Consider the following 56,030-nt stretch of genomic DNA (forward strand, 5'->3'; position numbering starts at 1 on the left):
ACGACGGTATAGAGGTCGCCGAGCGGGGTGTGCAGCCGTTGTTGCAGCAGGGCCGCCTCGGCCAGCAGCCGGGAGGAATTCATCAGCAGCATGCCCGCGCCCGAGCGCGGTGCGACGAGTCCGGCGAAGTACAGATTTGCCAGTCCCGGAGCAAAGGTGTGCGAGATGAGGCGCGGCTGCCCGTTCTCCCAGTCGAGCAGGCCCTCGCGCAGGAACGGGAAGGTCGTCTTGAAGCCGGTCGCCCAGATGACGGTGTCGTACTCGCTGCTGGAGCCGTCGGTGAAATGCACTGTGCGACCGTCGAATCGGGCGATCTCGGGCCGGACGGTGATGCGGCCGTGTTTGAGGAAATACGGCAACTGCTGGTTGACGACCAGGTCCTGGTCGAAGATCCGATGTTCGGGTTCGGCCAGGCCGAAGCTGCGGTAGCTGCCCATGCCGAGCGCCACGATGGACCGGAAGACCGCCTCCTGCACAAGTTTCGGCACCGGCACGGACCCGACGTCGAAGCGGCTGCTGGGAATGCCGAACACATATTTGGGGACGAACCAATACCCGCGGCGCAGCGAGATCTCCGACGTCCCGAATGTGGTGGCGGCCTCGACCGCCAGATCGCAGCCGGAGTTTCCCGCCCCGACCACCAGCACCCGTGAGCCGTCCAGATCGGCGGGCCGCTTGTAGTTCTTGGAATGGATCTGCTTGCCGGTGAATTCGCCCGGATACGACGGCACATGCACGTCCCAGTAGTGGCCGTTGGCCACGACGACCCCGGCGTACTCCGCCGAGCTGCCGTCCGAGAACTCCACCCGCCACCCGGCCAGGCCCGCATCGTCCAGCGGCGCGACACCGGTCACGAGGGTGTCGAAGCGAATCCTGCGCGTCAGGCCGAATTCCGCGGCGAAGGCGCGCAGATAGTCCCGCATCTGCGCGGCGCTGGGAAAGTCCGGGTAGTCGGCGGGCATCGGATAGTCCGGATAGCCGGTCACGTCCTTGGAGCTGATCAGGTAGGTCGAGTCGTAGACCCCGTGCGACCAGTTGCCGCCGATGGCGCCCGTGGCCTCGATCTGGTCGTAGTCCAGGCCCAGATCCGTAAACGCCTTCGCCACCGCCAGTCCCGTGTATCCCGCCCCGATGATGCAGTACCGACGCGTCATTGCGGCCCTCCTCAAAAGCTACAGACTTTGTAGCTACATTGAGTGTAGTATTTCCGTGCGGAGGGCGGACTGTCAAGCCGGCAGGGTCTGCCGCGAGGCAGCGGGATCGAAGGAGGTGGGTGCGTGACCAGCGCCCCGGCACGACGAAGCAAGACCTACGCGCCGCGGCTGCCGCCGGAGGAACGCCGCGCGCAGCTGCTCGACGCGGTCCTGAAGATCATCGTCGAGCAGGGTGTGCACAAGGTGTCGATGGACACCGTCGCGCGCGAGGTCGGCGTCACCCGCCCGGTGGTCTACAGCGTCTTCTCCGACAGCGACGACATGCTGCGCGCCTCACTGGATCGCGAGCAGGAGGCGGCGCTGGCCCAGGTGGCGCCGCTGATGACCGCCCTGCAAGCCTCGACCGACCCGGCCGCGGCCCTCGTCGAATTCCTCGACGGCTTCCTCACCGAGGTCCAGAAGGCCCCCGACCGATGGCGTGCGGCCTTCAGCCTCGTGGACAGCACCACCCCGAAATTCCGTCGTCGCGTCGACAAACAACGCGCGGCCGCCATCGCCGCGCTGGAGGACTATCTCCGCCACGCCGCGATACCACGGGGCACCGACATCGAGGTGACCGCCCGCGTCATCTTCACCTTCGCCTGGGAAGCCGGTCGGCTGGTGCTGTCCGAACCCGAGGTCTTCTCCCAGCAACGCATGCTCACCTTCGCTCGGACGATCATCGGTGAACAATTCGCGGCGCCCGAGGCGGCCGAGTGATCCGGGTGTGCGGTGCTTTCGTCGGCACGGGTGTCGTGTCGGCCGGGGTGAGATCGCAACAGGTATGAGGTGCCGATGTTCTTCGGGCGCTTCGATTGATGCGAATCGGGGCGGAAACGTCCAACTGCGGCTGCTGCCGCGCGCCTCACAGCGCGTTTTCAGCTGTTCAGCGGCTGGAAATCGGCCGGCTTACCGGCTAGTCCGCGCTCCATGGTGCGGTTGAGGTATTCGCGACCGAAGGCCTCGAGGCGTTGCCTGACCGCAGGAATACGCTGTATCCAGGCGTATGGCTCGAGCGCTGTCGCCACGACCCGCATAGCCCCGGTACCGACGGGATGGCGGGGTATGGCCATGCCGTCGGCCCTCTCGTGTCCCAGCATGTAGCGGGCCAGTACCTCGTGAACGGCGCGTGGCGCGTGCTCAGCTCCTGGCAGCTTATTGAGTCCCGAGAGCAAGATCCCCGCGAGTCTGCGGGAGTTGTCGTCGGGGTTGAAGCTGTACGGCAGAATTCGCTCGTCGAGCACTGCTTGTTCTTCGGCCGTACTGCCCACCAACTCTGCTGGCACTCCGAGTAATCGAGTGACGTGTCGCCAGATCAGGTAGTAGCCGTCGGCTTCGGCCGCTGTGACATATGCCCCCAACATGGACAACCGATCCAGAATCATGGCACCGAAAAACAACGGGCCTGCGGCAGTTTGCCCGGCGCTGATTGGTTTTCCCCGCAACGGCCAGGCACCTGTATCGATCAGATGCAGCCTGACCATGGTGTGCATCAGACGCACATGCACACACGTCTCCCATACCCTGCCGCCGGGCTGCAAGGCGTCGACGTCAAGCACTCCAAAAAACAGCGAGCCGGACTCGAAAATGCGCCGCCCGACATTTCGTTCGAGCCGACCGGTGCGGGTCAGAATATACGCGGCGTCGGCACTGCAAAACGTCGTCATCAACCCCCCGTACAGCATTGCGACGAGAAACTGCGCAAAGTTCCGATAGATCATCCCCGCACCGAGTCGCATGCTGGCGAAATCGGCCCAGTCAGAAGGTGTTTCGAGGTCGTGTAGGAAAGCGCGGCAGTCTGCGTCTCCCGCGGCAGCCAGCCGGCGGATGGCCGGAAGCGGGTTCGCCAACGGTATGCGTCGCGCACGCAGCCCGATCACCACGGCTTCAGCCAGCGGATCACCAACATCCAGCCACGGCTCCATCGGCATGCTGCGCAGCCGGTCGATGCGAGCCGTCCTTCTAACAGGCCCCACCACAACCCCTGCCTCTGCTTACAGTCGTTCCGATAGTCCATCATGGACTATCGGAAGTAGTGTGTAAAGGGCACGCCTTATACTGGACGGCATGAGGCTGACGCCGACCTCCTACGTGGTCCTGGGGCTGGTTCGCTGGACACCGCGATCGACTGCCTACGAGTTGGAACGAACCATCAGAGCGACCGTGTCCCACATGTGGACCATCCAGCGTTCGCAGATCTACCGAGAGCCAGCCCGCCTCGTCGACGCTGGCCTGCTCTCCGCCGAACTCGACGACGAAGGCCGTCAAAAGACTCGCTTCTCGATCACGAAACCGGGCCTAGAGGCACTCGACAAATGGCTGGGTCAGACGCCAGAGGAAATGCCGCAAATGCGCGACCTGGCGATGCTCAAAGTTTTTTTCGGCGCCGATCCGCAGAGCATTGCCCGAGTCCGCCTGCTAGCGCATCAGGCCCGCCTCAAAGAGTACGAACTCCTCCGCGAAGTGGGCTCCTTGAGCCCCCCTGGGCCGGTCGTCGCTGTCGAGGCGGCCATCGCCCACGAACGTACCTCGATTCGCTATTGGAACGAATTGGCAAAACCAACACAATAGATCCCCGCGCGGACCCCGACTCGAATACGAATCGGCAACTCCCAAAGCACTTTTTGCAGCTCTGCATTAGCGGGCGGGTGTAACCGCCGGGCACTGGCACTAGGGCGCGAGTCCGACGACGGCCGCCAGGTCTTCGAGGCAGGCCAAGTGCGTGGTGAGTTCGCTGCGTTCGGCGTCGGTGAGGGAGACGGCGCGGGCGCGGGTGAGGGCATCGACCGCGGCGGCGGTGTCATCGGTGCGGATGGCGAGCTCGGCGCGGTAGACCAACGCCTCGACCAGTTCGGTGGCCGGTGCGCGATCCTGCGCGCGGGCCAGCGTGGCGTCCAGGATCTTCGCGGCTTGCTGGTTGTCGCCCTTGGAGTCGCCGAGCACGACTGCGGTCTCCAGCGCCCTGGTCAGCTTGCCGAACGCGGGCGCGGCGGTGCCGCCGGTACCCGCGGACGAGAAGATCCGGATCCAGTTCCCGCCGGGGTCGATGACGGTGAACCCGGAGTGGTTGTCGGCGTTCTTGCGTTTCCGCGGGCGGGTCATCCGCGGGATCCCGGAGACCAGGAGTTTGCCGTGAACCGCGCGCATGCCCGCGGCGAACGCCTCGAACAGCTGCTGGGTGTCGGGCACGAGGACCACGCAACTGCCGTAGGAGTCCTCGGGTCTGAAGTCGGGCAGGCCGAAGAACTGCAGCTGGAGGTCTTCTCGCCGCAGGCCCACGCACGGGTACGGGCGGGCCTGGTAGTAGGTCCGGGTGAAGCCGAGCATGGTGTAGAACTCGACGATTTCGTCGATGGATCCACACGGAAGCAGCGGGACGATTATCTCGTGGGCCATGACATTCTCCGTCTCGAAGGACCAGGTTTCGCGACTGCTACTCGGCCGGTTGCCCGGGGCGGGTGGGGGAGCCGGGCTCGCCGGCCATACTGAATGCACCCTCTTCCAGGCGGTGGATCAGCCGATGGGTCCACCGGGCGCCGGTATCGGCGGTTGCCAACCACAGCGAGATGACCTCGCCCACCGGGCCCCAGGCGTCCAGCTCCGCGTCCGCGGGCAGGTGTGCGGTGATGCCGGTGCGCCAGTCGCGCATCGCGTCGGCTCGGGTCCGCAGGACCTGCAGGGCCTGCTCCCGGGGCAGGTCCTCGATCAGGCCCACCGCGGCGCACAAGACGTCCAGCCTCGGCTCGCGGTCGGCCAAGGACCGGCGCAGGAGGCTGAGGTACTCCTGCTCCCCCTCGTCCGTCAGCTCGTATTCGATCCTCGGCGGGCCCCCGGCGACCGCGGGATCCGAGGTCGCCGTCAGCAAGCCTTGCCCGGCCATGCTCTTGAGGGCGTGATACACCGAACCCGATGTGGCGGTGGACCACTCGTGTGCGCCCCAGGACTCCAGATCCGCGCGGATCTGATAGCCGTGTGCGCGACCGCGCCTGCGCAGCGCTCCCAGGACCAGAAGCCGTACCGGCGTCATCGAACTCCCTTGTCGTCTGGGTAGCCAAATTTGGCTACCCAGACGACAAGGCTACTCTCTTCGGGAGCGTTAGCCAAATTTGGCTACACGGAGTCGCGCGGTCGTTCCCACGATCGGATCGTGGCATGAAGGTGCCCAACCTGAGCGACGATCACGAGAGTGCATACGCCCTGCTGACCGTCGAGGGTCGGCACCGGCCGGAGCGTCGCCACGCCGAAAACGCCTGACTCTCAACCTCTTTCGCTGACAGCTGTGGAGGTGTCCCGCGCGATCACACTGTCGCTGCTGCGGCGCGCTGCTTGAAGTAGTCGGCGGCGAGGATGGGGTCGTAGTGGATGCCTCCGCCGATGGGTGGGGCGAAGGGTGACACACGCTGGTCCATGTCGGCCTCCATGAACATGATCAGCGAGATCAGTTCCTCGGTGGGTGCCTCGGGTGGGGGAGGCAGGACGCGGTGGCGGGTGGAGCGCCAGCGGTCTCCGGTCCAGCGGGCGAGCATGTCGGCGATGTTGACGGTGAGGGCGCCGGGGACGAACGGCGCGTCGGCCCAGTCGCCGTCGAGGGTCTGCACTTGGAGGCCGCCGTAGCCGGGTTGCCGGTCGAGGATGGTGAGGAAGCCCCAGTCGGTGTGCGGGCCCACGCGGTACTGGCCGTCGAGTGGTTGGTCCAACTCGGTCATCGCCGGGTAGCGGTTGATGTTGAACGTGTACGGCGAGTCCGAGACACGGCGGACGAAGTAGTCCTCGGGCAGCCCGAGCGCGACGGCGAGGATGCGGGCCAGGTCGAGGTAGAGGTCGAAGATCTGGCTGGTGAACCGGGCGGTGAGGTTCTTCAACCCGGGGGTCTGGGTGGGCCAGACGTTGGGGATGAACCATTCGGTGTCGAGGTCGGGGTTGCCGGTGGCGTGCTCGCGTCCGAAGGTGAGGGTTTCCTTGAGATCGGCCTTGGTCGGGTCGCTCGCCACTCCGTAGAAGGAGTTCGCCTCGTCGCCGTTGGCGATCCAGCCGCGGCCGCCGACGTGGGTGCGGTACTCCTGCTTCGCCTCGGCGGGAAGGGCGAAGAAGCGCTTGGCCTCGGCGCGGATATCGGCCAGGAGCCGGGGGTCGATATCGTGCCCGCGGACCAGGAAGAACCCGGAGGTCCGCATCGCCTCGTCGAGCTGTCGGGCGAGGTTCTCGCGTTGGGTGTCACCGCCGGTGCGCCAGACGGAGACGTCGATCAGCGGGATGTCGGGTGTGGACATGGTCGTTTTGTCCTAACTGGTCGGTGCGGGGAGCTCACGCGGTAGCGCGAGCCGGGCGGGCTTCGAGCCCAGACGCCGGATGAGGTAGTAGGTCAGGCCGGCGACGAGCAGACCGGACGGTACCGACAGCTCGAGGTGGGTCGAGGTCGCCAGCGGGCCGCTCCAGACAGAGGTGACCAGCCACGCCAGCGAGGCGAGCATCCCGAGGATCTGGGCGGTGAGACCGGCCCACCCGAGGACCGGCGGTGCATCGATGTCGTAGGCGCCGCCCCGGAGGAAGTACGCCACGGTGTAGATCGCGGCCCAGGGGGTGAACCAGACCAGGCTGAAGAGCAGGAAGTTGCTGACCGCGGAGTAGAAGCTGCCGGAGGTCACGACGACGCTGCTGAGCGCCGTGCAGATGACGCAGTCGACGAGGACGGCCTGCCACCGGTTCAGGGGAACCCCGGCCGCCTGGAGGGTCAGGCCGGAGGAATAGAGGTTGATGCCGTTGAGTGCGGCCATCTGAGCGAGCAGCAGCACCAAGTAGATGACCACGAACCAGGTCGGGTAGGCGCCGACCAGGCCGTTGACCGGATCGGACGCGGCCGTGGTGACGGTGGCGACGCAGGCCCCGAGGATCATCAGCAGGGTGCCGGGGATGCCGCCGCCGAGCGCGACCGCGGCGATGAGCTTGCCGCGGTGGGTGGCGTGGGGCAGGTAGCGAGACATATCGGTGGCGTTCGGTGTCCAGCCCAGGCCGCTCGCGCTGGCGATGAGCGCGACCCCGCCGAGGAACGCCGTCAGCGAGCCGGGTGCGGTCGAGACGTACTCGAAGCGCGAGGCGGTCAGCCATGCCAGCACCAGGAACACCGCGGCGAACGGCGCGGCGAGGAGGTTGAGGACGCGAATGATCGCGGCGTGACCGAACACGGGCAGGAGCACCTGGGCGGCCGACATCACGAGGATGATCGCCACCTGGGCGGCGGTGGAGACGTGGACGCCCGCCAGCCCGAGCAGCGCGGTCACGGCGAGCGCCATGAGCACCATGTCGAGGACCTCGTAGCCGATCTGCATCAGCCAGTTGCACGCGGTGATGAGGCGATTGCCCCGGATGCCCATGATGGACCGCGACACCATGAAGGTCGTGGTTCCCGCGGCAGGGCCCGGCAGCGCGGTCAGGCCGGTGATGATCCAGGTCAGGTTGCCGATCACGATCGCCGCGACGCACTGCCACAGGTTGAGCCCGAGTGCGGGCAGCAGGGCCCCGTAGACCACTACCAGCACGTTGAGCATGATCCCGGTCCACATGAAACCCAGGGACCTCAGGCGGCCGCGCCGCTCGCGGTCGGGGATGACATCGAGGCCGCGCTGCTCGATCAGCGGCTGATTGTCCACAGTGATCGTTTCGCCCGGCAGGCGGGATGGCGCGCTCTCGGCGGCCTCGGCGGATGTGGTCATGTTCGGTGTGCTCCTCGGGCGACTGGCCACGGTACCGTTGGGACGTACAACGCTCCCAGCGATTGCTGTGAGCATTCATACTGGCCATTTCGAGTTACGTGGACATTCGGTTCTGTAACGATCACATGAAGAGGAAGCGCGTGACAGAACGGACTTCGGAGGCTGGTTCGTTGGACGAGTCGCGTCTGTCGCGCCGGGCGGGGGACCAGCTGCGCGCTCTCCGTAAGAAGCGAGGGCTATCAACGCGCGAACTCGCGTCGCTGGCTGGGATCAGCCAGCCCTTTCTCTCCCAGCTCGAGCGAGGCATCTCCGCCCCCTCGATGATCACCGTCTATCGGCTCGCCGAGGCGCTCGGCGTGCTGCCCGGGGCGCTGTTGCCGCCGGTCACGGACGACGTGGTCACCGTCGTTCGGGCCGATGAGGGCGGGCGCGTGCCGGTCGCCGCGCGGGCTGACGCGGTCGTCGGCCGCACCTTGCAGATGCGGCCGGACAACGTGCTGGAGGTCATCGAGTACGTCATCGAGCCGGGCCGGTACATCGGTGAATGGTTCCAGCTCGAGGGCGATCTCGGGGTTTACGTGGTCTCCGGCACTCTCTTGGTCGAGGTCGAGGGGGCCGGTTCGTTCGAGCTCGGGCCGCGCGATTTCATCGCGCACTCGGCGGCGATGAGGCACCGCTGGTTCCTGGTCGGCGACGAACCCGCGCATGTCGTCCTGAGTTTGGCGCATCCGGCGGGCTAGGCGCGAAACAGGACCGAAACCTCGGGTGCGTAACCTTCCCGATGCCCGAGTTCAACAAGACAGCAAGGCCGACTCCTGGCCGGGAAAGCGGACACCTCCGGGCGCGCCACGGTCCGTACCACATCAGGAGGTCATCGTGAACACCTTCCAGGTTCCCGCTGTCGACATCAGCCCCTACGTCCAGGGTGGAACAGCCGCGGCGTGCGCCGACGTCGCCGCGGCCATCGACCTCGCCTGCCGCGAGGTCGGCTTCATCCAGATCCTCGGCCATGGCATCGCGCCGGAATTGATCGACGACTTCACCGACGCCGTGGACGACTTCTTCGCCCTACCTCAGGACGTGAAGAAACGGTGGTGCCGCCCCGCCGGGGAGAACCGTGGCTACACCCCGCCCAAGTCCGAGACCCTCGCCCTGAGCGCGGGTATCCGATCCGAGACCCGGATGAAGGACTTCTTCGAGGCCTTCAACGTCGGCTCCTCGACCTCCGACTATCCCGGAACCACGCTGATCGAGAGCCACTACGCGGAGAACACTTGGCCTGCCCTGGACGGCTTCCGGGCCAGGGTCGACGCCTGGCGTGCCGAGGCGGGCCGCGTCGCCCGCACGATGGTCACCATCTTCGAAGACGCGCTGGGTGTGGAACGGGGGGCCATCGCCGAGTTGGCGGCCCACCCGATCGAAGTCCTGCGGATCAACAACTACGCGCTACCCGAGGGCACCCGCGTCGAGGTCGACGAGGACCTGATCGGTATGGGAGAGCACACCGACTACGGGATCGTCACCATCCTGTGGGCCGACCAGGTGAAGGGACTCCAGGTTCTGCACGGCACGCGGTGGCACGATGTGCAACCGGCCGAGGGAGCACTCCTGATCAACCTCGGCGACCTCACCACGCGGCTGACCAACGAGCAGTGGCTCTCCACCCTGCACCGGGTCAAGCCGCCGATCGTGAACGGCACGATCCAGCGCCGGCGCTCCGCGGCGTACTTCTTCGACGGCGACGCCGAGGCGGTCATCGGTCCGCTCCCCGCTTTCGTCGACGCCCGGCACCCTCGCCTCTACGCCGACGTCACCGTCGACGAACACATCGCCGCCAAACTCGCGGGCTCGCGCGCCGGGGTGATCAACACCGCCGCACAACGGGAGGCCACACGAGTCCTGACAGCGGGCTCCTGACCCCTCGTGTGAGCCACCCGCATTGATGGTGGGGGAGCGCTACCGTACCGGAGTAGGCTCCGGTGCCGTGCACCTCACTCAGATTCGCTTGATTGTGGCCGATTTCGACGGCTGTGTGGCGTTCTACCGCGATGTTCTCGGCCTCACACCGCAAACGGATGATCCGCGGCCGCCCTATGTCGCATTCAAGCCCGAACTGGGCAGCACACTCGCTCTCCACGATCGGTCGAATCTGGCTGCGGCGCTTGGCGATACGCTCCGATCCGGATCGGAGGCAGGCGAGGACGCGGCGATGGTGTCGCTGCGGGTCGACGATCTGACCGCCTATCTGGCCGAGATAGCTGGCCGCGGAGCCGAGATCCTCGCCGGGCCGATCGAATACGACGGCCGCATCCGCTGTGCGTATCTTCGTGATCCGGACCAGAACCTGATCGAGATACAGCAGTGGCTCGCCACCCGCACCGGCGAGGCCGTGCCCTCCGCGGGTTGAGGCCGCCTCGCGACCGCAAGCGAAAGCACTGATCAGACGGCGGGTCCCAAGCTCTCCCGCTGTGCCGAAACACGCTGTGGCTCAGGCTGTTTCGGCGGTTGAGCGGGCAGGAACGCCGCGGCGAGCAGCGCTCCGCCGGCGGCGACCGCGCCCGCCACGACGCAACCGACGCGCAGGCCGTGGTCGAAGGCGTCGGTCGCCGCCCACCGCACCGCCTCCGCGGTGGCGCCTTGGCCCGCGGCGGTGAGCCGGTCGGCCAAACCGTAGGCCGCACCGATGGACTGGTGCGCGAGGTCGCCCAGCGCGGAGGGCAGCGATTTCGGCAGTCCGGTATCGAGCCGGGCCCCGTACAGCGAGGCATAGATGCTGCCGATCACCGCGACACCGAGGGTGCCACCGAGCAGCCGGGTGGAGTCGTTCACCGCTGAGCCGACTCCGGCTTGGTGGGCGGGCACCGCCCCCATGATCGACTCGGTCGCGGGCGCGGTGGTCAGCCCCATACCCAGCCCGTAGACGACCATCTGGATGGCGATGACTCCGTAGGGATACGTGGGTGTGATGTCGGCGGCGACCCAGAAGTAGAAGCCCGCCTGCAACGCCAGCCCCGCCGTGACGACGGCCTTGGTGCCGATCGTGACGGCCAGCCGGGTGCCCACGGCCGATCCGACGGCGACCGAGACCGCCACGGGCAGCAGATGCACGCCCGTGGACAGCGGACCGTAGCTCCGGATGAACTGGAAGTACTGGGTCATCAGGAAGATGAACCCGAACAGCGTGAAGAACCCGACCGTGACCGCCGCGCTGGCCGCGCTGAAGCGCATGTTCGCGAACAGCCGCACATCGAGCATGGGTGAGTCGACCCGGCGTTCGGCGAGGATGAACGCGACGACCAGGACCGCCGACCCGGCGTACCCGAGCAGCGACGGCGGCGCGGTCCAGCCCCGGTTCGGGGCCTCGATGATGGTGTAGACCAGCAGCGCCATGAATCCACCGGACAGTACGAGGCCGGGGACGTCCAGCCGGTGCGTGAGCGCGGACGCCGACCGGGGCACACACACCGCCGCCAGGACGATGACGGCCAGCGACACGGGCCCGAGCGCGTAGAAGATACTCGACCAGCTGAAATGCTCCAGCAGGTACCCGCCCACGATCGGCCCGAGGGCAATGGCCATACCGGCTGTGGCACCCCACAGCCCGATCGCCAGCGCGCGTTCCTTCCGACCGGTGAACACCCCGATGAGCAGCGACAATGTGGCCGGGAACGTCATCGCCGCACCCAGGCCCATCACCGCACGGGCGGCGATCAGCTCGCCCGAGGAGTTCGCGAAGCCGCCCACGTAACTCGCGGTCCCGAACACCGCCAGCCCGGCCAGCAGCATGCCCTTGCGGCCGAAGCGGTCGGACAAGCTGCCCGAGGTGAGCAGCAGCGCGGCGAACACGAGGTTGTAGGCGTCGACCACCCATTGCAATTGCGCGGTGTCGGTGTCGAGCGCCCGGGTCAACGTCGGCAACGCCACATTGACCAGGGTGGTGTCCAGATTGATGACGAAGGAGGCGAACAGAAGCGCCGCCAGGACCAGCGGTTTGGATCGAAGACGAGACATGGTTGAATACTAGAACCTATAAGTTTAGTTTTTCAACCGATGAGGAGAGATCTTCTACTTCCGCTTGGTAGAGTGGACGCATGCGAAGCTATGGCCAGTACTGCTCGATCGCCCGCGGCCTGGACGTCGTGGGCGACCGGTGGACGTTGCTGATCGTGCGCGAGCTGCTGATCCAAGGTCCGTGCCGGTTCACCGACCTGAAGAACGGGCTGCCCGGCATCGCCGCCAACCTGCTGTCCACGCGCCTTCGCGAGCTCGAACAGGCCGAGCTGATCGAGCGCGACGAAGCGCCCCCACCCATCGCGACCACTCTCTACCGGCTCACCGAGGCGGGCTGGGCATTGGAGCCCGTGCTGAAGGCGATCGGACTCTGGGGCCTGAGATACATGGGCACAGTGGACCCGCGCGACGCCTTCCTGCCCCAGTGGTTGGCCTACGCACCCGCGTGGTTCAGCGTCGACGCCGCCCCCGAGGCCCCGCCGGTGGTGATTCAGCTCGTCGTCGGCGACGTACACGCGGTCATGGAGATCGGCGACGGCCGGATCCATACCCGTGTCGGCCGAACGGATGCCCCCGACCTCGTCCTGGACGGACCGGCCAACGCCGTCCTCGGCCTACTCACGGGTGTGATCGACCTGGATCTCGCCACCCAGATCGGCCTCACCGCCACCGGCCGCCACGATGTGCTCGGCCGCCTCCGCCCGCTACTCCCATCCTGACGGGCCTTCTTGACTCTCGCTGGGCGGCGCGCATCGCCACGCGCGTGAATTGTCCGCTGCTTCAGGCGAATTGGGCACCGTGGCCGACGGACCAGTTCTCCTTCGCGGAGGCGAGAACATTGATGAAGATGTCTTCCGGCCGGATACCCGGGTTCTCACCGAGCAACTCGGCGATCCGCCCGAACAACGCGCGCTTCTGCGCACCTGTGCGGGTGTCGAACATGGTGATCTGGATGTACACGAGATCGTCACCGCGCCGCACGCCGAATGCGTTGCCGTAGCGGAAGTTCGCGGCGTCGTGTTCGGTGATGATCATGAATTGATCACCCTCGGGAACGTCGAGCGCTTCGCGCATCGCCCGATACACGGCGTCGAAGAGGGCCTGGCGGTAGCTCTCGGGCTTTCCGGCACGCAGCGAAATGTGGACGAGGGGCATGGCGAATCCCTTCGCATCCGGTCGGCCGCTCCTGGGGGCGCTGGATGCGTGGCCGCAAACGGGACGAATCATTTTTGACGCCTTGATAAAAACAGGTTCTTGACACTCTGTCAAGTACTCTCGTACTCGACACCACCCCCTTGCCGATCGGGAAGAAGCGTTGAGACCACGAGAATTCGACGAGGACGACGTTCTGCGCATCGCGTTCGATCGGTTCTGGCGCAAGGGGGTGCGCGGCACGTCCCTGGCGGAGATCGCACGCGACGCGGGCCTCCAGCGCGGCAGCCTCTACAACGCCTACGGCGGTAAGGAGGCGCTGTTCCTCCTCGCCTACGAGCGCTACGCGAACACGTACCTGGACACGCTGCGGAACGTGCTGGGCACAGGGACGCTCCGTGAACGTCTGGCGGCGTTCTTCGACGCGACGATCACGAACTTCCGTTCCGGCTCCCCGCCTCGCGGATGCCCGACCACGCGCGGCCTGATGGAGTTGGCGCCGGGCAACGGCGAGGGGCTGGGTGACGACGCACGCCGCGCCTTCGCCGACCTCCTCGCCCGCATCACCGCCCTCGTCGAGGAAACCTTGGCGGAGGGGCAACGGCGGGGCGAGTTCGCGGGCACACCCAGGATCGCTGCCCTGCACATCGTGACGGTCACGCGCGGATTGGCCGTATTCGAACGGGCATTCGGCGACGAAACCGAACTTCGCGGGATCGCCGCACACACCATCGATCTGGTTCTGGGGGAGCGAGGCCGCTGAGCTCGTGCGTCCACGCCCGAGAAAGGTCGCGAAGGCGTGAATCGCCGCCGCGACTGTAGTAGCCTCGCTGGCTACGGGTGGCTCTATCGTTGCTGATGAGAAGAGCGGAGGGTCGATGCGGAACCTGCGGGCGAGGGTCGTGGCGAATAAATGGGCATTAACTTTCGTTCAGCATTATTCTCCTCGTTCTCTCGATTTGTTTGGCGAAAATCGGCGCGGGTACTCCCGGCAACGGCATGCCCCGTCTTGTCGGTGCCGCAGTATTTCGACTGTTCGGTGAACATGCGCAAGTCGGGGCGACTCGAGGAGAGGGTTGGTTGCGATGACGGTTGGTGTCGACGTTCGATCCGAGCGTGAGCGCGTCGCCCGCGCGTGTCGCCCGGGGCAGCCCGTGCCCGACTTCGTCTACAGCGGTGACGAAGACGTGCTGTGGTCGCGTATTTTCGCGACGCTTCGCGGTCTGCACGAGCAACTCGGTTGCGCGGAATATCGTCGTGCCGCTCGGGTCGTCCCGTTGCCCGCCGATCACGTCCCGCAAATGAGCGAGGTCTCCCGTACCCTCCGTTCGCTGACCGGTTTCCAGCTGGTGCCGGCCATCGGAAGCCAACCCGGCCGGCTGTTCTACGGCCCGATGGCCGACGGCATCCTGCACGCCACCCCGGACGTGCGGCCGGTGGCGGAGCAAGCGTTCTCGCCCGATCCCGACATCATCCACGAACTGGTCGGACACGCTGTGATACTGGGTGATCCGGAATTCGCGGAGCTGTACCGCTGCTTCGGCCGGGCCGCCAACCGGGCCACCTCGGACGAGGAGCGGACCGCGATCGCGCGGTTGTTCTGGTTCACCCTGGAGGTCGGCTTGGTCGCCGAAGGGGGTCGCCCGCGAGCGTACGGAGCGGCGATCCTGTCCTCGGTCACCGAGATGGAGTCGTTCCCGCACGCGGATCTGCGCGAATTCCGGGTCGAGGACATCCTCGTCAGCCACATCGACGACAGCGTCTGTCAGCCTGTCCTTTTCGTCGCCGATTCGGTCGATCGGATGATGGCGGAAGTGCAGGGTTTCCTCCGGACGAGCGTCGGTTCGTGACGGCGCGCGGTGCGATCGCCCTGCCGACCTGCTCGCCGTCGAGAGTCGAGGAATCGCGGTGGTAGACCTGTCGAGTACCGGACTGCGCAGTGACGACGCCAGCCGGGACCTGGACCCGTTCGAATTATCGGTCGCGCAGTCCGAGCTGTGGCTGGCCCAGCAACTGCACCCGAGCGTTCCGTTCTCCATCTCCCAATACACCGACGTGCGCGGCGGTCTCGATGTCGGGCTCCTCCAGGACTGCGCGCGCCGCGCCGCTCGCGAACTACAGTCCCCGCATGTCCGCTTCACGATCGTCGACGGCCGACCGCGCCAGTACCTCGACCACGGCGTGGACACCGGATTCGAGTGCATCGATCTGAGCGATCACCCCGACCCGGACCGCGCCTCGCGGGAGTGGATGAGCGAGGACACCCTCGCCGGCATCGATCTGACGGGCCCCGACGTCTCGAAGGCGGTGCTGTTCACCCTCGGCCCCGACCGATATCGCTGCTACGCACGCAGCCATCACATCGCGGTCGACGGGTTCGGCGCCGCTCGGCTCCTTCAGCGAACCGCCGAATTGCATTCCGCCGCAACGCGACATCGCCCCGCGCCGCCGTGCCGGGCGGTACATCTGGCCGAGATCGTGGCAGCCGAGCAGCGATATCGGCGTTCGTCACGGTTCGCCGCCGACCGCGAGTACTGGGGAACCCAACTCGCCGGACTCGACCACGTGACACGCCTCAGTGATCGGTACGCGGCCCCGTCCGCGCGGCCGCATATCGCGCACGCTCCCCTCGAGGCGGCGACCATGGCTCGGCTGCGAGCCGTGGCCGACCACTACGACGCGGGCGTCGCCGAGGTGCTGGTCGCGGCGGTCACCGCGTTTCTGGCACAGATGACCGGTGATACCGATGTGACGGTGTCGCTGCCGGTCGCCGCGCGCACCAGCGGCGCGCTGCGGCAATCGGCGGGGATGGTGTCGAACGTGGTGCCCTTGTGCGTGCGAGGCGTGCCCGACCGGACGGTGGGGGACCTGGTCGGGCAGGTGCGCCTGCGGATGATCGGAGCGTTGCGCCACCAGCTGTACCGGCACGAGGACCTGCTCCGTGACCAGGGCATGGGCCGGGTCGGCCGGCACGGCTACGGTCCACTGGTCAACGTCCTCAGCCTGCCCGACAGCATCGGCTTCGGCGACGTTCGCGGACGCACGCATCTGCTGTCGGCGGGTCCGGTGGACGACCTGGCGATCAGCTGCTACCGGTTCGGCGCCGAACCCTTCACCATCGATTTCCACGCCAACCCGGAGCTGTACCGAGCGGACGAGGTGGAGTGGTATCGACAGCAGTTCGTGGACTGCCTGTCCCGATTCCTGGAAGCCGACGGCGAGGACAGGGTGTTCGCGGCGGTCGCCGGGAACCGCACGATCGCCGCGCCGGAGCGGCATCATCAGCGCCTGCTCCCGGAGTTGCTCGCGCACGGAATCGGTACCGGTGAACGGATCGCCCTGAGCGGGCCGGACCGCTCGGTGACTTATCGCGCCCTCGACGAGACGAGCGCCCAATGGGCGCGCGAGCTGATCGCGCACGGCGCCGGACCGGAAGTCGTTGTGGCCGTGGCATTGCCGCGGTCGGTGGAATCGGTGACGGCGTTGTGGGCGGTTGCCCGTACCGGCGCGGTCTTCTTCCCGGTGAATCCGGCCGATCCGCCGGCGCGCGTGGCGAAGCTCCTCGCCGATTCCGGTGCGACACTGGGCATCACCCGCACCGAATGGCACGCGGCGCTGACGGGCACGGCGGCCGACTGGTTGCTGCTCGACAGCGAGGAGTTCACCCGCGCCGCCGCGTCGCGCTCGACCGCCGCGGTGACCGACGCGGACCGGACCAGACCGCTGCGTGCCGCTCACCCGGCCTATCTCATCTACACCTCCGGATCCACCGGCGAACCCAAGGGGGTACTGAGCACCCACGAGGGTCTGGCCGCGCTGGCCGACGACCTGCGCACCCGCAACCACCTCGATCCCGAATCCGTGGTGCTGCAAGCACATTCGCCCTTCTGCGACGCCTCGTTCCTCGAGTACCTCTCCGCCTTCGTCCCCGGCGGAACGCTGGTCGCCATGGCGCCGGACATCGTTGCGGGACAACGGCTTTCGCAGGTTATCCAGGACGAGGCCGTCACCAACCTGGTGGTCACACCCACCATTCTGGCAACCCTCGACCCGGACCGACTGCCGTCGCTGCGCACCGTGACCGTCGGGGGCGACAAGTGCCCGCCCGCACTTGCCGACCGCTGGGCGGACCGACTACCCATGTTCAATTCCTACGGCCCCACCGAGGCCACCGTCGTGGTGACCCAGACCGAACCGCTCGAGCCGGGCACGACGATCACGATCGGCCGCGCACTACCCGGCGTGCAGACCCTCGTCCTGGACACCCGGCTACGGCCCGCCCCGCGCGGCGCGCGCGGCGAACTGTATCTCGCGGGTGAGGCGTTGGCGCGCGGATATCTGGGGCGGCCCGGGATCACCGCGAGTTGTTTCGTGGCAAACCCGCACGGGCCCAAGGGAACTCGAATGTATCGCACCGGCGACGTCGTGCGCGAGCAACCCGACGGGACGCTCGAGTACCTCGGCCGCAGCGATGTGCAGATCTCGCTGCGCGGGCAGCGCATCGAGCCGTCGGAGGTCGAGCGCGCACTGGCCGCCGACGAGACGGTCGAGCAGGCCGTGGTGCGGGTGTGGACATCGCAGACGCTCGGCGACCGATTGATCGGCTATGTCGTCCCGGCGACGGCAGCGCAGGACTTCGACCGTACCGCCGTGCTGGCGCGGGTACGGACGATCCTGCCGCCCGGCATGGTTCCCGCGGTCCTGGTACCGCTGTCCGAGATCCCGATCAATCCGAGCAGCGGCAAGACCGATCGCTCCGCCCTGCCCGACCCACAGTCGCTGCCACGCCCGGCGTTTCGCGCACCGACATCGCCGACCGAGCGGGTGGTGGCGGAAGCGATCGCCGAGGTGACCGGACAGACGCGGGTCGGTTTGGACGACAATTTCTTCGAGCTCGGCGGCAATTCGTTGCTGGGCGTCGAACTGTGCCGGCAACTGTCGGAGCGGTGCGGCACCACCGTGACGGTGTCCTCGCTGTTCACCCCGACGGTGCAAACCCTCGCCGCCGCAATCGATTCGGCGGCCGCCAATGCGAACAGCGGTGTGGCGGTGAGCGGTTCGGCCCTGGAGACGGTGCTGCCGTTGCGCGGCAACGGTTCCGGCACACCGTTGATCTGCCTGCATTCCGCGGTGCCGCTGTCGTGGTGTTACTCGGGCTTGCTGCACTACGTCACCGACCGGCCCGTCTACGGGCTGCAATCCCCGGCCGTATCCGGGCGACCGGGCGACTTCCACACCGTCGACGAACTCACCGAGGTGTACCTGCGCGAACTCCTCCGCGTGCGCCCCGAGGGCCCCTACCACCTGCTGGGCTGGTCCCTCGGCGGGCAACTCGCCCACGCGCTCGCCATCCGGTTGCGCGCCCACGGCCACGCCGTCGCGTCGGTCACCATGTTCGACAGCGTGGTGTTCGGCGACGACGCGCCCCCGCCGCAGCCGCCGACCGTCCGGGACCTGGTGACCCATCTCCAGGGCAACGAGTCGGCCACTCCCGACAGCCGTCCGCTCACCCTCGACGAAGCCGTCGACCTGCTCGCCGACAGCCCGGGACCGGGCCGGGGATTGACCCGCGAGCAACTCGAACGCCTGCACCGGGGATACGTCGACAGCGTCGCCATGTCGACGAGCTACCGCCCCGCGTGCTACGACGGCGATCTGCTGTATTTCTCCGCGCGCCAAGGCATTACCGGCGACCTGACCGCGGAGATGTGGCGTCCGCACTGCTCCGGCCGGATCACCCAGCACTGGGTCGACGTCACTCATGCCCAGATGACCAACCCCGAGGCGCTCGCGGTGATCGGGCCGATCCTGGACGACGAACTGAAACGCCGACAAGGCGGGAGCGAGGGTCTGTGAGCAGGTATGTCGCCGCCGTCGTGGCAACCGCGGTGTCGCTCACGTCGTCGATCCTGCTGACCGCGCCGAGGGCGTTCGGTCGGCGGCTGCCCCGGTCGGTGCTGGCCGTCACCGCCGCCGTGTCCTTCGCCGTCGCCGCCAACGAATACGCCGGGAAACCGGTGATGTTCCTGCGCTGGTCGTATGTGCGTTTTCTGTTCGGCCTCCGGCACATGGGCGCGAACTGGCAGGTCGGTGACGGCCGCGAACAGGCCCTGGCCGACTATGTGTGCGCGCACGCGCGCCGCAACGACATCGATGACGTCATCAGGACGATCGACGAGTTCTGCTACACCAAGAGTTACCTGATCAACATCGGTGACGAGAAGGGCCGGATCCTCGACCGCGCCGTCGCCGCCGCGCGCCCGCGCCGCCTGCTGGAACTCGGAACCTATTGCGGCTACAGCGCTCTGCGCATCGCACGGGCCATGCCCGCCGACGCCGTCCTGTACTCCATCGAATTCAATCCGGCCAACGCCGCCGTGGCGCAACGGATCTGGGATCACGCGGGCATCGGCGACCGCGTCGTCGTGATCGTCGGCACCCTGGGCGACGGCGGAAGGACCCTGGCCGCCCTGCGTGACGAACACGAGTTCGCCTCGGGCTCACTGGATTTCGTCTTCCTCGATCACGTCAAGGAGGAGTACCTGCCCGATCTCCACCGAATCCTGGACCAGGACTGGCTGCGTCCGGGGTCGGTCGTCGTGGCGGACAACGTCAAATACCCGGGCGCCCCGGAGTACCGAGCCTTCATGCGCCGGCACGAGCGCGTGCGATGGCGCACCCGGGAACACCGCACACACGCGGAATACCAGAAGGTCCTCAAAGACCTGGTGCTCGAATCGACCTACCTCGGCTGATCGATCGACGCTGTCACGGGTCCCGCCGCGGACGCACACCCCGTGGCCGTCTCGGACGGCAATTCGCCGAACCGTTCGCGGTACTGCTGGGCACCCGGTGCGGGAGGGTGAGGTTTTCACCCGTTTCGGATGGTACGAGCGCGTCATGCGGTCACCAGACTGCGCGATATGGCATCGAAAACAGCATCGGCATCCATCGCTGCCCGGAACAAGGCGCTGCGGGACAGTCTGCCGTTCGCTGACACCCAGGACTTCGACGACGTCAACCGCGGACTGATCGCCCGGCGTTCCCCGAACGCGGTCACGGCCGAGGACGGGACGGTGCTCTGGGACAACGACACCTACGCCTTCCTCGACGGCGAGGCCCCCGACACGGTGAACCCGAGCCTGTGGCGCCAATCCCGGCTCGTGGCCGTGGACGGCCTGTTCGAGGTGGTGCCCGGCATCTATCAGGTGCGGGGCATGGACCTGTCGAACACCTCGTTCATCGAGGGTGACGACGGGGTGGTCGTGGTCGACACGCTGTTGTCGGTGGAGACCGGGCGGGCCGCGCTGGAGCTGTATCGCGCCCATCGCGGCGACCGGCCGATCAAGGCGATCGTCTACACCCACTCCCACGCCGACCACTTCGGCGGCGTGAAGGGCTTCGTATCGCAGGACGAGGTCGACAGTGGGGCGGTGCGGATCTTCGCCCCCGAGGGGTTCCTCGAACACGCGGTGTCGGAGAACGTTTTCGCGGGGACAGCGATGAACCGGCGTGCCGGATACATGTACGGCGCCGCGCTCGCCCGCGGTCCGCAGGGCCAGGTCGGCGCCGGGCTCGGGCAGACCCTCTCGATCGGCACGGTGTCGCTGATCGCGCCGACCGATATCGTCACCACCACCGGTGACGAGGTCACCGTGGCCGGGGTGCGGATGGTGTTCCAGATGGCTCCCGACACCGAGGCGCCCGCGGAGATGCTGGTGTACTTCCCCGACTTCCACGCCCTGTGCGCCGCCGAGGACGCCACCCACACCTTTCACAATCTGCTCACCCTGCGGGGTGCGGTCGTGCGGGATCCGCACGGCTGGGCCAACTATCTCACCGAGACCATCGACCTGTTCGGCGGCGACGCCGAGGTCGTCTTCGCCTCCCACCACTGGCCCACCTGGGGTAACGAACGAGTCCGGACGTTCCTGTCGACCCAGCGCGATCTGTACGCCTACGTCCACGATCAAACCCTGCGCTTGATGAACAAGGGCCTGACCGGTCCGGAGATCGCCGAGGCCATCGAGCTGCCGCCGTCGCTCGAGAACGCCTGGAGCGCGCACGGCTACTACGGCTCGGTCTCCCACAATGTGAAGGCGGTCTACCAGCGGTATCTGGGCTGGTTCGACGGCAACCCGGCGAACCTGTGGCCGCACCCGCCGGTCGAGCAGGCCAAGCGGTACGTCGAGTTCATGGGCGGTGCCGACACGGTGGTGGACAAGGCCCGCGAGTCCTTCGAGAACGGTGATTTCCGTTGGGCCGCACAGGTTCTCAACCATGTCGTGTTCGCGCAGCCCGATCACGCGGCGGCCCGCGAGCTGCTGGCCGACACCTACGAGCAGCTCGGCTACGGCGCGGAGAACGGTACCTGGCGCAGCTGGTACCTGTCGGGCACGACCGAACTGCGCCACGGTGGTTTCGGCACTCCCACCGAGACCACCGCGCCCGATGTCGTCGCGCAGCTGTCGCCGACCATGTTGTTCGACGCCATCGCGATCCAGATCGACGGGCCCCGCGCGTGGGGCGAAAACCTGACGATCGACGTGGCGCTCACCGATCTCGACCAGCGCTACCGGCTGCGCCTGGCCAACGGTGTCCTCACCTACAGCGCCCGCCCGCAGGCCGGCGCGGCCGACGCGACGCTGACCACCACCAGCCGAACGCTGCCCACCCTGGCCTTCGGCGGATTCTCCGGCGACACACCAGGAATCGAGCTCGAGGGCGACGCGTCGGCACTACAACGCCTGGCCGCCGTGCTCGACCCGGGCGACAAGAACTTCGCCATCGTCACCCCCTGACCGGATCAGGACCGCACCGACATCAGATTCACGATCCCGCGGATGGTGAACAGCGCCCCGAAGGCGAACAGCACCGCGATCGACATCGCGCGATTGTTGCGGACCATCCAGTCCTGCGCGGTGTCGAGGGCGGTGCGGGCGCGGTCGCCGAGGGCGAGGTAGACCCCGATCGGGATCAGGAAGTCCAGTGCCGCGGCGGCGAGCAACAGCGCGGTGGCGAGGAAGGCCGCGCCGGGGCCGGTGTGGGAGCTGGAGATCAGGCTCATACCGGAGATCATGATGAACAGGTTCGGGTTGACCACCGCGAAGGCGATCCCGATCACGAAAGCCCTTCTCGGACCGGCGTTTCCGAGTTCGTCGAGCCATTTCGGGGTGGTCGCCGCGGCGGCGCGGGGTCGGGTCGCGACCCAGGCTCCGGCGGCGAGGAAGATCAGGCCGACGGCCAGCCCGGCGGCGGAGGAGGTGTGCGGGGAGGTCGATCCGGGGTCGGAGGCGCCCCCGAGCAGGGCCGAGACGACGATCAGGGTGTAGGTGAGCATGAACGCGCCGCCGAAGGCCCGCGCGTTGCGCACGGGCTGCTGCGAATGCAGCAGCAGGATGCAGCCCGCGATCGCGCCGGGGGTGATGATCAGGCCGATCAGTTCCGGGAGCAGTCGCAGCAGCAGCTCACCCATGGTCGCCTCCTGGGGTCGTGTCCTCGGGCAGGTCGGCCACCGCGGCCGTCACGGTCGGGTACACCCCGATCGGGGTGGCGGTGGTCTCCGACGCGCCGAGCGTGTCGCCGAATTGCCCGATGGGCCGGGCGATCCGGAAGCCGACGCCGCGGCGGGCCAGGGCGGCGCGCAGGTCGTCGAGCATGGCCGCGGCGGTGACGTCGATGCTCGGCGAGGTCTCGGCGTCGAGGACGACCAGTCGGGTCCGGTCGGTGCACAGGCTCGTGACGCGCTCCCGGACGTAGTCGGCATTGGCGAAGTACAGCCCGGATTCGACGCGGACCACCAGCAGGTCGGGCCGCCGCGGCAGGCCCGGGTGCCGGTCGGCGTCCAGCCACAGCGTGCCCTGTTTCACCACGGGTGCGACGTGCGGGCGGGAGGTGCGATAGACCAGCAGCAGCATGGAGATGCCGATGCCGATGAGCAGTCCGGGCAGCGTGTCGAACAGCAGCACGCCGAGCATGGCCGCGGCCGCGGCGAGGAAGTCCGCGCGCGCCGCGTGGTCGTAGATGCCGCCGAGGCGCTCGGTCCACACCCGGTACAGCCGCCGCAGTCCGGCGATGTCGACCAGTTCGACGACCGCGGCGATGACCACGCCGGCCAGCGTCGCCTCGGGCAGTTTCTCGAACAGCCCGGTGAGCAGCAGCAGGGTCAGCACCGTCAACGCCGCGACCACGAGCCCGCTCAATTGCGTTCTGGCCCCGGCGGATCCGTTGACGGCGGTCTTGGACAGGCTGCCGTTGACGACCATCCCCGACGCCAGACCGGAACCGAGATTGGCCGCGCCGAGGCCGAGCAGTTCGCGATTGGCGTCGACGGTGTAACCCGCCTTGGCCGCATAGGTTTTCGCCGCGCCGAGGCCCTCGGCGAATCCGATCAGCAGGACACCGATCGCGGGCCCGGCCAGATCGAGATAGTCCCCGAAGTCCGGGCCATCGGGCAGGCCGAGGGCGGGCAGGCCCGAGTCGATGTGCCCGACGATGGCGACCCCGTGGTCGTCCAGATCGAACACCGCGACCGCGGCGATGCCCAGCAGCACCGCGAGCAGCGAACCGGGAACCAGGGGGAGCCAGCGTTTCACACCCAGTACGACCGCCAGGCTGAGCAGGCCGAGAACCAGTGTGCGCCAGTGCGTTTCGCCGAGATGGGTGAGCACTCCCCAGGCCTGCCGGAAGAAGTCGCCCTCGTGCTTGCCGATGCCGAGGAGCTTGGGAACCTGGCCGATGATGATGGTGAGCGCCAGCCCGACGATGAACCCCTTCAGAACCGGTTCGGAGATGAACGAGGCAACGAAACCCAGCCGAACGAGCCCCGCCAGCAGCCCGGCCGCCCCGGTGACGAGGGCCAGCGCGGTGGACAGCGCGAGGTAGCGCCCGCCGTCGGCCCCGGCGAGGGGCGTGACGATCGCGGCGGACAGGGCGGCCGTCGCCGACATCGGCCCGACCACCAGATGCCGCGAACTGCCCGCGAGCGCGTAGAGGACCAGCGCGGGCACCGCGGCGTAGAGACCGGTCACCGGCGGCACGCCCGCGATCGAGGCGTAGGCCAGCGCCTCGGGAACCAGCACGGCCCACACGGTCAGACCCGCGACGACGTCGGGCCGCAGCCACGCGCGGCGGTATCCGGCCAGCGACTCGAAGATCGGCGCGCGGGTCACGGACGGCCGTCCGCGCGGGAGATCAGGGCGGCGGCCGCACCCCTCGCCGAGAGGACCCCACGCGCAGCCCTGTGCATGGGACCGACCCTAATCAGGGTTTCGGCGCAACCCTCACCCGTTCGGGGTGAGATCGCCGCTGTCGATCCGGATGTCGAGCCGGACGCGGGCCGGAGTCGGCCGGGATCACCCCGATCGGATGACGCCGCCCCGCAGGCGGCGTTCCTAGCGTGGCCGTCATGACGACGTATCTGCAAGAGCCCCACCCGGTTCGGCAGGGTTTCGCCGCCGGGATCACCATGTTCGCCGCGGTGATGCTGCTGCTCGCCTGGATCATGTCTGTGCTGCAAGGCATTTCGGCGGTGGCGCGCGACGAGGTGTTCCTGCGTGTCCCCGAGTACACCTACCGGATGGACCTGCCCACGTGGGGCTGGGTGCACATCGTGCTCGGCGCCCTCGCGATCCTCGTCGCCCTGGCGATGATGATCGCCGCGCGCTGGGCCCTGATCCTCGCCGCCGTCGTCGCGGCGGTCTCGATCGTGGCGAATTTCCTGTCGCTGCCCTACGCGCCGTGGTGGTCGGTCGCGACGATCGTGGTCGATCTGGTGGTGCTCTGGGCCGTCTCGACGTGGCGGCCCTACGCGCCCGTCGTGCTCGAACGCGTGCGCCCGGTCGCCGGGCGCTGACGGCGGCATGTGCGTCACACTGCGCCGGGAATTTCCCTGTGGTCGATGATCTCCGGGTCCTCGAGGCGCCACTGCTTGTTCATCACCTCGGGCCCGACACCGTAGAAGCGGAACATCAATTCGAAGGTCTCGCTCTCGCCGGTTTCGATGAAATTCGCGTCCCGGCCCGGCGCCGCGTTCGGCCCGAAGTACACGTCGACGGAGCCGTCGGCGTTGACGTGCAGACCGGGTTGCTGGGACGACACCGAGTATTTGGTGTTGCCGCGGATGAAGGTGTGATCGTGGCCGTCGTACATCGACACCGACCAGTACTGGGATACCGGCACGTCGGCCGGTACGCGCATGCGGTAGGTGCGGTTCGAACGCAGGATCTCCCCGTCCCGGTCGCGGAGGTTCACCAGATAGAACTGCCCGACGCCGAGGCGTTTGAGGCCGATGAACGCCATGTGATAAACCACCGCGCGATCGGTGTAGGGATAGACCTCGCCGTCGGCGAAGTTGGTGCTCTGCCCGGCGATGAAGTCACGCCCCGCGGGGAAGAACCAGTGCCGGCCCGCATAGAACGGCGGGTCCGATCGGTAGACCGCGCGAATCCACTCGAGTGCTTCGCGCACAGCGCTTTTCAGCAATTCCACCCGCCGGGCATCGGGCTCGAACTTCGTACCGCGTTCGATACCGACCGTGGTCAGCATTTCGGCGAACGCGCGGTCACGCGCCAACCAGGGTTCGGCCTGCACGACCCGGTCGAGAGCTTTCCAGAATTCGAGAGTCTCGGGAATGCGGGTGTCGACCAATTCACCCGCGAGGTCTCGCCTCGGCGTCTCGGGCGGGTCCGCGGCGTCGGCCAGACGGTAGATGCGAATGCCCTGGCAGTAATCCAGACCCGCGTCGAGGGCTGATTGGGTTGCCTCGGGCAGCACCGTCCGCAGGAGCGCGTACACCCGATTGGTGTCGGACCGGAGCACGAGATAGCCGTCGGGCGGCGTTTCGTCGTAACCAGGGGGGAGGAGCAGATACCGCGCCCCGCGCCCCTGGTCGGCGCCGAACTTCCCGACGTCTTCGAGCGGGACCTGCCAGACATTGCACAGGCTGCCGTTGAGCACATGCTGCTCGTTACCCGGGGGGATCTCGACGACGATCGGTCCGTCGCGGCCGACGTCCAGGAAGGCCATGTAGTAGATGAGGTCGGGGTTCGGTGTCAGAGTCTGGTTGCGCCAATCCAACAGCTTCGACCAGTACAGGAATTCGATCGCGCCCCGTGGTGCCATGACCGACCGCATGATCTCGTAGTTCACCGCGGCCATACCCCACACGGCTGCTTCCACGGCTCGCCGATGCACGGCACGATCCGTGGGATTCGGCATTGCGGAATCGGTCATTATCGGCCTCTCGCGGAATGAGATTCACCTGCTCCTGCGACCGCCGAGCGGCCCGGCAAGTCGAGGTCAGCATCCATGGACCGGGGTCCGATCGGTTCATCCGAAAGGGATGAACCTGGAGTACACGGGAGCGTCGGCGCACGCCGAACCTCGGGAAGGAGGCGCCGCGCCGGTCAGGGTGGCGGCGGGTGACCCGGATCCGCCCAGATCTCCATCGGGATCGTCGCCACGCTGCGGCCCGCCGAGTCCAGGATGCGGCCCATGCGTTTGAGGAACCGCAGCACCATCGACGTGCCCAGCACGGTGAACCGCGGCGCCTGGGCGGACAGCCGCGACTCGACCACCGGCACCTCGTGCACCGACGGCAGCGAGAAGCCCACGGCGAGATTCGGTTCACCGCCGGACACGCGCATGCAGACCCGCGCGCCGGGGACGCCCAGCACCGCCTCGACCGTCGCCCGATCGTTCGGATCGGCGCGACCCCAGACCCACATGCCCACCGGCCAACTCGACAGCGACAGCGCCAGATCGCAGCGCAGCACCAGGCGGCCGCCCGCGATCATGCCGTCGAGGCGGCGGCGCACCGTGGTGAGGCTCGATCCGGTTTCGCTCGCCAGATCCGACAGCGGGGTCCGCCCGTCCTCGCCCAACCGCAGGGCCAGCGCGCGATCGGTCGCGTCGAGCGGCCGGGGTTTCGGCGGGCGCGCGGGCCAGGGCCGCACGCTGTCGAGCAGCCGGGCGCGCTGCCCGGCGTCGAGCACCCGCAGCTGCCACTGGTCGCCCATGCGGTAGACCCGAGTCACCAGCATGGTGCTGGTCGCGGCGACACCGGGCACGGCCGACAGCGATTCCAGCAGCAGCCTCGACAGCTCGACCACTCCGCCCACCGAGATCAGCAGGGACAGATCGTGTCTGCCGCTGATGTGCTCGACGCTGAGCACATGCGGCCAGCGGGCCAGCTGCCGCGCGGTGTCGTTGACGGTCCCGTTGGCGCAGTCGACCAGAACGATGGCCAGACAGGAGTCGGGCGCGCCGGTGGCACGGCCGCTGACCCAGGCCACCCCGGCCGCGTGCAGCCGCTGCCAGCGCCGGGCCACCGTCACCGGATCGACCTCGAGGACCGTGCCCAGCCGCTGCCAGGTGGCCCGCGGCGCGATCTCCAGGCAGTTGATCAGCGCCAGATCCAATTCGTCCAGCGCCGGGACAGAATCCTGCATATCCACCCCGGTTCGTCGAATTTCCTGCGATTTCACGGGCTTTTCCGCCGACCTCGACATCCTGTCACGATCACGCACGACAGGAAGGGTCGAGAATGCCCCCCGCTCCGGAAATGCATGCGCTGCACCAGGATCTGGTGCGACTGCGCCGAGAAATCCACGCGGACCCCGAGATCGGCCTGCGGCTGCCGCGCACCCGGCAAAGGGTGCTCGACGCGCTGGCGGGACTGCCGCTCGAGATCACCGTCGGCCGCGAACTCGATTCGATCACCGCCGTCCTGCGCGGCGGGCGGTCCGACCGCGTCGTGCTGCTGCGCGGCGACATGGACGCGTTGCCCCTGACCGAACGCACCGGCCTCGACTACGCCGCGCGCAACGGGGCCATGCACGCCTGCGGCCACGACCTGCACACCGCCATGCTCGTGGGCGCGGCCCGGATGCTGTGCGCGCGGCGGGCGGAACTGGCCGGGGACGTGATCTTCATGTTCCAGCCGGGGGAGGAGGGCGCGGACGGCGCGGCCAGGATGATCGACGCGGGCGTGCTGTCCGCGGCGGGCTCGAAACCCGTTGCCGCGTATGCGATTCACGTCATGTCCGCGCGATTTCCGCACGGGGTGTTCACCACCCGGCGCGGACCCCTGATGGCCGGCGCGGACCTGCTGACGGTGACCGTGCGGGGCACCGGCGGGCACGGCTCGGCCCCGCATCTCGCGCACGACCCCCTCCCCGCGGCCGCCGCCATGGTCGGTGCGCTGCCCGGGATGGTGTCGCGCACCGCCGATCCCGCCGCCACGGCGGTGCTGACCATCGGGGCGATCCACGCGGGCACCGCCGGGAACATCCTCGCGGCGCACGCCGAACTGCACGGCACCTTGCGCTGGCACCACGCGCCCACCCGCGACGCGCTGCGGAAGGGATTCGAACGCGTCTGTCGTTCGATCGCCGACGCGCACGGCGTGACCGCCGACCCGCAAGTGACCGAGTACCTCGACGTCACCGCCAACGATCCGGGCGAAGCCGACTTCGCGGCGACGACAGTCGCCGAAGTGCTTGGGCCGCAACGCTATCTGGACCTGGCCGGGCCGCTGTACGCGGGCGAGGACTTCTGCCGGGTGCTGGATCGGGTGCCCGGCGCCATGGTCCTGCTCGGCGCCTGCCCCCGCGACGCCGATCCGGCGCACGCCTTCGACAATCACTCGCCCTATGCGGTGTTCGACGACGCGGTGCTCACCGACGGCGCACTGGTGTACGCCGAACTCGCCGCTCGCCGACTCGCCGCCGATATCGCGTGAGGTCGCTCATGTCCACCACCGCATCCACCGAGAATGCCTCTCCCACAAGCGCTTCCGCCGCGCCCCGCCCCTGGCGGACGTTGCTGTCGACCGGCGCGGGAAACGCCCTGGAGTGGTACGACTGGGCCATCTTCGGCACCTTCTCACCGTTCTTCGCGCACGCGTTCTTCCCCGGCAAGAGCGGGATGCTCGCCCTGCTGTCCGCGCTGATCGTCTTCGCGATCGGATTCGTCGTGCGGCCCATCGGCAGCCTGCTGTTCGGCTGGTACGCCGACCGTCGCGGCCGCCGAGTCGCGCTCATCGCCGCCATCGCGTTGGCCGCGGGAGGCAGTCTGCTGATCGGCGTCACACCCACGCACGCGGCCATCGGCCTCGGCGCGCCGCTGTTGCTCGTGCTGGCCCGTCTCGCCCAGGGGCTCGGCCACGGCGGCGAAATGCCCGCTGTGCAAACGTATCTCGCGGAATCGGCGCCGCCCGGCCGCCGGGGGCGCTGGGCCTGTTTCATCTATGTCTCGGGCACCGGCGGCATCGTCGTCGCCACCGTGCTGGGCGCGGTGCTGAGTGGGGCGTTGAGCAAGGCGGAGATGAGCGCCTGGGGGTGGCGGGTGCCGTTCGTGCTCGGTGGCGTCGTCGGTCTCTACACGCTGGCAATGCGCGTGCGCCTGCCGGAGAGCACCGCCTTCGCGCCCGGCACGCGCTCGCCGCTGTGGCGGGAGCTGTGGACCCACCGGGCCGCGTGCGCCCGCTCCTTCGGCCTGACCATCGGCGGCACCGTCGCGTTCTACCTGTGGGTGATCGGGACACCGGCGCATGTCGTTGCCGCCCACCGGATTCCGGCCGCCGAGGTGCTGTGGATCAGCGTGCTCGCGTCCGTCTTCATGATCGCCCTACTGCCCGCTTACGGCATCGTCTCCGACCGCATCGGGCGACGCCCCGTCCTGCTGGTCTTCAGCCTCGGCACCGCCGTCGTCGTCTATCCCGCCACCGCGCTGCTCGACCGCGGCCCCTGGGAGTTGGCCCTCGCTCTACTGCTCGCCATGGTCTTCCTCGCGGCCTTCGCCGCCGTCATTCCCGCGGTGTACGCGGAACTGTTCCCCGCCGGAATCCGTGCCACCGGAAGCGGTCTCGGTGCCGCCGTGGCCACCGCGGCCTTCGGCGGCACCGCGCCCTACCTCCAGACCTGGCTCACCAGCACCGGCCACGCCCACCTCTTCGCCGCCTATGTGCTGGTTTTGATGCTCCTCAGTGCCGCGGTCACCTGGTTCACCCCGGAAACGCGGGATATCCCGATGTTGACATTGCTTACATAGCCCTCCTATGCTGTGTTAGCACTGTAAACATGACGTCCGGTTCCGCCACCCGGGCCCCGGTGTCGACACCCCACCACCTCGAGGAGACCCCATGCAGACCGTCCTCGGCGCAGGCGGACCGATCGCCGACGAACTCGTGCACGAACTTCACCGCACCTACACCAAGGAAATTCGCCTCGTCAGCCGCAAGCCGTCGCGGGTCGACGACACCGACGAACTCGTGCCCGCGGATCTCACCGACACCGAGGCCACCCGCCGCGCCGTCGCGGGCAGCGAGATCGCCTACCTCACCGTCGGCCTGCCCCTGGACTCGGAGCTGTGGGAGCGTCAGTTCCCCGTCATCATGCGCAATGTCATCGACGCCTGCGCCGAACACGGGACGAAGCTCGTCTTCTTCGACAACACCTACATGTATCCCGGAACGTCGGCACCCCAGACCGAATCGACGGCATTCGCACCGGGCGGCCCCAAGGGACGTGTCCGTGGCCAACTCGCCACCATGTTGCTCGAGGCGATACGGGCCGGTCGGGTTCAGGGCCTCATCGGCCGCGCCCCCGAGTTCTACGGGCCCGGCTCGACCAAGAGCTACACGAATTCGCTGGTGTTCGACCGCATCAGGGCCGGGAAGCGGCCGTTCGTCCCGGTCGACGCCCACACCGCACGCTCCCTGATCTGGACCCCCGACGCGGGCCGGGCGCTGGCCCTGCTCGGCAACACCCCGATGCCTACGGCCAGACCTGGCACCTCCCGATCGACCCGAACCGGCGAACCTACGCCCAGCTCATCGAATTAGCCAGCGAGGTCACCGGCCGCAAGATCGGCTACACGGTACTGCCGATGCTCGCCTTCCGCCTCGCCCGCCACGTCGTCAAGCCGCTCGGCGAAATGTACGAACTGATCGACCGCTACCGCGCCGACAACATCTTCGACAGCTCGAAGTTCGCGGCCCGCTTCCCCGCCTTCCAGGTCACCACCTATCGAGAGGGAGTGGAGCGAATCCTCGCCGACTGACCGCCGACCGCGCGAGGGGTAATCCTTCTGCGGCAACGAACAATTGGCGAAATAGCGCCATGACACCAGAGTCCGGCTACGACCTCGACGAACTGCGTCACGCCGTAACGGCACGGTTGAGTGGGTGGCGTACGTCCGCCGACGGCTTCGGTTTCGCGCACGCCGATGGCCGACCTGCGGCAACGACTATCCGTGCACGTTCCTGCGTACGGCCGAGTTCGGGTCTGATCGCGGAGATGGGCCGCCAGCGCGCCGAGAACGACGGCACGTTCGATCGGTCCGGTCCGGTGCACATGGTGACTCCGGTGGTGGCCGTCGACGGGGCGGCGGAGCCAAGCGTCGATTACCAAGAGGCGACGGCGTGGCGCAACGTTCTTCTGCCGGGGATGACCCCGTGCTACCTGTTGGAGGATCCCCGCGCGGCCGGAGCGCCGTCGGCGCGGTCGTGGTTCTTCACCTTCTTCCTCGACTCGCGGGATCAGACACTCTCGGCGCCAATGGATTTCGATTGGGTGGCCCACCGGGTGCGGTACCGGGGATTGCTGGTGTCGCTGGTCGATGACGACGGTCGACGGGGCGCGACGGTGTACGAGAACCAGCAGTTCCCCCGGTTCTATCACCCGTATACCGAAGGGCGGGGCCGCTATTGGGATATCGAAGTGAGAACTCCACCATCGGAGGCCGGGATCTCTCGGTGTTTCGCGGTCTTGGCCAAAGCGGTCGCACGCCGGGCGGCAATCGCCGAAAGCCTGCGCCCGATGTCGCTCTCGTGGCAGCAGGGTAATCGCGCGGAACTGGTACTGCGCGACGAGAAGAGCGGGCGTTGCTATGGCCTGGAGTTGACAGTCCCTACCGACGCGGACATCGACCGCGGCGATTTTCTACTGCCGTCGGAGCCCGGCGGTCTCAGCGCAGTGCTTGTCGAACCCGAGCAATACGCTGCCGGGCAAGTGCACCGTCTGCGGCATCACCTCGGCGTACGAGGCGATCGCGACAGTGGTTGAGCCACAAGGGTTTTCGGCGCGAAACGCCATGGTATCGTTGCCCGCTCCTGGACCGCCCGAACCCGAGGAATTGCTCAGCACCCGAACCCGGGTTAGATTCGTGGTGTCGCGAAAAACGATGTCCCGCGGACTTGCTCGCCGGATATCGCGCACACATCGATGCAGGACGGTTCCGATCGGTGAGCGTCTCCGTGCCGAGGTCGGGCGTCCCGCCCGCTCCCGGTGTCGAACGCAACCGAGGAGCGCATCATGCGGAAGACCGTCACCATTGTCGGAGCGGGACTGGGTGGGCTGACGCTTGCCCGGGTGCTTCAAGCCCACGGCGTCGCCGTTACGGTCTACGAGGGTGAGGCGTCGGCGTCGGCGCGAGGGCAGGGCGGTCTGCTCGACATCCATGAGGAGACCGGGCAGGTCGCGCTGCGCGCCGCGGGCTTGTATGACGAGTTCCGGGTTCTGGTCCGGCCGGGTGAGGACGCCAAGCGCGTGGTCGACCGCCTCGGCACGATCCTGCTCGACCGGCCCACGGACTCCCGTTCGTCTCGCCCCGAGGTGGACCGCGGCGAACTCCGGCGCTTGCTCATCGACTCGCTCGCCCCCGGGACCATCCGGTGGGGCCACAAGGTGACCGCGCTGCGGCGCCACCCGACGGGCTTCGACCTCGTCTTCGCGGCGGGTTCCACCGTTCGCGCCGATATCGTCGTCGGCGCGGACGGCGCTTGGTCGAAGGTCCGGCCGCTGCTCACCCGGGCCGAGCCGCGCTACAGCGGCACCTGCTTCGTCGAGATCGCCCTCGCCTCAAGCCGTCGGGATCACCCGGCGAGTGTGGCGATGATCGGCAGCGGCACGCTCATGGCGGTCGCGCCGGGTCGGGGCATCATCGTCCATCGCTACGCGGACGGCGGTGTGCGCGGTTACGTGGCGTTGAACAAGCCCGAGGAATGGATGCGGTCGATCGACTTCGATGACCCGGCCGCCGGTCTGCGTCGCCTCGCCGACGAGTTCGACGGCTGGTCACCGCTGCTCACCACGTTCGTGACGGCCAGCGACGCGCGGCCGTGGCTCCGGCCGATCCACGCGCTCCCGGTCGGCCTCGCCTGGGACCGGGTGCCGGGCGTGACGCTCGTCGGCGACGCCGCGCACCTGATGTCGCCCTTCGCCGGTGAAGGCGCCAACCTCGCCATGTACGACGGCGCCGACCTGGCCCGCGAACTGGCCGAGCACCCCGACGCCGAGACCGCGCTCGCCGCATACGAGAAGCGACTCTTCCCCCGCAGCCACCAGATCGCCGCCCAGTCGGCGCACAACCTCGCGACCTTCTTCGGCCCGCAGGCGCCGAACAGCGTGGCCGCGCTGTTCGCCCGCACCTAACGGCCGGGGTGCTCGACGGTACCGATCGTTCTATCTGCTACCTTCGAGCGGATGGTGCGCAACGCTCGAGGTCAGGTGTCCGAGGCGCGGTCGCGGCTGCTCGGAACGGCCACCCGGATTTTCTACGCGGAGGGTCTGCATTCCGTCGGGATCGATCGGATCGTCGCGGAGGCGAAGGTCACCCGCGCCACCCTGTACCGGCACTTCCCCGGCAAAGAGGACCTCGTCGTCGCGTATTTGCAGAGTGTGCACGAGATGGAGTGCGAGGGGATCGGCACGATCCTCGCCGACGACCTCTCGGCCGCCGACAAACTGCGAGCCATCGCCGGGTCGATCGCCCAGGGCATCCGCTCGGCCGATTTCCGCGGCTGCGCGTTCCTCAATGCCGTCGCGGAGTATCCCGATCCCGCGCATCCCGTGCATCAGGCCGTCCTCGCGCACCGCGAGTGGTTCCTGAACACCGTCACGGACCTGCTCGCGCAGGTCGGCGACACGCCGCCGGAACTCGCGGGCCGGCATTTCGTGATGCTGCGGGACGGCGCGATGGTCTCCGGTTGCCTCGCCGACCCGGCCGATGTCTGCGACACATTCCTACGCGGCGTCGACGGGATCCTCCAGCATCGCATCGAATCCGCCTCGAAGTAGCGGCCGTCGGTCGCTCGCTACCGCCACATCGGCCGCCCAGGGGGTAGAACGTTCGGTCTTGACTTCCCGCGGCACCCTGGTCATGCTGATCCGAGATAGAACGTTCGTTCTTCCGGGAAAACGCCCGGACGATGAAGGGATCAAAGTGACTACTGTCGACTCGCCCGCCGTAGCCGGGTTCGCCCCGGCGCTGCGCCGGTTGTACCTCGTGCGGTTCGCGTTCGCCATCGTGTGGGCGGCCCTGATGTTCCTTACGGCCGGGTCGGGCCTTGGGGTGATCGGCGGCGTCCTGCTCGTCCTGTATCCGCTGTTCGACGTGGGATCGGCCCTCGTGGACGCTCGCTCGGCCAAGAGCGGCGGATCGGTCACCGGCCTGTACGTGAACATGGCGATCAGCCTGCTCGCCGCGCTCGGTATCGGGATCGCCGCCGCGTCCGGCATTCCGGCGGTATTGCGGGTGTGGGGCGCCTGGGCGATCGCGGCCGGGCTGGTCCAGCTGATCGTCGCGCTAGGCAGGCGCGCGATGGGCGGTCAGTGGCCGATGATCCTCAGCGGCGGCATCTCGGTGCTGGCCGGAGCCAACTTTGTCGTCAGCGCCTCGGCGGCGGACCCGACGCTGTCCAGCGTGGCCGGTTACGCGGTCCTCGGCGGCATCTTCTTCCTCGTCTCGGCGATCCGCCTCGGCCGCGCCGGTGAGCGGAACCGACGCTCCGTCGAAAAGCCCTGAGCGACAGGGTATTTCAGCTCACCAGTCGGCGAATCGCCGCCTTGGCGGCCGTCAGCGCGACCACGTCACCCGCGACCCGCGACAACAGCAGCGCGCCCTCGATCTGCGAGACGACCGCCGTCGCGATCGACTCGGCGTCCTCGGCGGACCGGCCGTCGGCTCGCAACCGCTCGGCGAGGGCGTCGCACCAATCCTGGAACGCGCGCGCCGAGGCGGCCCGGACGGCGGGACTGGAGTGCACCGATTCGGTGGCCGCCGGAGCGATCGGACAACCGTCGCGTTCGTCGGCCCCCAGGGCGGCGGCGAGACCGTCGATCCACCCGTCGGTGACATCGGCGACGGGGAGGTCCGAACGCAGGGCGTGGCGGAGCTGACGGGCGATGGCGGCACCCGCGGATTCGACCACCGCCGCCGCCAATTCCTGTTTGCCCCCGGGGAAGTGGTGATAGAGCGAGCCGGGTTTGACCTCGGCGACCTCGAGGATCTGGTTGACGCCGGTGGCGGCGTACCCCTGTCTGCGGAACAGCGTCGCGGCGCTGTCGACGAGTGCGGTGCGGCTCTGATCTCTGCGGGTCACCCTGTTGACTTTACTTGAGAGATCGTTCAAGAATACTTGAGTGGTCTTTCAAGAAAGGGTTGCGCGATGAAGCAGCTGATGTTCACCGAACCGGGCCGATGCCGATGGCAGGAGATTCCCGACCCCGAGCCGCCGGGACCGGGGCAGGCGCTGGTACGGCCGATCGCGGTGGCCTGCTGCGACCTCGATGTGGCGGTCGCCCAGGGCCGCGCGCCGCTGCCGCCCGGATACGCGGTCGGACACGAGGGCATCGGCGAGGTGATCGCGATCGGCGACGAGGTGACCTCGGTGGCGGTGGGCGATCGCGTCGTCGTGCCGTTCCAGATCAATTGCGGCGCCTGCCGGACGTGTCGGCGCGGCCGGACCGGATCGTGCGAATCGGTGCCGGGCCGCGCGATGTACGGGCTGGGTTCGATCGCCGGATTGGACGGGGGCGGATTCCTCGCCGACGCCGTCCTGGTCCCGTACGCGGACGCCATGCTGGTCCCGGTGCTGCCCGAGGTGGATCCGGTCGCGGTGGCGTCGCTGTCGGACAACATCCCCGACGGCTGGCGCACCGTGGGCCCCTACCGAGATCAGCTCGACGCGGCCGATCCCGCCGATCGGCGGATGCTGGTGGTCGGCGGACTGTCGATCGGCCTGTACGCCGCGGCCTTTGGTGTCGCCTACGGCGCGCGGATCGACTACGTCGACACCGACGCCCACCGCCTGGCCGCCGCCGAGAAGCTCGGCGCGATCCCGCACGACCGCCCCGCACCCGACAGCGCCTGGGACCCCTACCCCCTCACCGCGAACACCTCCGCCGACCCGGCCCTGCTGGCCGCCGCCCTGCGCGCCACCTGGCCCGGCGGCACCTGCACCGACACCGGCATCTACTTCGGCGCGACGGTGGACGTGCCGATGTTCGAAATGTATTCCCGCGGAGTGCGTTTGGTCACCGCGCGCGCCGACGCCCGGGCCGACATCCCCGCGGTCCTCGACATCCTCGCCGCCGGGCACACCCTCGCCCCGGTGGTCGACCGGACAGTCGCGTGGGGCGAGGCCGCCGACATCTGGCCGACCATGACCACCAAGGTCGTGTTCGTCCGCTGATCGTCGCTGTCACTACGAGACAGGACCCGGCCGCGATCGAAACCCTTGGGGCACTTGGTGATTCGGCCTCACCCTCGCGACGTTGAACCGCGACTACGGCGTCAGGAAGTGCAGCCGCCACAACTGCGGCTCCCACGGGTCGCTGACATTGTCGCAGTAGTATTGCACCGCCTGGCGATGCTCGATCTTGTACTCTCCGGCCGCGTCGCACGCCGCGTAGGTGCTGAAATCCGCCGTGTACCAGGTGCCCGCGTACGCGGGGGCGGCCGCCAGCACGCCGCTCACACCGATCCCGACGGTCGTCGCGGCCGTGGCAGCGATCGCTTTGATGTTCATGCGTTTGCTCCTCAGTTTTCCCCGCACAGCCGGGGAGCGGATCATGTGGTTCCAGTCGGAACCGCGTGAAGGGTAACCGGCTTGGAGCTCATCCGGTGATCGCCGACCCGACTTCTTAAGGAGTACTTGATGATATCGGCCGCCACGGTTCCGCCCGCGTCCTCGACCGCGCGGGCGGCGGTCCGGAGAAGCCGTGGCGCACAGTGTTATCCGAGGACCACCCGAACCGCACCGTCCGAATCCACTGTGGCCGTGTGGGAACGGACCGGTGCCCCGCCGGTGGATTCGGCGCCGGTCGCGAGGTCGTAGGTGCGGCCGTGGAGGGGGCAGACGACCGTGGCGCTGTCGATCAGGCCGTCGGCGAGGGGCCCGCCGCGGTGCGGGCAGACGGCGTCGAGGGCTCGGAGGGTGCCGTCGCGGAGGTGGTAGACGGCTATCTGGCGGTTGTCGACGACGAAGGTGCGGCCTTCGCCGAGGGGGATGTCGGCGAGGGTGCCGATGATGTGGCCGGTCATCGGGCCGGTACCCGGGGGAGGGGGATGAGGGGAAGGGCGGGGCGGTAGCGGTCGGGGCTGGTCTGCTCCGGGGTGGACCACGGATCATGATATGCCGCAACGGATTCGCTCATGGCGGCGTCGAGTTCGGCGGCCAGGCCGTCGCGGTCGTCGACGACGACGGCGCGGATGGTGTCGATGCCGATCCGCGGGACCCAGGCGTAGGTGCGTTCGAGCCAGTTGGCGTTCTCGCGGTAGTACTGGAGGAACCGCCCGGCCAGGGTGAGCACCTCGTCGGGGGTGTCGACGGTGGCGAGCAGGTCGCCCTTGCGGATGTGGGCGCCCGCCGCGCCGCCGACGTAGATCTCCCACCGGCCGCCGTCGATGGCGACGACGCCCAGGTCCTTGCACAGCGCCTCGGCGCAGTTGCGGGGGCAGCCGGTCACGGCCAGTTTCATCTTGGCGGGGCCGGGGATGCCCTGGAAACGCTGTTCCATCGCGATGCCGAGCGCGGTCGAGTCGCCGAGGCCGTAGCGGCAGAAGTCGCTTCCCACACAGGTTTTCACGGTACGGAAGCTCTTCCCGTAGGCGTGCCCGGAGGGCATCCCGAGATCGGCCCACACCGCGGGCAGGTCCTCCTTGCGGACGCCCAGCAGATCGATGCGCTGCCCGCCGGTGAGCTTGATCATCGGCACGCCGTACTTGTCCGCCACATCGGCGATCCGGCGCAGCTGGTCGGCGGTGGTGACCCCGCCCTGGATCTGCGGCACCACCGAGAACGTCCCGTCCCGTTGGATGTTCGCGTGCACGCGGTCGTTGATGAACCGGGCGTCCGGCTCGTCGACGAACTCCGCGCCCCACATCATGTGCAGCAGCGACGCCAACCCCATCTTCGAGTTCGCGTCCTCCCGCCCGTCCGGCGCGAGCGCCGCGAAAACCGAAGACACCGAATGCAATCGGAGCTCCCGGATCAACCGCATCAGCTCCGGTTTCGGGTACGGAATCCCCGGCACGTACCACGAGGCGGACGGATCCTCCGCGACGGCGCCGCCGGCCGCCCACTCCACGATCTGCGTCACCAGCGTCTTGCACGAGCCGCAGCCCTTCCCGGCGCGGGTGGCCGCCATGACCCCGGCCACCGACTGCTCCCCGCCCCGCACGCAGTCCACCAGCGTCGCCTTGCTGACGCCGTTGCAGTTGCAGACCTGCGCGTCGTCGGACAACTCGGCCGCGCCGACCTCGACCGGCGGGGTGCCCAGGTCGAACAGCAACGACACCCGTTCCGGCGGCAACGGCAGCCCGCGGTCGAAGGCCTGCATGAGGAAGGCGACCTTGCGCACGTCGCCGAGCAGCGTGGCCCCGACCAGTTTGTCGTCGCGGATGACGATCGTCTTGTAGACCCCCAGTCGCGGCTCGCTGAACTGCACGAACTCGTCGTCCTCACGCTCGGGCGCCTTCAGCCCCATCGAGGCGACGTCCACCCCGGCCACCTTCAGCTTCGTCGCCGTGCGCGAACCGTGGTATCGCGCAGCGGGATTCGCGCCGGTGATGTGGTCGGCGAGCACCACGGCCTGCTCCCACAGCGGGGCGACCAGCCCGTACACCCGGCCCCGGTGCTCGGCGCACTCGCCGACGGCGTAGACGCGATCGTCGTCGACGCTGCGCATGTGGTCGTCGACCACGATCGCGCGCCCCACGGTCAGTCCCGCGCCGCGCGCGAGCCCGACGTTCGGCCGAATGCCCGCGGCGACCACGAGCATGTCGCAGTCGACACCGGTGCCGTCGGCGAACACCACCCCGGTCACGCTGCCGTTCTCGCCGCGCACCCCGCGCGTCGAGGTGCCGGTGTGCACGGTGATGCCCAGCTCCTCCACCGAGCGGCGCAGGATCGCCCCGGCCGGATCGTCGAGCTGCGCGTTCATCAGGGTCGTCGGCGAATGCACGACGTCCACGGTGAGCCCGCGCTGCTGGAGTCCGCGCGCTGCCTCCAGCCCGAGCAGGCCGCCGCCGATCACCACCGCGTGGGTGCGGTCGGCGGATTCGTCGATCATCGACAGGCAGTCGTCGAGCGAGCGGAAACCGAAGATGCCGCGCAGCAACGTCTTGTCGTCGGCCCACATCCCCTCGATCGGCGGGAAGAACGAGCGGCTGCCGGTCGCGATGATCAGCCGGTCGTAGCGCAGCGCCGTGCCGTCGTCGGCGTGCACGATGCGCGCGAACCGATCCAGCCGCACCACCCGGACCCCGGCGCGCAGATCGATGTCGTTCTCGGCGTACCAGTCCAGCGGATTGAGATAGATCTCGGCCGTATCGTCCACTCCCGCAAGCACATTCGACAGCAGGATCCGATTGTAGTTGCCGTACGGTTCGTCGCCGAAGACGGTGATGTCGAACAGGTCGCCGCCGCCGCGGGCGAGGATCTCCTCGACGGCGCGGGCTCCGGCCATGCCGTTTCCGATGACCACCAGTCGCGGCTTGTTCGTCGCGTCCATGTCGTCGTCCTTTCCCGTCAGATCTCGATCATGCCCAGGTCGATGACCACCGTGCCCGCCGCGTCGAGGGGCGCGAGCAGCCGCAACTCCAGCACCGTGTCGCCGAGCAGCTCCTCGACCACCCGCAGCGAGACGTGCAGCGAGCCCTTCGCCGCGATCGGGAAGTACCGCATCAGCGCGCCGTCGCGGTAGAGCCCGACGGTGATCATCTCGTCGGTGGAATTGCCGCCGCGGAAATACACCGGCTGCACCGTCGCCCCGGGCGGCACGACGTAGCGCAGCGCGTCGTCGAGGGTGATCGGATCGGCGAAACCCTTTCCGCGGAAATCGAATACGCCTTGCAGGAATCGTGGGGTGCTGCCGTCATTCATCATGCTGCTCGCCTTCGTCGTCGCAATCGTGGGCCGGGACGTACTTGTCGACCGCCACCGCGCACACCTTGAACTCGGGCATGCGCGAATGCGGGTCGAGAGCGGGATTGGTCAGCAGGTTCGCCGACGCCGCGCCGCCCCAGTGGAACGGGACGAACACGGTGTCGGCGCGCACGTCGGGCGTGGTGCGCGCGGTCAGGACCGCCGCGCCCCGAGGGGTGCGCAGGCGCACCAGGTCGCCGTCGCGCACGCCGAGGCGCAGCGCCAGCGAACCGTGCAGCTGGGCGGTGGCGACCGGTTCGGCCTCCCGGAGCCCGCGCACGCGGCGGGTCTGGGTGCCGGACTGGTAGTGGCCCGCCAGCCTGCCGGTGGTGAGGTAGTACGGGTAGTCGTCGTCGGGGGTCTCGGCGCTGCCGCGGTGTTCGACGGCGTGGAAGCGCGCCCGCCGGTCGGGGGTCGGGAAATCCACGGTGAACAGGCGCGGGGTGCCCGGGTGCCGGGGCGAGGGGCAGGGCCAGAAGACGCCCCGCTCGGCGGTGATCCGCTCGTAGGTGATTCCGGTGTAGTCGGCCTTGCCGCCGGTGCTGGCGCGGCGGAGTTCGGCGAAGACCTGTTCCGGATCGTCTTGGAAGTCGTTGTGGCCCAGGCGTTCCGCGAGGGCGCGCAGGACCTCGAGGTCGGTGCGCACGCCCGGCGGCGGGGGGATCGCGCGGTCGCGCAGGATCACCCGGCCCTCGAGGTTGGTCAGCGTGCCGGATTCCTCCGCCCACTGGGTCGTGGGCAGGACGACGTCGGCGAGTTCGGCCGTCTCCGAACGGAAGATGTCGGAGACGACGAGAAAGTCCAAGGCCCGCAGTCGTTTTCGGATGTGTCCGGCGTTCGGGGCGGAGACGGCGATATTGGACGCCAGCACCCACAGTGCCCGGACGCCGCCGGAAGTGCCCAGGGCGTCGAGCATCTCGTAGGCAGAGCGGCCGGGGCCCGGCAGCGACGCCGCCGGGACGCCCCACACCCCGGCGATGTGCTCGCGGGCGGCCGGATCGTCCAGCCGCCGATAGCCGGGGAGCTGATCGGCCTTCTGGCCGTGCTCGCGGCCGCCCTGACCGTTGCCCTGGCCGGTGATCGAGGCGAACCCGCTGTATTCGCGGCCCGGAAGCCCCAGTGCCAGAGCGAGATTGATGAACGCCGACACCGTGTCGGTGCCCGTGCTGTGCTGTTCGGCGCCGCGGGCGGTGAGGACGATCGCGCGTTTCGCCGTGCCGAGCATGCGCGCCGCCGCGACCAGATCCGCCTCGGCCACGCCCGTGATCCGCTCCACGCGGTCGGGCCAGTACAGTCGCACCCCCCGGCGCACGGCGGCGAAACCCGTGGTGCGCGCGGCGATATAGGCGTCGTCGATCAGGCCCTCCCGGACCGCGAGGTGCAGCATGCCGTTCGCGATCGCCAGGTCCGTGCCGGGGACGGGTTGCAGATGCAGGTCCGCGAGGGCGGCGGTGGCCGTGCGCCGCGGGTCCACGACGATCAGCCGGCCGCCGCGCGACCGGCATTCGTCGAGGAACCGCACCGCGGGCGGCATGGTGTCGGCGGGATTGGCGCCGACCAGCAGCACCACGTCCGCCTCGGCGAGGTCGGCGAGGGGGAACGGGAGGCCGCGGTCCACGCCGAACGCCCGTTGCGCCGCGGTCGCGGCGGCGGACATGCAGAACCGGCCGTTGTAGTCGATCGCCGAACTGCGCAGCGCCACCCGCACGAATTTGCCGAGCTGATAGGACTTCTCGTTGGTCAGCCCGCCGCCGCCGAAACATCCGACGCTGTCGTTCCCGTAGGCGCGACGGGCCGACTCGAACTCCCGGGCGATCCGGTCCAGCGCCTCGTCCCAGCTCGCGGGCCGAAGCGGCCCACGCCGGTCGGCACGGATCAGGGGCTCGGTGAGGCGCTCGGGATGGTTCAGCAACTCCGCCGCCGTCCAGCCCTTCGCGCACAGCCCGCCCCGATTCGTCGGGAAGTCCGATCGCGGCGCGAGCGTGACACCGGAACCGTTGGCCGACAACGTGATTCCACACTGCAGCGAACAGTAGGGGCAATGCGTCCGGACCATCGCTGCCACCATGAGCATCAACCGTTCGAATCGACCACGACGGGAAGATCCCACCGTATGCAGGGGGTGTTTCGGAGATATTGCGGTGATGCATCGGGCGTGAAGCGAGTTCCCCGGAGATTGCCCGGCCGCGCGGTCCTATCCCTCGGCCGCTCGAATCCTGTCCATCGCGTCGGTGATCGCGTCGGTGACGACCGTGGTGGCCGCGGTCTGTACTCCCGTGGCGGTGTCGGCGGCCGCGGCCGCCGCCCGGTCCGGATCGCCGGTGGTCGCCAGGGCGCGGGCCGCGGCGTCGGGGACCTGGAACGCGCCGGACAGGACGTGGTTGAAGGCCGGGAAGGCCACGGCCGCACCGACATTGATCGCCTCGATCACCGTGACCTGCTCGACGCCGTGCGGCGTCGCCGGCGGCGGGGGATCGGGCACGATCGGCGCGTGGAGCGCGGCGTAGGTGTCCTGGCGGGCGGTCTCGACGGGCCCGGCGGTGGGCAGCCCGTGCGCGGCGGCCGTGCCCACGTCGAGCAGGCCGACCACGCCGACCTCGAAGGCGTTCAACGCCCTCGGGGCCACCAGCGTGCCGTCGGCGAGGATGGCCCGCTCGGCGGCGGCGTCGGTGGGGCCGGTGACCGACGCGGCGGCGATGCCGATCGAGGTCATCGTGTCGTTCGTCCGGGACGCGGAGAGGTAGACCTCCGGCGCCTGCCGCATCGTGGTGAGTGCCGTCGCGCCGGTGTCGACGAGCAGCGGGCAGATGATCGAGCAGTAGGTGAACTGGTTGTTCACGAAGCTGGTGACCAGCGCGCCCGGGGGGAGCGGGGTGGTCTGGTCGGTGTCCGGGGGCGGGGGAGTCGCGGAGGCGGTGGTCGTGGCGGCGACGGACGCCACGGCGATCCCGGTGGCCGCGAGGCCGGCGTGCAGGCAGGTTCGTATCCGCATACAGATCGAACGAGGCGCGGGGGCGTCGGGTTCAGTCCGGCGAGGCGATCACGAATCCCGTTGTGGGCCGGGGTTGTTCGATGTGTCCGCTCACCCGTTCCCGGGACCGGCCGCGTCGGCCCTGGGGAACCGCGGGCGGGGAATCGGCTTCTGGGGCGCGGTGTGCGGATCGGGGAGCGCCGTGGACCGAGCGGCCTCGGGCGGCGCGGCCCGCACAACGGTTCTCTTCACGACGACGGACGTGGGCCGCGCGTCGAGAACCGGCTCGGTGTGGGCCAACTCGTCCGCGTCGAGGGTGTCCGAGTGGACGGGCCTACCGTGGGCCGGGGCGGCGCGGCCCGGCGTGTAGACGGGGAGCGTCGGCTCGTCCGTGTCGAGACATGCGTCCGGGGCCGGACGCTCGTGCAGGACCGGCAGCTTCAGGGGAGTCGGAGCGGGCGCGGCGGAGTGCGATGACGACGCAGTCTGCTGTACCGGCTTGCGGCGCAACAGCTTTCGCAAACCACCTGGGCGCTCCGCTGCGGCGGGCGCCACGACGACCGGCTGTGGCTCCGATGCCGTGCCGCCCTCCGAATCCAGCCAAGGCGGGCGAATCGTGTGGTTCGAGGGCAGCCCGGGCGCCGAACTCACGGTCGGCGAGCCGCCCGGCGGGACAAGGGTCCGCGCCGAGATCGTGAGAGCGAGGCGCTCCCCGCTGTCCGACGCGGCCGTCCGCAGCCCGTGCAGGATCCGGCCACGACGGAGGCCCGAATCGACCGAGATCAGCGCGTCCGCGATCGCTTCCACGGTGACGTGCCGGGTCAGTGCGTCGAGCAGCGGCGGGAATCGCGGGTGGTCGAGTAGCTGCATCGCGTGGAAGACCAAGGTTCCGCTCGGCGGATGCCGGGTGAGGATCTCGCCGGTGAGCCGACCGCCGTCGGACATGGTGAGCATCGTGTCGGCGAGGTTTCGCACGGGCTCGTACCGTTCGGGGGGTTCGGGCGCGCCCGCCCGGGCCTCCCAATCGACGAGGGCGCGGACCAGGAGCCTCGCGGTCCGGCCGGGTTCGGCGGAGGTCATCTGTGTGAGCGTCGCCGGGAAATCCGGTATCGCCTCGACCAGAAATCCGGCCGACAGATCCTCGCTCGCGATGATGTCGTCCCCGACGAGGACGGAGGCCAGTTTCACGGGAGTGGCGTGCAGCGCCCGCAGGAAATTGGCGAGATCGGCGAATCCGATTCCGGGTTCATGCGTGTTCGGTATTCTGGTCGTCCGACTCAACAGCAGCAGAATCGTGACGCGCAATTCCGCCGTCAGCGCCGTGACGAACTCTTCGAGTCGCCTCGATTTCTCCTTTTCCTGAACTCGCAGAAATTGACTCACGCACGCGATCATCTGTTCGTTCCGGAATTCCGCCATCTCCGTCAGCAGCCGGATGGCCGATGCGCTTCCGTCCGGACCGCTGTCGATCATTCCCCGCAGGACGCTGCCGTCCGTGCCGAACGGTTCACGCAGCTGCGCGGCGACCTCGCGGCTCGCCCGCGCGCAGTCGCCGCGTTGCACGATCCGGACGATCCGGCGGCCGAACAGGCTCTCCGGGGCGACGTCGAGGATGCAGGCCGGTTCGGCCTCGAAGGCCGCGGCCGCGGTGATCCTCTCGGCCACCTCGTCGTCGTGTTCGGTGATGGCTCTCATCAGCGCCGCCCGTCTGTCCCGCTCGCGGGCGCCGATCGTATCGAGCAGTGCCGCGACCGCGCCCGGCAGGCGCCGGCCCGCTTCGGTCAGGGCGAGCGCGAGCGCCCGTTCGTCGGCGCCGAACACCTCGGGCAGCTGTTCGGCCACGGTTGTCTCCTCCCCGTCGGACAACCCGGTGAGCAGCCAGATCAACCGATCCTTCGCCGAGTTCTCCGCCGGTACTCCCGGGCCGTACTCCGGACGCGGGCGCGGGAGAACGCCCTCGGCGGGGAGAACCCGGGGATTCGTCTCGGGTCGGGGGGAACCGAGGGAGTTCCGCGCGTTCTCCCACAACGGCGCATAGGTCTCGCGGAGTTGTTCGAGGGGAGTATCCAATGCCGCCGCGGCCGTCGTGAGAATGGCGTGAAAGAATTCCTCCGAAGGACCGCCGCGTTTCTCCCCCATTTCGCGCGAGCATCGGCGTTCGTCGAGATCCAGACCGGGAGTACCGCGGACAATGTCCTTGTAGGTGAGATCTGCTCGTCGGACGAGTTTGTTCAGCTCGGCGCACAGCACACGTGTGGGCCACCCGAGCCTTTCGGGAAATTCGTTCGGATCGATTCGCAGCGGCCGTCCCCCGCGACGTTTCTCCCCCATCTGACCCTCCTCGTGCCGCCATTGTCCTCGCCGGTACTCCGCGCGAACGGAAATTATAGGGCCGGTCGGGCGGCGGCACACGTTTTCGAGAGAACCGCGCGTGCGGCGCGGGAGTGGCCGGGGGAGTAGACGCAGAATTCGAGGACGTTCTTGAATTGCGGTGCGGCCGAGAGGCGCCGCGGGAAGGAGAGGTTGCGGGGGATGAGCGGATTGCTGGCCGATGTGAACGGCCTTCTCGCCGTGGTGCTTCCGGCGGGAGGATGGCTGGGATGGTGGCTACACCATGACGGACCGGTCCGTTTGTATGCCGGAATTGTGGCGGTTCATTCGAATGACAGGGATAAGCGGGCGGCGGCTTTGAAGGTTCTCGAGCGAACCCGTTGCCCCGCGCGCGGATTCACCTCGAGAAAACGCCGGGAGTCGTCGGAAAACGAGCAGTGAGGAGGTTGTCCGAGGCCCGCACCGCGTGTTCCAGGAACGGCCGCGAGGCCCCCGCCCGGGCCAGCACATCGTGCGGGACTCCCCACTCGCTCAACGCCGCCAACAGCACATACTTCGGTGCGGTGGCCGTGGCCTCGCAGCGGGCGGCGTGGGTTTCGGCGGCGGCGAGGAGTTGGAGCAGGTCGTGGCTCGGGAGGATGCGCCGGGTGGGGTTGGGCTTGCGGCGGGGGAGGTCGGCGAGGGCCAGTTCCAGTTGCTGGGACAGCACGGCCGTGTTCACGCCCGATTCGGTGAGCAGCGCGCGGACGCCGCCGTCGGACTGGTACAGGACCGCCAGCAGGTGCACCGGCTCCAGGAACTCGTGCCCGCGGCAGGCCGCCTGGCAGTAGGACTTCTCGAGCGCTTGGGCGAGTTCGGTATCCACTGGCAACGCCATAGCTCGCACACTCCGATCGCTCGAAACGCGGGGGGTTCGTGACAGTGTCGATCCGGTGGCGCGGGCCGGGCATCACCCGATTCGGGTGAACGGATCATCGTCACGACGCGCCGCGTTCTCCAATTCGTCGATGGTGCCGGACATGATCGTGCGGACGTGCGCGTCGATGCGCTCGATCGGCCAGTCCCACCAGGACACCGCCAGCAGGCGATCGATATCGGCCGCGCTGTAGCGGTGGCGAATGAGCTCGGCCGGGTTGCCGCCGACGATGCCGTAGGCCGGGACATCGGAGGTCACCACGGATCCGGCGGCGACGATCGCGCCGTGCCCGATCCGTACTCCGGGCATCACCGTGACGCCGTATCCGATCCAGACGTCGTTGCCGACCACGGTGTCGCCGCGATTCGGCAGCTCCATGAGCAGATCGACATGCTGTGACCACGCGCCGCCCATGGTGGAGAACGGGAAGGTCGACGGTCCGTCCATGCGATGGTTGGCGCCGTTCATGATGAACCGCACGCCCGTGGCCAGGGCGCAGAATCTGCCGATGATCAGCTTCTCCGGGCCGTAGTGGTACAGGACGTTGCGGGTTTCGAACGCGGTGGGGTCGTCCGGGTCGTCGTAGTAGGAGTATTCGCCGACCTCGATGAGCGGCGAGGTGACCAGGGGTTTCAGCAGTACCACGCGCGGCTGTCCGGGCATGGGATGCAGTGTGGTGGGATCGGTGACAGGCGGTTGTTCGGGCACGTGTAATCCGTTCTGTGCGTAGGGGATTCGGGAATGCGGTCAGACCGAGGCGATCGCGGGCAGGTCGAGCCGGTCACCGCGCCAGCGGTCGCGGAGGCGGCGATCGTGGCTGACCACGACCAGCGCACCGCGATAGGCGGCCAGGGCGGCCTCCAACTCCTCGACGAGTCCCGGTGACAGGTGGTTGGTGGGCTCGTCCAAGAGCAGCAGGTCCGAGGGTTCGCCGAGCAGTCGTGCCAGTTCGAGCCGCTGCCGCTGCCCGGTGGACAGATTCTCCACGCGCTGCGCGAGCTGCGCGGGCGTGAACAGGCCCAGGGACAGCAGGCGGTCGGCGTGATCGCCGAGCTGCCCGGCACGGCCCCGGGCGAAGGCGCACAACAGGGTCTGCCCGGGTACCGGGGGAGGCGGCTCCTGTGCGAGACGACCGACTCGGCCGTGCCGGATCACCGTGCCGCCGTCGGGCGTGAGCTCGCCGGCCAGCACCCGCAGCAGAGTCGACTTGCCCGCACCGTTCGGACCGGTGATCAGCAGCCGCTCACCCGCCGACACCCGCACACTCGTGGGGGAGAGCCGACCGCGCACCGCGACACCGGTGGCGTCCACGACGACCCCGCGCGCTCCTCCGGCGGCGGGAATCGCCTTGAACCGCAACGGTTCCGGCGGTGGCGGTACCGGATCGGCCAGCAGCCGTCGCAGCCGTTCCTCGGCATTGCGGACCCGGCCCGCCAGCGATTGCTGCACGCGACCGCCCGCGCGGTCGTAGGCCATCTTGTTGTTGTCCCGCATCGCGCGTCCGGGCGCGACCCGCCGCGCCGTGACGGCGATGGTTTCGCGCAGCCAGTCGGTCTCGTCCCGCCAGCGCAGATGGTCCTGGACCCAGCGCTGTCGCGCGGCCTCCCGGTCGGCCAGATAGCCGCGGTAGCCATTGCCGTGGCGCACGACGCGGCGGCGATCGGGGTCCACTTCCAGCAGGGTGGTCGTCACCCGTTCGAGGAAGGTGCGGTCGTGGGAGACGGCGACCGTGGTGCCGCGCCTGGTGCGCAGATGGTCTTCCAGCCAGGTCACCGCGTCGTCGTCGAGGTGATTGGTGGGCTCGTCCAGCAGCAGGACCTCGGGCGCGGCGGTGAGCAGCGCGGCCAGGCGCAGGCGGACCTGTTCCCCACCGGACAGTCCGCCGACCGCGCGGTCGCGCGGGACGACGTCCAGTCCCAGACCGTGCAGGGCGCGTTCCAGCCGCGCGTCTGCGTCGTAACCGCCGCGCAGCTCGAAAACCGTTGCCAGGTCGGCGTATTCGTCGAGGTGGGATTCCGCGCCGGAGGACATCTCGAGTTCGAGGCGGCGCATCCGGTCCTCGATCCGCCGCAGCTCGTGCAACGACCGGTCGATGATCTGCTGGACGCTCAGGCGCGGGGCGAGTCGCTCGTCCTGGGCGAGGTAGCCGACGCCGCCCTCGGCGTGCACGACGATCTCGCCCTCATCGGGCCGCTCGCGTCCGGCGAACAGCCGCAGCAGCGTGCTCTTTCCCGACCCGTTCTCCCCGATGATCCCGGTGCGTTCACCCGCGCCGAGCGAACAGGTGACCGCATCGAGAATCGTGCGGCCGTGGAAGGACTTGCCGACCGCGAGCGCGGTGATCTGAGTGGGCACGAACTACCTCCGAAGCATTCGACGACGACACGGCCAGGGGCGACCGCTGAGCCTGGTGAACACTTCGAATGAGCATCGGCGACCTCACTAGTGCTACGAATGTTGCGTTAAGATGATTGCACATCGTGCCCCGCCGAGCAACCGGATTGCCGCAATGACCTCAGTCACAGGAAGTTCCGCCCCACCGCGCCCACGGCCCGGCGGCCGCACCGCCCGCATCCGCGAGGAGGTCCTCGCCGCAGTGCGCGGCGAGCTGACCGAGCACGGTTACGACGCCCTCACCGTCGATACGGTCGCGGCCCGCGCGGGCGTGCATCGGACCACGGTGTATCGCCGCTGGCGCGATGTGGGCGGATTGATCGCCGATCTGTTCGCCGCCGCGAGCGATCTGGACTGGCATCCGCCCGACACGGGCTCGCTGTGCGGCGATCTGACCGGGCTGAACCGGGAGATCCAGGATTCCTTCACCGAGGAGTCGTCGATCGCGATGGCCCTGATCGCGGTGTCCTTCCGCTCGGAACCTGCGGCGCGCGCACTGCGGCAGTTGTGGGACGGGCGCTACGACCAATGCGAGATCGTCGTGGAACGCGCGATCCGGCGAGGCGAGATCCCACCCGGCACCGACGCCCGCGCACTACTGATCGCCGCCACCGCCCCGCTGTACCACCAGCTGGTGTTGCTGCGTACGCCCGCGGATCCGGAGCTTCCGGAGCGGGCGGCGCGTGCGGCGGTACTGGCGGCACAGGGCGGAGCGTTCGAGATGTCCGCTCGGTGACGGGGCGGACCGCCCCAGTCCGGTGGCCGCGTAGCGGGCAACCACATCCCGTACACCCAGCGCCCGGGCGGTACGCAGGATCGTCCCCAGATTTCCGGGGATCACCGACCTGGTCGCAGACGACGGAAGAAATCGCCGTGGGGCGAATCGGCGGAGACCTCATCGGGCAGGTGCGTCACAGCTAGCCAGTCGACCGGCTCGGTGCCGCCGACTCCGCAGCAAGTCGTCCCGCGCGAGATGGACTGTCACCTCTGCGAATTCGAGTTCCGCATTCGATTCCGGGTTCCTGCGCTCGCCTAATACAGCACGTAGTCCACTCGCGGCCCCGCCGCCCGGACCTGCCGAATCAAACGCGAGTCCCCCCGGATCAGGCAACGCCCCTGAGCGACCCGACCGGCACGAGTCGCCAGCGACCGCGCGACCACGATCCGCGGATCTTGATCGAGTCGATGAACTCCATGGAGGACAACACTATCGGCATGCTGGTGCCCGACGACGAGGGGCAACCGAACACCTCTCTGCCACGCGCACACCCAGCTCGCTACGCCCAACCGGCGGGGCTCAACGATGATGCCTGTGACCGCCGCCGTGCCCGGCCTCGCCGCCGTGGTGGGAGCAGGTGCCCGGGCCCACGCTCGGGCTCGTGGTGCCGTCGTTGCACAGCGTGCCTCCGCTGGAGCCGTCGGCCGATCCGCTACCGGCGGAGCCGGACGCGATTCCCGTTGTCGCATCGGCGGTTCCGTACAGCGCGCCGGTTGCGGCGACGGCTACGAGGGTGGTGCCGAACAGCGTGCGAAATGTCATGAGCGATTCCTCTCCGCGTGGGTCGAACGGAGGTGTGTCGCTGGGCGGCCATCGTTGTTACAGGCTCATCGGCGTGTCGCCAGCTCTGCTGGTTCGCAGCGAGAGGCCGGGGCAGGGACCTCAATCAACCTCCCGCTCCTCTGATTTCCCCGCGGTCACGACACTGTCGACAAGTTCGGCGTTGCCGCGGGCGAGCTCACCGCCACGTAGGACCAAGGTGTCCTCGAGGCCGATACGAGCCTGATACCCATTAGCTCCGGCGTAATCCACTGCGGCCCAACAGTTCTCGTCGATCCCGTGGAGCAGGATCGGGACATGGGGGTGGGCATCGCCGATGATCCGGCGCATTCGGGCCGCGTAGTCCGCGATGTCGGCGGGCGGCAGTGCGCCGGGCAATTCGATCATGGCCCGCAGGCATTTTCCCGCGTGCGGGGAGCGGGCCCAGGCGCGGGCGGCGTCGAGGTCGAAGAGTCCGGCTTCGACGCCGCAGCCTCTGCCCAGGAGGGCCGCGGCGATCCGGTCCGCGCCGGTCTCGTGCCAATTGACGGATGCGAAATCCGGCAGGGTGGTCCAGGCGTCGACGGCGGCGGCGCGGTGGCGGGGGTCGGGATGGATCCAGTCGCCCGTGGTGACGCCGAGCGGGACGGAGATCCGGGCGCGCAGGGCGTGCACCAGCGTCTCGATCTCCTCGGCGCCCAGGGTGTCGTGTCCGTCGGCGTCCTTGGGGTGGACGTGGACGTTGTCGGCGCCCGCCCGGACGGCTGCGGCGGCCTCGTCGACGAGTTCGCCGAGGGTGGCGGGGAGCGCTCGCGCCTCGTGGGGGTGGCGCTGTCCGTTGATGCACGCTTGCAGGGTCATCGGGTGCCTCCTTCGTCTGCTCGGTTCAGTGGTGACCGGAAGATGGTGTGGCTCCGGTGGTTTCGGCGGTTCGGTCGGCGCGGGAGCGCACGGGCACGGACGACGCCGCGACGACGAGCACGGCCAGCGCGCCGAGGCCCGCGAAAGCGGTTGTCACCGAGCCGTATTCGAGGATCTGACCGGCGACCGTACTGCCGAGCGTATAGCCGACACCGCCCGCGGAATACAACAGCGAGAAGCCGACGGGCCACTGCGCCTCCGGCAGATCGCGGGTGAGGGCGATGTTCCGCCCGATCAGCGCGGGGGCCTGCGCGGCGCCGATCAGGACGCACACCGTGAGCGATATCCACAGCGGCGTCGCGATGCCCACGACGATCATCAACACCCCCATCGCGACGATCGCGCCCTGGGAGTGGGCGCTGGCCGTGCCGGGCCATTTCCGGGCCCCGTAGACGCCGCTGCACACAATGCTGACCGCGGCCAGCACCGCCAGCGTGATGCCGGAAAGGACTGTGGGAGCGCGCCTTTCGGCGAGCAACGCGGGCAGCAGCACATCGAGCGCGGCCATCACGAACATGATGGTCGCCGACGCGAGAATCGGGACGACGAGCAGCAGCGCCAACGCGCGCGCCGAATGCGGGGCGTCGGCCGCCGCGTCCCGCCGCACCGGCGCGTCCCGGAGCCGGGCGACCGGGATGAGCGCGAGCACGAGCACCGCGGCGATGATCAGCAGGGGCGCCGGGGTCCCCAGCGCGGTGGCCGCGATGGCGGCGAACGCGGGCCCGGTGAGCCAGCTCGCCTGGTTGATCATCGTGTCGATGCTCAACGCGCGATCACGGTGCTCGGGCCCGACCACCCGGGACACATAGGAACGAAGCGCCCCGGGCACTCCCGCGGCCACGCCACCCGCGCCCGCCATGGCGAGCACGGCCAGCGGCCACCAGGATGTCAAGGCCACCAGCAGCACGGTGACGACGATCAGCGCGGCCTCGGCGACCACGGCCGCGGCGACCTCGCGGCGCAGCGGCGCGGATTGCACGCGGCGGCCCATCACGGGAGCGAGTACCGCCTCCCCGGCCGCATAACCCCCGGCCAGCAGGCCGCCGATGGCGTAGCTGCCGGTGTGGGCGACGGCGAAGAGAACACTGCCCAGGGGGACGGTGGTGACCGCCAACCGGGTCCCGATGGTGGCCGACGCCCAGGTTCTGACGGCGGGGATGCGAAGTAACGATGCGTGAAACATGTCAGCTCCCGACGGTTACCTATGAAACAATACAAGGGTAACGAGAGGATTGGAGGGTGTTGTGGTCCCCGATGATCACGAGCGCAGCGGCGCTCCCGGTGACCTCGAGGAGGTCCGTACGCTGCTGAACAGCTGGAACGTCCCGAACGACACGCGTATCCCGCGTGACCAATTGAGCGAATGGAGCGCCGACGAGCGGGTGTGGAACGACCTGTTCCACACCGTTCCCCGCCCGCGCCGACCGGCGGAGGTCGATCGGCTGGCGCGGGCGCGGGACATCGTGCGGGCCCTCGTCGACGGAAACCCCGACCCGTTCGAGGCGATGATCGCCGACGAGCACCGCCCGGCGATCCGGATCGCCGAGGGACGACTGGCCTTCGACGCCGACTCCTCGGCCGTGGGCCGGGTGGTGTCGATCGTGCTGGCCGCCGCCGCCGAGGGAACCCTGGGCCGGCTGCGGGCCTGTGGCGACTGCGCCTGGGTGTTCTACGACTCGTCGCGGAACAACCGTCGTCGCTGGTGCGCGATGATCCCGTCCCCGGGGGTGCGGGGATGTGGGTCGGCCGCCAAGGCTCGCGAATACCGCAGTCGTCATCGGCCCGGCGCGGTCATCGAGGCCTGAGGGCGTCGAGTTTGGCCAGGAACTTCTCCCTGGGCACGACGCCCCGCCGGTGCCGGCCGGACAGAATTGTGGCGCGCGGATCGCTCGCCTCGACCTCGAACAGCAGCGACCGCTCGCCGGCCTCGACGAGGGTGGCCCGGACGGTCACCTCCTCGCCGGTCAGCGTGGGCGCCAGATGGGAGCTGTCGTGGGCGGAACCGACGGTCATGAAGTCGCCGGGAATCGCGTCCTCGACCGCCTTCATCGCGGCGATCTCACTGAGCCACAACAGAACTGGCGTGGACAGGACGGGGAGGTCGTTCCCCCAGGCGTCGGCCGCGTCCTCGGGGCGGACCCGATGCGTGATCGTGGCGGTGGCGCCGGGGACGAACGTGGGTGCGAGGGTGCTCATGACATTCTCCTTCGTTTCCGGTCGGATCACTGCGTCTGCCCGGCCAGCGCGCGCGGCGCCGCCGATGCGCCGGTGCGCATTTGATTGAAGATGTTCTTGCGCTGCATCTCCGCGGTGCCGCCGGCGATGAGGCAGCCGTACGCGTCGAGCAGCCGCTGGATCGTGGGCCCGGCCATGTAGCCGAGGTGGCCCTTGATCCGCAGGGCGTGCTCCGCCCCCGCCCGAAGTGACTCCGCCCCATGGAATTTGGCGGTCGAGCACAGCCGGTTCGCCTCGGGCCGCTCGTCGAGCAGCGCGTCGAGCGCGGTGTAGGAGATCGCCCGGGTGGTATCGATCGACATCCGCATATCGGTCAACCGCGCCTGGACGTACTGGTAGTCGATGATCTTGTGTTTGAACGCCTCTCGCTGTTCGCTGAACGAAAAGGCATCCGCCAGAACGGGTTCCAGATATCCGGCGGCGAGCACGCCGTAGAGCAGCCGGTCCAGGCTGATGGTGTTGTAGATCATCGTCAGGCCGTCACCCGGGCTGCCCACGACGCTGTCGTGCCCGAGGGCGACGCCGTCGAGGGTGAACGGCCCGGTGGGGCTGGTGCGGTTGCCCGCCATGTTCTCGATCTCGCCCTTGTGCACGTCGGGGTCGTTCATGTCGACGATGAACAGCGTGATGTCGCGTCGCCCGAGCTCCGGAACGCGCGCGAGGACGAAGGCGAGGTCGGCGATGGGCCCATGGGTGACATGGTCTTTGGCGCCGGTGAGCACGTACCCGTCGGCGGTCCGCACGGCGGCGGTCTGCACGCGGGCGACGTCGGATCCGCCGCGCGTCTCGGTCAGCGCGGTGGCGCCGACGCCGCCGTCGAGCAGGATCGGCAGGTAGCGTCCGATCTGTTCCTCGGTGCAGAAGGTGAGCATGCTGCGGATCAGCCCGGCCTGCGCGACCAGCGAGAGGTTGAACCCGAGATCCTGTCCGCCCGCGGCGATGCCCTCGAACGCGGCGACGAAATCCCACCAGCCGCCGCCGTATCCGCCGAATCTGCGCGGAACCGCGAGGCGCCACAGGCCCTCGGCAGCGAGTTCACGCCACGACTCGATATCCAATGTTCCGTTCCGATAATGGGTTTCGGCGTTCTTGGCGACGGTCGCCGCGGCGACGGCGGTGTAGCGATCGGTCAATCCGGTGTCGAGTCGCATTTAACGGTTCTCCTTGTCGTATCCGGCCAGGGCGTCGTCCAACCGGTCGAGTAGGTCGTCGATCTCGGTCCGCGAACTGTTCAGCGGCGGTGTGACCAGCAGCGAGGCCGAGCGGGAATCCACACCGGCCGGATACAGCGCGAGATCGCGGGACAGACAGTGCCGCACGAGCGTGCGGCAGTCGGCCAGGGCGTCGTCTCCGGTGGTGACGCCCACGGCGCGCAGCAGTCCCCGTCCCCGGGGGCTGCCGATGAACTCGTACCGGTCGGCCAGCCGCGCCAGGCCCTCGGTGAGCTGACGACCGCGGCGCCGCACATTGCCCGGCACGTTCTCGGCGTCGAGGGTCTCGATCACCGTGGAAGCGACCGCGGCGGCGACCGGGCTTTCGGCCATCGTGTGCCCGAACGTCCCCAGATCGGGGATATCGGCGAGCGGTTCGGCGATCCTCGTCGCGACCATGCAGGCCGCGATCGGGACGTATCCGGCGCCGAGGCCCTTGCTGACGACCACGATGTCGGCGGCGAGGCCCAGCGCGTCGGAGACCAGCGGATCGCCGGCCCGCCCGAATCCGGTCATCACCTCGTCGGCGATCACCAGCGCCCCGACCCGGTCGGCCGCCCGGCGAATGGCGGCCAGGGTGGCGGGGTCGTGCGGCACGGCTCCGCCCGCCGCCCCGACGACGGGTTCGACGACGACCGCGGCCAGCCGTTCCCCGGCGGCATCGATCGCCCGCTCCCACGCCTCGGCGGTGGCTCGCGTTCCGGGTTCGGCCGGGGGATGGACCCACCCCGGTTGCAGGAATTCCGTTGCCGCACCGAGGGATTCGTGCCGGAGCGGATGTCCCGAGGCGCCCAGCGCGGCGGTGGTCATGCCGTGATACGAGGGCCATTCGGCGAGCAGCCGGGCACGCCGCCCGTGAGTGCGGGCGTGGTGGCGCCAGGCGACGCGGAACGCCTGTTCCAGACCGTCGGAACCCGAGCTGGCGAGCAGATGGTGGGTCAGTCTGCCCCCGCTGGCGGCGGTGAGCTGGCCCCGCAGCCGCTCGACGGCGGGATTGTCGAACAACCCGCGCCAGGTGAAGTGCAGATCCCGCGCCTGCCCGCTCATGGCGGCGACGACGGCCGGATGGGTATGGCCCAGATTGACATTCACCGCGCCCGAACACCCGTCGAGGATCGTGCGCCCGTCCCGCGTCCGGAGATAACAGCCGTGCGCGGCGGTCACCATCGGCCGCGCGGCGGGCACGATCGGCGAGGTCGTCGGCGGTGTCTCGACCGCGGTCAGTACCATCGCAGCA

Annotated in this window: 53 protein-coding genes (2 of these 53 only partly in view); 23 read left to right on the forward strand and 30 right to left on the reverse strand. The window is 68.7% G+C overall.

Going from position 1 to position 56,030, the window contains the following annotated elements:
- Window positions 1–1,154, reverse strand: partial view of a flavin-containing monooxygenase gene (locus ACWDSJ_RS01475; protein ID WP_450028711.1) — the 5' portion only. It extends 217 nt beyond the left edge of the window; only the first 1,154 of its 1,371 coding nucleotides appear in the window; its start codon is at window positions 1,152–1,154; its stop codon lies off the left edge, out of view.
- A 123-nt stretch (window positions 1,155–1,277) separates the two neighbouring features.
- Here ACWDSJ_RS01475 and ACWDSJ_RS01480 point away from each other — a divergent pair, with 123 nt between their 5' ends.
- Entirely contained in the window at window positions 1,278–1,913 is a 636-nt protein-coding gene (locus ACWDSJ_RS01480) for a TetR/AcrR family transcriptional regulator (protein WP_450028712.1), read from the forward strand.
- A 158-nt stretch (window positions 1,914–2,071) separates the two neighbouring features.
- On the opposite strand, the gene ACWDSJ_RS01485 is transcribed toward ACWDSJ_RS01480, so the two are convergent.
- Window positions 2,072–3,124: an oxygenase MpaB family protein gene (locus ACWDSJ_RS01485; protein ID WP_450028713.1), complete on the reverse strand. Its 1,053-nt coding sequence runs from the start codon at window positions 3,122–3,124 to the stop codon at window positions 2,072–2,074.
- A 136-nt stretch (window positions 3,125–3,260) separates the two neighbouring features.
- On the opposite strand from ACWDSJ_RS01485, the gene ACWDSJ_RS01490 reads away from it, so the two are divergent.
- Window positions 3,261–3,764, forward strand: a complete 504-nt coding sequence (locus tag ACWDSJ_RS01490; RefSeq protein WP_450028714.1) for a PadR family transcriptional regulator — start codon at window positions 3,261–3,263, stop codon at window positions 3,762–3,764.
- 99 nt (window positions 3,765–3,863) lie between these two features.
- Here ACWDSJ_RS01490 and ACWDSJ_RS01495 read toward each other — a convergent pair whose 3' ends face one another.
- From ACWDSJ_RS01495 to ACWDSJ_RS01510, 4 genes are all read right to left on the reverse strand, one after another.
- Window positions 3,864–4,589, reverse strand: a complete 726-nt coding sequence (locus ACWDSJ_RS01495; RefSeq protein ID WP_450028715.1) for a VOC family protein — start codon at window positions 4,587–4,589, stop codon at window positions 3,864–3,866.
- 37 nt (window positions 4,590–4,626) lie between these two features.
- Window positions 4,627–5,220: a PadR family transcriptional regulator gene (locus ACWDSJ_RS01500; protein ID WP_450028716.1), complete on the reverse strand. Its 594-nt coding sequence runs from the start codon at window positions 5,218–5,220 to the stop codon at window positions 4,627–4,629.
- Between the two features lie 271 nt (window positions 5,221–5,491).
- A complete protein-coding gene (locus tag ACWDSJ_RS01505) occupies window positions 5,492–6,463 on the reverse strand; it encodes an isopenicillin N synthase family dioxygenase (RefSeq protein ID WP_450028717.1) in 972 nt (323 codons plus the stop codon).
- A 12-nt stretch (window positions 6,464–6,475) separates the two neighbouring features.
- A complete protein-coding gene (locus tag ACWDSJ_RS01510; RefSeq protein WP_450028718.1) occupies window positions 6,476–7,903 on the reverse strand; it encodes a purine-cytosine permease family protein in 1,428 nt (475 codons plus the stop codon).
- Between the two features lie 170 nt (window positions 7,904–8,073).
- Here ACWDSJ_RS01510 and ACWDSJ_RS01515 point away from each other — a divergent pair, with 170 nt between their 5' ends.
- The 3 genes from ACWDSJ_RS01515 (at window position 8,074) to ACWDSJ_RS01525 (ending at window position 10,310) form a co-directional block, all read left to right on the forward strand.
- Complete coding sequence (locus tag ACWDSJ_RS01515; protein ID WP_450028719.1) at window positions 8,074–8,643, forward strand: helix-turn-helix domain-containing protein; 570 nt, start codon at window positions 8,074–8,076, stop codon at window positions 8,641–8,643.
- A gap of 136 nt (window positions 8,644–8,779) precedes the next feature.
- On the forward strand, window positions 8,780–9,820 hold the full coding sequence (locus ACWDSJ_RS01520) for an isopenicillin N synthase family dioxygenase (RefSeq protein WP_450028720.1): 1,041 nt from the start codon (window positions 8,780–8,782) through the stop codon (window positions 9,818–9,820).
- Window positions 9,821–9,845: 25 nt separating this feature from the next.
- Window positions 9,846–10,310 (forward strand): VOC family protein, encoded by a 465-nt coding sequence (locus tag ACWDSJ_RS01525; RefSeq protein ID WP_450029015.1) that lies wholly within the window; start codon window positions 9,846–9,848, stop codon window positions 10,308–10,310.
- A 32-nt stretch (window positions 10,311–10,342) separates the two neighbouring features.
- Here the strand turns inward: ACWDSJ_RS01525 and ACWDSJ_RS01530 are convergent, their stop codons facing one another.
- Window positions 10,343–11,914, reverse strand: coding sequence for a DHA2 family efflux MFS transporter permease subunit (locus ACWDSJ_RS01530; protein ID WP_450028721.1), 1,572 nt, complete (start codon window positions 11,912–11,914; stop codon window positions 10,343–10,345).
- An 80-nt stretch (window positions 11,915–11,994) separates the two neighbouring features.
- On the opposite strand from ACWDSJ_RS01530, the gene ACWDSJ_RS01535 reads away from it, so the two are divergent.
- A complete protein-coding gene (locus ACWDSJ_RS01535) occupies window positions 11,995–12,633 on the forward strand; it encodes a winged helix-turn-helix transcriptional regulator (protein WP_450028722.1) in 639 nt (212 codons plus the stop codon).
- A 61-nt stretch (window positions 12,634–12,694) separates the two neighbouring features.
- Here ACWDSJ_RS01535 and ACWDSJ_RS01540 read toward each other — a convergent pair whose 3' ends face one another.
- Window positions 12,695–13,069 (reverse strand): tautomerase family protein, encoded by a 375-nt coding sequence (locus ACWDSJ_RS01540; protein WP_450028723.1) that lies wholly within the window; start codon window positions 13,067–13,069, stop codon window positions 12,695–12,697.
- 160 nt (window positions 13,070–13,229) lie between these two features.
- Between ACWDSJ_RS01540 and ACWDSJ_RS01545 the strand changes: the two genes are divergently transcribed.
- The 5 genes from ACWDSJ_RS01545 to ACWDSJ_RS01565 all read left to right on the forward strand — a co-directional run bounded on the left by ACWDSJ_RS01545 (window position 13,230) and on the right by ACWDSJ_RS01565 (window position 21,867).
- Window positions 13,230–13,829 carry a TetR/AcrR family transcriptional regulator gene (locus tag ACWDSJ_RS01545; RefSeq protein ID WP_450028724.1) on the forward strand — a complete coding sequence of 200 codons (600 nt, stop codon included), beginning with the start codon at window positions 13,230–13,232 and terminating at the stop codon, window positions 13,827–13,829.
- A gap of 322 nt (window positions 13,830–14,151) precedes the next feature.
- A complete protein-coding gene (locus tag ACWDSJ_RS01550; RefSeq protein WP_450028725.1) occupies window positions 14,152–14,916 on the forward strand; it encodes an amino acid hydroxylase in 765 nt (254 codons plus the stop codon).
- 58 nt (window positions 14,917–14,974) lie between these two features.
- Entirely contained in the window at window positions 14,975–18,922 is a 3,948-nt protein-coding gene (locus ACWDSJ_RS01555; RefSeq protein ID WP_450028726.1) for an amino acid adenylation domain-containing protein, read from the forward strand.
- 164 nt (window positions 18,923–19,086) lie between these two features.
- Window positions 19,087–19,821, forward strand: a complete 735-nt coding sequence (locus tag ACWDSJ_RS01560; protein WP_450029016.1) for an O-methyltransferase — start codon at window positions 19,087–19,089, stop codon at window positions 19,819–19,821.
- Between the two features lie 168 nt (window positions 19,822–19,989).
- Window positions 19,990–21,867 carry an alkyl/aryl-sulfatase gene (locus ACWDSJ_RS01565; RefSeq protein WP_450028727.1) on the forward strand — a complete coding sequence of 626 codons (1,878 nt, stop codon included), beginning with the start codon at window positions 19,990–19,992 and terminating at the stop codon, window positions 21,865–21,867.
- Between the two features lie 5 nt (window positions 21,868–21,872).
- Here ACWDSJ_RS01565 and ACWDSJ_RS01570 read toward each other — a convergent pair whose 3' ends face one another.
- Both ACWDSJ_RS01570 and ACWDSJ_RS01575 read right to left on the reverse strand, forming a co-directional pair.
- Window positions 21,873–22,541, reverse strand: coding sequence for a GAP family protein (locus ACWDSJ_RS01570; protein ID WP_450028728.1), 669 nt, complete (start codon window positions 22,539–22,541; stop codon window positions 21,873–21,875).
- Window positions 22,534–24,237 (reverse strand): SulP family inorganic anion transporter, encoded by a 1,704-nt coding sequence (locus ACWDSJ_RS01575; protein WP_450028729.1) that lies wholly within the window; start codon window positions 24,235–24,237, stop codon window positions 22,534–22,536. Before ACWDSJ_RS01575 ends, ACWDSJ_RS01570 begins: the two co-directional genes overlap by 8 nt.
- A 236-nt stretch (window positions 24,238–24,473) precedes the next feature.
- Here ACWDSJ_RS01575 and ACWDSJ_RS01580 point away from each other — a divergent pair, with 236 nt between their 5' ends.
- The gene (locus ACWDSJ_RS01580; RefSeq protein WP_450028730.1) at window positions 24,474–24,920 is read left to right on the forward strand and encodes a DUF7144 family membrane protein; all 447 of its coding nucleotides are present in this window, start codon (window positions 24,474–24,476) and stop codon (window positions 24,918–24,920) included.
- 14 nt (window positions 24,921–24,934) lie between these two features.
- On the opposite strand, the gene ACWDSJ_RS01585 is transcribed toward ACWDSJ_RS01580, so the two are convergent.
- A complete protein-coding gene (locus tag ACWDSJ_RS01585; RefSeq protein WP_450028731.1) occupies window positions 24,935–26,299 on the reverse strand; it encodes a DUF1214 domain-containing protein in 1,365 nt (454 codons plus the stop codon).
- A 173-nt stretch (window positions 26,300–26,472) separates the two neighbouring features.
- Window positions 26,473–27,516, reverse strand: coding sequence for an Lrp/AsnC family transcriptional regulator (locus tag ACWDSJ_RS01590; RefSeq protein WP_450028732.1), 1,044 nt, complete (start codon window positions 27,514–27,516; stop codon window positions 26,473–26,475).
- Between the two features lie 95 nt (window positions 27,517–27,611).
- Here ACWDSJ_RS01590 and ACWDSJ_RS01595 point away from each other — a divergent pair, with 95 nt between their 5' ends.
- From ACWDSJ_RS01595 to ACWDSJ_RS01630, 8 genes are all read left to right on the forward strand, one after another.
- A complete protein-coding gene (locus tag ACWDSJ_RS01595) occupies window positions 27,612–28,808 on the forward strand; it encodes a M20 metallopeptidase family protein (protein ID WP_450028733.1) in 1,197 nt (398 codons plus the stop codon).
- 8 nt (window positions 28,809–28,816) lie between these two features.
- Window positions 28,817–30,118: an MFS transporter gene (locus tag ACWDSJ_RS01600; protein ID WP_450028734.1), complete on the forward strand. Its 1,302-nt coding sequence runs from the start codon at window positions 28,817–28,819 to the stop codon at window positions 30,116–30,118.
- Window positions 30,119–30,209: 91 nt separating this feature from the next.
- Complete coding sequence (locus ACWDSJ_RS01605; protein ID WP_450028735.1) at window positions 30,210–30,911, forward strand: NAD-dependent epimerase/dehydratase family protein; 702 nt, start codon at window positions 30,210–30,212, stop codon at window positions 30,909–30,911.
- 44 nt (window positions 30,912–30,955) lie between these two features.
- On the forward strand, window positions 30,956–31,129 hold the full coding sequence (locus ACWDSJ_RS01610) for a hypothetical protein (protein ID WP_450028736.1): 174 nt from the start codon (window positions 30,956–30,958) through the stop codon (window positions 31,127–31,129).
- Between the two features lie 59 nt (window positions 31,130–31,188).
- Window positions 31,189–32,133: a hypothetical protein gene (locus tag ACWDSJ_RS01615; protein WP_450028737.1), complete on the forward strand. Its 945-nt coding sequence runs from the start codon at window positions 31,189–31,191 to the stop codon at window positions 32,131–32,133.
- Between the two features lie 249 nt (window positions 32,134–32,382).
- Window positions 32,383–33,501 (forward strand): FAD-dependent oxidoreductase, encoded by a 1,119-nt coding sequence (locus tag ACWDSJ_RS01620; RefSeq protein ID WP_450028738.1) that lies wholly within the window; start codon window positions 32,383–32,385, stop codon window positions 33,499–33,501.
- A 51-nt stretch (window positions 33,502–33,552) separates the two neighbouring features.
- Complete coding sequence (locus tag ACWDSJ_RS01625) at window positions 33,553–34,146, forward strand: TetR/AcrR family transcriptional regulator (RefSeq protein ID WP_450028739.1); 594 nt, start codon at window positions 33,553–33,555, stop codon at window positions 34,144–34,146.
- A gap of 82 nt (window positions 34,147–34,228) precedes the next feature.
- Window positions 34,229–34,873: a hypothetical protein gene (locus ACWDSJ_RS01630; RefSeq protein WP_450028740.1), complete on the forward strand. Its 645-nt coding sequence runs from the start codon at window positions 34,229–34,231 to the stop codon at window positions 34,871–34,873.
- Window positions 34,874–34,886: 13 nt separating this feature from the next.
- Here ACWDSJ_RS01630 and ACWDSJ_RS01635 read toward each other — a convergent pair whose 3' ends face one another.
- Window positions 34,887–35,450: a TetR/AcrR family transcriptional regulator gene (locus tag ACWDSJ_RS01635; RefSeq protein WP_450028741.1), complete on the reverse strand. Its 564-nt coding sequence runs from the start codon at window positions 35,448–35,450 to the stop codon at window positions 34,887–34,889.
- A gap of 66 nt (window positions 35,451–35,516) precedes the next feature.
- Here ACWDSJ_RS01635 and ACWDSJ_RS01640 point away from each other — a divergent pair, with 66 nt between their 5' ends.
- Window positions 35,517–36,542 (forward strand): zinc-dependent alcohol dehydrogenase, encoded by a 1,026-nt coding sequence (locus ACWDSJ_RS01640; protein ID WP_450028742.1) that lies wholly within the window; start codon window positions 35,517–35,519, stop codon window positions 36,540–36,542.
- A gap of 93 nt (window positions 36,543–36,635) precedes the next feature.
- On the opposite strand, the gene ACWDSJ_RS01645 is transcribed toward ACWDSJ_RS01640, so the two are convergent.
- From ACWDSJ_RS01645 to ACWDSJ_RS01690, 10 genes are all read right to left on the reverse strand, one after another.
- Window positions 36,636–36,878 carry a hypothetical protein gene (locus tag ACWDSJ_RS01645; RefSeq protein WP_387357555.1) on the reverse strand — a complete coding sequence of 81 codons (243 nt, stop codon included), beginning with the start codon at window positions 36,876–36,878 and terminating at the stop codon, window positions 36,636–36,638.
- A gap of 206 nt (window positions 36,879–37,084) precedes the next feature.
- Window positions 37,085–37,393, reverse strand: a complete 309-nt coding sequence (locus tag ACWDSJ_RS01650; protein WP_450028743.1) for a Rieske (2Fe-2S) protein — start codon at window positions 37,391–37,393, stop codon at window positions 37,085–37,087.
- Window positions 37,390–39,864: a nitrite reductase large subunit NirB gene (gene nirB / locus ACWDSJ_RS01655; protein ID WP_450028744.1), complete on the reverse strand. Its 2,475-nt coding sequence runs from the start codon at window positions 39,862–39,864 to the stop codon at window positions 37,390–37,392. Before nirB ends, ACWDSJ_RS01650 begins: the two co-directional genes overlap by 4 nt.
- A 17-nt stretch (window positions 39,865–39,881) precedes the next feature.
- Window positions 39,882–40,235 (reverse strand): molybdopterin oxidoreductase, encoded by a 354-nt coding sequence (locus ACWDSJ_RS01660; RefSeq protein WP_387357960.1) that lies wholly within the window; start codon window positions 40,233–40,235, stop codon window positions 39,882–39,884.
- A complete protein-coding gene (locus ACWDSJ_RS01665; protein WP_450028745.1) occupies window positions 40,228–42,351 on the reverse strand; it encodes a molybdopterin oxidoreductase family protein in 2,124 nt (707 codons plus the stop codon). Before ACWDSJ_RS01665 ends, ACWDSJ_RS01660 begins: the two co-directional genes overlap by 8 nt.
- 120 nt (window positions 42,352–42,471) lie before the next feature.
- Window positions 42,472–43,269 carry a hypothetical protein gene (locus ACWDSJ_RS01670; protein WP_450028746.1) on the reverse strand — a complete coding sequence of 266 codons (798 nt, stop codon included), beginning with the start codon at window positions 43,267–43,269 and terminating at the stop codon, window positions 42,472–42,474.
- 90 nt (window positions 43,270–43,359) lie between these two features.
- Window positions 43,360–45,660 carry a hypothetical protein gene (locus ACWDSJ_RS01675; RefSeq protein ID WP_450028747.1) on the reverse strand — a complete coding sequence of 767 codons (2,301 nt, stop codon included), beginning with the start codon at window positions 45,658–45,660 and terminating at the stop codon, window positions 43,360–43,362.
- A 316-nt stretch (window positions 45,661–45,976) separates the two neighbouring features.
- Window positions 45,977–46,456: a Clp protease N-terminal domain-containing protein gene (locus ACWDSJ_RS01680; protein ID WP_450028748.1), complete on the reverse strand. Its 480-nt coding sequence runs from the start codon at window positions 46,454–46,456 to the stop codon at window positions 45,977–45,979.
- Window positions 46,457–46,528: 72 nt separating this feature from the next.
- The gene (locus ACWDSJ_RS01685; RefSeq protein WP_450028749.1) at window positions 46,529–47,158 is read right to left on the reverse strand and encodes a CatB-related O-acetyltransferase; all 630 of its coding nucleotides are present in this window, start codon (window positions 47,156–47,158) and stop codon (window positions 46,529–46,531) included.
- Window positions 47,159–47,242: 84 nt separating this feature from the next.
- Entirely contained in the window at window positions 47,243–48,850 is a 1,608-nt protein-coding gene (locus tag ACWDSJ_RS01690; protein ID WP_450028750.1) for an ABC-F family ATP-binding cassette domain-containing protein, read from the reverse strand.
- 154 nt (window positions 48,851–49,004) lie between these two features.
- Between ACWDSJ_RS01690 and ACWDSJ_RS01695 the strand changes: the two genes are divergently transcribed.
- A complete protein-coding gene (locus ACWDSJ_RS01695) occupies window positions 49,005–49,625 on the forward strand; it encodes a TetR/AcrR family transcriptional regulator (RefSeq protein WP_450028751.1) in 621 nt (206 codons plus the stop codon).
- A 561-nt stretch (window positions 49,626–50,186) separates the two neighbouring features.
- Here the strand turns inward: ACWDSJ_RS01695 and ACWDSJ_RS01700 are convergent.
- From ACWDSJ_RS01700 to ACWDSJ_RS01710, 3 genes are all read right to left on the reverse strand, one after another.
- Window positions 50,187–50,429, reverse strand: a complete 243-nt coding sequence (locus ACWDSJ_RS01700; RefSeq protein ID WP_450028752.1) for a hypothetical protein — start codon at window positions 50,427–50,429, stop codon at window positions 50,187–50,189.
- Window positions 50,430–50,549: 120 nt separating this feature from the next.
- A complete protein-coding gene (locus ACWDSJ_RS01705) occupies window positions 50,550–51,287 on the reverse strand; it encodes a 3-keto-5-aminohexanoate cleavage protein (protein WP_450028753.1) in 738 nt (245 codons plus the stop codon).
- Between the two features lie 25 nt (window positions 51,288–51,312).
- Window positions 51,313–52,530, reverse strand: coding sequence for an MFS transporter (locus tag ACWDSJ_RS01710; RefSeq protein WP_450028754.1), 1,218 nt, complete (start codon window positions 52,528–52,530; stop codon window positions 51,313–51,315).
- A gap of 61 nt (window positions 52,531–52,591) precedes the next feature.
- Between ACWDSJ_RS01710 and ACWDSJ_RS01715 the strand changes: the two genes are divergently transcribed.
- Entirely contained in the window at window positions 52,592–53,152 is a 561-nt protein-coding gene (locus ACWDSJ_RS01715; RefSeq protein WP_387357567.1) for a CGNR zinc finger domain-containing protein, read from the forward strand.
- Here ACWDSJ_RS01715 and ACWDSJ_RS01720 read toward each other — a convergent pair.
- The 4 genes in view from ACWDSJ_RS01720 to ACWDSJ_RS01735 are tightly spaced (at most 26 nt apart) and all read right to left on the reverse strand, a layout consistent with a single transcriptional unit that may run on beyond the window.
- On the reverse strand, window positions 53,139–53,543 hold the full coding sequence (locus tag ACWDSJ_RS01720) for a thioesterase family protein (RefSeq protein WP_450028755.1): 405 nt from the start codon (window positions 53,541–53,543) through the stop codon (window positions 53,139–53,141). The two genes, ACWDSJ_RS01715 and ACWDSJ_RS01720, sit on opposite strands and share 14 nt — an antisense overlap.
- A gap of 26 nt (window positions 53,544–53,569) precedes the next feature.
- Complete coding sequence (locus tag ACWDSJ_RS01725; protein WP_450028756.1) at window positions 53,570–54,733, reverse strand: acyl-CoA dehydrogenase family protein; 1,164 nt, start codon at window positions 54,731–54,733, stop codon at window positions 53,570–53,572.
- On the reverse strand, window positions 54,734–56,023 hold the full coding sequence (locus ACWDSJ_RS01730; RefSeq protein WP_450028757.1) for an aminotransferase class III-fold pyridoxal phosphate-dependent enzyme: 1,290 nt from the start codon (window positions 56,021–56,023) through the stop codon (window positions 54,734–54,736).
- Window positions 56,014–56,030: the end of a 3-oxoacyl-ACP synthase III family protein gene (locus tag ACWDSJ_RS01735; protein ID WP_450028758.1), read on the reverse strand. Its footprint extends 967 nt past the window's final position; the window shows 17 of its 984 coding nt (coding positions 968–984); the start codon falls outside the window, past its right edge; it ends in the stop codon at window positions 56,014–56,016. The genes ACWDSJ_RS01730 and ACWDSJ_RS01735 overlap by 10 nt, the downstream gene beginning before the upstream one ends.

The sequence above is a fragment of the Nocardia sp. NPDC003482 genome (assembly GCF_053588115.1).

Coding starts and splice junctions, on each gene's coding strand:
- ACWDSJ_RS01570 (WP_450028728.1), bottom strand. CDS start 22,541: ATGGGTGAGCTGCTGCTGCGACTGCTCCCGGAACTGATCGGCCTGATC.
- ACWDSJ_RS01660 (WP_387357960.1), bottom strand. CDS start 40,235: ATGAATGACGGCAGCACCCCACGATTCCTGCAAGGCGTATTCGATTTC.
- ACWDSJ_RS01665 (WP_450028745.1), bottom strand. CDS start 42,351: ATGCTCATGGTGGCAGCGATGGTCCGGACGCATTGCCCCTACTGTTCG.
- ACWDSJ_RS01650 (WP_450028743.1), bottom strand. CDS start 37,393: ATGACCGGCCACATCATCGGCACCCTCGCCGACATCCCCCTCGGCGAA.
- ACWDSJ_RS01625 (WP_450028739.1), top strand. CDS start 33,553: ATGGTGCGCAACGCTCGAGGTCAGGTGTCCGAGGCGCGGTCGCGGCTG.
- ACWDSJ_RS01730 (WP_450028757.1), bottom strand. CDS start 56,023: ATGGTACTGACCGCGGTCGAGACACCGCCGACGACCTCGCCGATCGTG.
- ACWDSJ_RS01595 (WP_450028733.1), top strand. CDS start 27,612: ATGCCCCCCGCTCCGGAAATGCATGCGCTGCACCAGGATCTGGTGCGA.
- ACWDSJ_RS01600 (WP_450028734.1), top strand. CDS start 28,817: ATGTCCACCACCGCATCCACCGAGAATGCCTCTCCCACAAGCGCTTCC.
- ACWDSJ_RS01615 (WP_450028737.1), top strand. CDS start 31,189: ATGACACCAGAGTCCGGCTACGACCTCGACGAACTGCGTCACGCCGTA.
- nirB (WP_450028744.1), bottom strand. CDS start 39,864: ATGGACGCGACGAACAAGCCGCGACTGGTGGTCATCGGAAACGGCATG.
- ACWDSJ_RS01560 (WP_450029016.1), top strand. CDS start 19,087: ATGTTCCTGCGCTGGTCGTATGTGCGTTTTCTGTTCGGCCTCCGGCAC.
- ACWDSJ_RS01720 (WP_450028755.1), bottom strand. CDS start 53,543: ATGAGCACCCTCGCACCCACGTTCGTCCCCGGCGCCACCGCCACGATC.
- ACWDSJ_RS01540 (WP_450028723.1), bottom strand. CDS start 13,069: ATGCCCCTCGTCCACATTTCGCTGCGTGCCGGAAAGCCCGAGAGCTAC.
- ACWDSJ_RS01535 (WP_450028722.1), top strand. CDS start 11,995: ATGCGAAGCTATGGCCAGTACTGCTCGATCGCCCGCGGCCTGGACGTC.
- ACWDSJ_RS01495 (WP_450028715.1), bottom strand. CDS start 4,589: ATGGCCCACGAGATAATCGTCCCGCTGCTTCCGTGTGGATCCATCGAC.
- ACWDSJ_RS01525 (WP_450029015.1), top strand. CDS start 9,846: ATGGTGGGGGAGCGCTACCGTACCGGAGTAGGCTCCGGTGCCGTGCAC.
- ACWDSJ_RS01610 (WP_450028736.1), top strand. CDS start 30,956: ATGCTCGCCTTCCGCCTCGCCCGCCACGTCGTCAAGCCGCTCGGCGAA.
- ACWDSJ_RS01645 (WP_387357555.1), bottom strand. CDS start 36,878: ATGAACATCAAAGCGATCGCTGCCACGGCCGCGACGACCGTCGGGATC.
- ACWDSJ_RS01505 (WP_450028717.1), bottom strand. CDS start 6,463: ATGTCCACACCCGACATCCCGCTGATCGACGTCTCCGTCTGGCGCACC.
- ACWDSJ_RS01685 (WP_450028749.1), bottom strand. CDS start 47,158: ATGCCCGGACAGCCGCGCGTGGTACTGCTGAAACCCCTGGTCACCTCG.
- ACWDSJ_RS01510 (WP_450028718.1), bottom strand. CDS start 7,903: ATGACCACATCCGCCGAGGCCGCCGAGAGCGCGCCATCCCGCCTGCCG.
- ACWDSJ_RS01630 (WP_450028740.1), top strand. CDS start 34,229: ATGCTGATCCGAGATAGAACGTTCGTTCTTCCGGGAAAACGCCCGGAC.
- ACWDSJ_RS01695 (WP_450028751.1), top strand. CDS start 49,005: ATGACCTCAGTCACAGGAAGTTCCGCCCCACCGCGCCCACGGCCCGGC.
- ACWDSJ_RS01640 (WP_450028742.1), top strand. CDS start 35,517: ATGAAGCAGCTGATGTTCACCGAACCGGGCCGATGCCGATGGCAGGAG.
- ACWDSJ_RS01620 (WP_450028738.1), top strand. CDS start 32,383: ATGCGGAAGACCGTCACCATTGTCGGAGCGGGACTGGGTGGGCTGACG.
- ACWDSJ_RS01565 (WP_450028727.1), top strand. CDS start 19,990: ATGGCATCGAAAACAGCATCGGCATCCATCGCTGCCCGGAACAAGGCG.
- ACWDSJ_RS01550 (WP_450028725.1), top strand. CDS start 14,152: ATGACGGTTGGTGTCGACGTTCGATCCGAGCGTGAGCGCGTCGCCCGC.
- ACWDSJ_RS01670 (WP_450028746.1), bottom strand. CDS start 43,269: ATGCGGATACGAACCTGCCTGCACGCCGGCCTCGCGGCCACCGGGATC.
- ACWDSJ_RS01580 (WP_450028730.1), top strand. CDS start 24,474: ATGACGACGTATCTGCAAGAGCCCCACCCGGTTCGGCAGGGTTTCGCC.
- ACWDSJ_RS01500 (WP_450028716.1), bottom strand. CDS start 5,220: ATGACGCCGGTACGGCTTCTGGTCCTGGGAGCGCTGCGCAGGCGCGGT.
- ACWDSJ_RS01485 (WP_450028713.1), bottom strand. CDS start 3,124: ATGCCGATGGAGCCGTGGCTGGATGTTGGTGATCCGCTGGCTGAAGCC.
- ACWDSJ_RS01725 (WP_450028756.1), bottom strand. CDS start 54,733: ATGCGACTCGACACCGGATTGACCGATCGCTACACCGCCGTCGCCGCG.
- ACWDSJ_RS01590 (WP_450028732.1), bottom strand. CDS start 27,516: ATGCAGGATTCTGTCCCGGCGCTGGACGAATTGGATCTGGCGCTGATC.
- ACWDSJ_RS01605 (WP_450028735.1), top strand. CDS start 30,210: ATGCAGACCGTCCTCGGCGCAGGCGGACCGATCGCCGACGAACTCGTG.
- ACWDSJ_RS01585 (WP_450028731.1), bottom strand. CDS start 26,299: ATGACCGATTCCGCAATGCCGAATCCCACGGATCGTGCCGTGCATCGG.
- ACWDSJ_RS01710 (WP_450028754.1), bottom strand. CDS start 52,530: ATGTTTCACGCATCGTTACTTCGCATCCCCGCCGTCAGAACCTGGGCG.
- ACWDSJ_RS01490 (WP_450028714.1), top strand. CDS start 3,261: ATGAGGCTGACGCCGACCTCCTACGTGGTCCTGGGGCTGGTTCGCTGG.
- ACWDSJ_RS01530 (WP_450028721.1), bottom strand. CDS start 11,914: ATGTCTCGTCTTCGATCCAAACCGCTGGTCCTGGCGGCGCTTCTGTTC.
- ACWDSJ_RS01705 (WP_450028753.1), bottom strand. CDS start 51,287: ATGACCCTGCAAGCGTGCATCAACGGACAGCGCCACCCCCACGAGGCG.
- ACWDSJ_RS01680 (WP_450028748.1), bottom strand. CDS start 46,456: ATGGCGTTGCCAGTGGATACCGAACTCGCCCAAGCGCTCGAGAAGTCC.
- ACWDSJ_RS01700 (WP_450028752.1), bottom strand. CDS start 50,429: ATGACATTTCGCACGCTGTTCGGCACCACCCTCGTAGCCGTCGCCGCA.